Annotated in this window: 56 protein-coding genes; 23 read left to right on the forward strand and 33 right to left on the reverse strand. The window is 71.9% G+C overall.

Translation table 11 applies throughout. The features are described from left to right. Nucleotides 1-687: 687 nt before the first annotated feature. Entirely contained in the window at nt 688-1,341 is a 654-nt protein-coding gene (locus ACGFNI_RS00005) for a DNA-3-methyladenine glycosylase (protein ID WP_393679073.1), read from the reverse strand. Nucleotides 1,342-1,498: 157 nt separating this feature from the next. On the opposite strand from ACGFNI_RS00005, the gene ACGFNI_RS00010 reads away from it, so the two are divergent. From ACGFNI_RS00010 to ACGFNI_RS00020, 3 genes are all read left to right on the forward strand, one after another. After that, a complete protein-coding gene (locus ACGFNI_RS00010) occupies nt 1,499-2,281 on the forward strand; it encodes a sporulation protein (RefSeq protein WP_393679075.1) in 783 nt (260 codons plus the stop codon). A 42-nt stretch (nt 2,282-2,323) separates the two neighbouring features. Further along, nucleotides 2,324-2,860, forward strand: a complete 537-nt coding sequence (locus tag ACGFNI_RS00015; protein ID WP_393679077.1) for a YbhB/YbcL family Raf kinase inhibitor-like protein — start codon at nt 2,324-2,326, stop codon at nt 2,858-2,860. 464 nt (nt 2,861-3,324) lie between these two features. After that, on the forward strand, nt 3,325-3,828 hold the full coding sequence (locus ACGFNI_RS00020; RefSeq protein ID WP_393679079.1) for an HNH endonuclease: 504 nt from the start codon (nt 3,325-3,327) through the stop codon (nt 3,826-3,828). Between the two features lie 71 nt (nt 3,829-3,899). Here the strand turns inward: ACGFNI_RS00020 and ACGFNI_RS00025 are convergent, their stop codons facing one another. The 4 genes from ACGFNI_RS00025 to ACGFNI_RS00040 all read right to left on the reverse strand — a co-directional run bounded on the left by ACGFNI_RS00025 (nt 3,900) and on the right by ACGFNI_RS00040 (nt 7,076). Beyond that, entirely contained in the window at nt 3,900-4,664 is a 765-nt protein-coding gene (locus ACGFNI_RS00025; RefSeq protein ID WP_393679081.1) for a sulfite exporter TauE/SafE family protein, read from the reverse strand. A 67-nt stretch (nt 4,665-4,731) separates the two neighbouring features. Beyond that, nucleotides 4,732-5,670, reverse strand: coding sequence for an SPFH domain-containing protein (locus ACGFNI_RS00030; protein ID WP_393679082.1), 939 nt, complete (start codon nt 5,668-5,670; stop codon nt 4,732-4,734). Nucleotides 5,671-5,793: 123 nt separating this feature from the next. After that, nucleotides 5,794-6,204, reverse strand: a complete 411-nt coding sequence (locus ACGFNI_RS00035; protein WP_393680283.1) for an NfeD family protein — start codon at nt 6,202-6,204, stop codon at nt 5,794-5,796. Nucleotides 6,205-6,263: 59 nt separating this feature from the next. Then, nucleotides 6,264-7,076, reverse strand: a complete 813-nt coding sequence (locus ACGFNI_RS00040; protein ID WP_393679084.1) for an ABC transporter ATP-binding protein — start codon at nt 7,074-7,076, stop codon at nt 6,264-6,266. A 90-nt stretch (nt 7,077-7,166) separates the two neighbouring features. Here ACGFNI_RS00040 and ACGFNI_RS00045 point away from each other — a divergent pair, with 90 nt between their 5' ends. Continuing rightward, complete coding sequence (locus ACGFNI_RS00045) at nt 7,167-7,976, forward strand: hypothetical protein (protein WP_393679086.1); 810 nt, start codon at nt 7,167-7,169, stop codon at nt 7,974-7,976. Between the two features lie 219 nt (nt 7,977-8,195). Here ACGFNI_RS00045 and ACGFNI_RS00050 read toward each other — a convergent pair whose 3' ends face one another. From ACGFNI_RS00050 to ACGFNI_RS00060, 3 genes are all read right to left on the reverse strand, one after another. Continuing rightward, entirely contained in the window at nt 8,196-8,402 is a 207-nt protein-coding gene (locus tag ACGFNI_RS00050) for a chaplin (protein WP_393680285.1), read from the reverse strand. A 251-nt stretch (nt 8,403-8,653) separates the two neighbouring features. Beyond that, nucleotides 8,654-9,340 carry a response regulator gene (locus tag ACGFNI_RS00055; RefSeq protein WP_393679087.1) on the reverse strand — a complete coding sequence of 229 codons (687 nt, stop codon included), beginning with the start codon at nt 9,338-9,340 and terminating at the stop codon, nt 8,654-8,656. Next, nucleotides 9,333-10,478, reverse strand: coding sequence for a GAF domain-containing sensor histidine kinase (locus ACGFNI_RS00060; protein WP_393679088.1), 1,146 nt, complete (start codon nt 10,476-10,478; stop codon nt 9,333-9,335). Before ACGFNI_RS00060 ends, ACGFNI_RS00055 begins: the two co-directional genes overlap by 8 nt. A gap of 360 nt (nt 10,479-10,838) precedes the next feature. Between ACGFNI_RS00060 and ACGFNI_RS00065 the strand changes: the two genes are divergently transcribed. Then, a complete protein-coding gene (locus ACGFNI_RS00065) occupies nt 10,839-11,540 on the forward strand; it encodes a nitroreductase family protein (RefSeq protein WP_393679089.1) in 702 nt (233 codons plus the stop codon). A gap of 327 nt (nt 11,541-11,867) precedes the next feature. Beyond that, on the forward strand, nt 11,868-12,593 hold the full coding sequence (locus tag ACGFNI_RS00070; RefSeq protein ID WP_393679091.1) for a transglycosylase SLT domain-containing protein: 726 nt from the start codon (nt 11,868-11,870) through the stop codon (nt 12,591-12,593). 85 nt (nt 12,594-12,678) lie between these two features. Here ACGFNI_RS00070 and ACGFNI_RS00075 read toward each other — a convergent pair whose 3' ends face one another. Next, nucleotides 12,679-15,204, reverse strand: coding sequence for an FHA domain-containing protein (locus ACGFNI_RS00075; protein ID WP_393679092.1), 2,526 nt, complete (start codon nt 15,202-15,204; stop codon nt 12,679-12,681). 404 nt (nt 15,205-15,608) lie between these two features. On the opposite strand from ACGFNI_RS00075, the gene serB reads away from it, so the two are divergent. Then, nucleotides 15,609-16,856 (forward strand): phosphoserine phosphatase SerB, encoded by a 1,248-nt coding sequence (gene serB, locus ACGFNI_RS00080; RefSeq protein WP_393679094.1) that lies wholly within the window; start codon nt 15,609-15,611, stop codon nt 16,854-16,856. A 72-nt stretch (nt 16,857-16,928) separates the two neighbouring features. On the opposite strand, the gene ACGFNI_RS00085 is transcribed toward serB, so the two are convergent. The 4 genes from ACGFNI_RS00085 to ACGFNI_RS00100 form a co-directional block, all read right to left on the reverse strand. Continuing rightward, the gene (locus ACGFNI_RS00085; protein WP_393679095.1) at nt 16,929-17,447 is read right to left on the reverse strand and encodes a SixA phosphatase family protein; all 519 of its coding nucleotides are present in this window, start codon (nt 17,445-17,447) and stop codon (nt 16,929-16,931) included. A gap of 86 nt (nt 17,448-17,533) precedes the next feature. Then, on the reverse strand, nt 17,534-17,749 hold the full coding sequence (locus tag ACGFNI_RS00090) for a hypothetical protein (RefSeq protein WP_393679097.1): 216 nt from the start codon (nt 17,747-17,749) through the stop codon (nt 17,534-17,536). Between the two features lie 284 nt (nt 17,750-18,033). Beyond that, nucleotides 18,034-18,150 carry an SGM_5486 family transporter-associated protein gene (locus ACGFNI_RS00095; protein WP_264482503.1) on the reverse strand — a complete coding sequence of 39 codons (117 nt, stop codon included), beginning with the start codon at nt 18,148-18,150 and terminating at the stop codon, nt 18,034-18,036. A gap of 16 nt (nt 18,151-18,166) precedes the next feature. Then, on the reverse strand, nt 18,167-19,492 hold the full coding sequence (locus ACGFNI_RS00100) for a CynX/NimT family MFS transporter (RefSeq protein WP_393679099.1): 1,326 nt from the start codon (nt 19,490-19,492) through the stop codon (nt 18,167-18,169). Between the two features lie 198 nt (nt 19,493-19,690). Between ACGFNI_RS00100 and ACGFNI_RS00105 the strand changes: the two genes are divergently transcribed. Beyond that, nucleotides 19,691-20,377: a FadR/GntR family transcriptional regulator gene (locus ACGFNI_RS00105; RefSeq protein ID WP_393679100.1), complete on the forward strand. Its 687-nt coding sequence runs from the start codon at nt 19,691-19,693 to the stop codon at nt 20,375-20,377. A gap of 132 nt (nt 20,378-20,509) precedes the next feature. Here ACGFNI_RS00105 and fabI read toward each other — a convergent pair whose 3' ends face one another. Both fabI and fabG read right to left on the reverse strand, forming a co-directional pair. Continuing rightward, nucleotides 20,510-21,280: an enoyl-ACP reductase FabI gene (fabI, locus tag ACGFNI_RS00110; protein ID WP_393679102.1), complete on the reverse strand. Its 771-nt coding sequence runs from the start codon at nt 21,278-21,280 to the stop codon at nt 20,510-20,512. A 5-nt stretch (nt 21,281-21,285) separates the two neighbouring features. Continuing rightward, nucleotides 21,286-21,990: a 3-oxoacyl-[acyl-carrier-protein] reductase gene (gene fabG, locus ACGFNI_RS00115; RefSeq protein ID WP_227045850.1), complete on the reverse strand. Its 705-nt coding sequence runs from the start codon at nt 21,988-21,990 to the stop codon at nt 21,286-21,288. Nucleotides 21,991-22,220: 230 nt separating this feature from the next. Between fabG and ACGFNI_RS00120 the strand changes: the two genes are divergently transcribed. The 4 genes from ACGFNI_RS00120 (at nt 22,221) to tyrS (ending at nt 28,276) form a co-directional block, all read left to right on the forward strand. Further along, a complete protein-coding gene (locus ACGFNI_RS00120; RefSeq protein ID WP_393679104.1) occupies nt 22,221-23,756 on the forward strand; it encodes a TldD/PmbA family protein in 1,536 nt (511 codons plus the stop codon). 151 nt (nt 23,757-23,907) lie between these two features. Then, the gene (locus ACGFNI_RS00125; RefSeq protein WP_393679106.1) at nt 23,908-25,176 is read left to right on the forward strand and encodes a cytochrome P450; all 1,269 of its coding nucleotides are present in this window, start codon (nt 23,908-23,910) and stop codon (nt 25,174-25,176) included. Between the two features lie 139 nt (nt 25,177-25,315). Continuing rightward, complete coding sequence (locus ACGFNI_RS00130) at nt 25,316-26,776, forward strand: metallopeptidase TldD-related protein (protein ID WP_393679107.1); 1,461 nt, start codon at nt 25,316-25,318, stop codon at nt 26,774-26,776. A gap of 99 nt (nt 26,777-26,875) precedes the next feature. Next, nucleotides 26,876-28,276: a tyrosine--tRNA ligase gene (gene tyrS, locus ACGFNI_RS00135; RefSeq protein WP_393679108.1), complete on the forward strand. Its 1,401-nt coding sequence runs from the start codon at nt 26,876-26,878 to the stop codon at nt 28,274-28,276. 141 nt (nt 28,277-28,417) lie between these two features. Here the strand turns inward: tyrS and ACGFNI_RS00140 are convergent, their stop codons facing one another. Continuing rightward, entirely contained in the window at nt 28,418-28,696 is a 279-nt protein-coding gene (locus tag ACGFNI_RS00140; protein ID WP_393679109.1) for a GlsB/YeaQ/YmgE family stress response membrane protein, read from the reverse strand. A 219-nt stretch (nt 28,697-28,915) separates the two neighbouring features. Here ACGFNI_RS00140 and ACGFNI_RS00145 point away from each other — a divergent pair, with 219 nt between their 5' ends. Together ACGFNI_RS00145 and ACGFNI_RS00150 are read left to right on the forward strand one after the other, a co-directional pair. Next, complete coding sequence (locus tag ACGFNI_RS00145; protein WP_393679110.1) at nt 28,916-29,290, forward strand: DUF3099 domain-containing protein; 375 nt, start codon at nt 28,916-28,918, stop codon at nt 29,288-29,290. 244 nt (nt 29,291-29,534) lie between these two features. Then, nucleotides 29,535-29,780: a hypothetical protein gene (locus ACGFNI_RS00150; protein WP_393679112.1), complete on the forward strand. Its 246-nt coding sequence runs from the start codon at nt 29,535-29,537 to the stop codon at nt 29,778-29,780. Between the two features lie 57 nt (nt 29,781-29,837). Here the strand turns inward: ACGFNI_RS00150 and moaA are convergent, their stop codons facing one another. The 3 genes from moaA to ACGFNI_RS00165 form a co-directional block, all read right to left on the reverse strand. Further along, complete coding sequence (gene moaA, locus ACGFNI_RS00155; RefSeq protein WP_393679114.1) at nt 29,838-30,827, reverse strand: GTP 3',8-cyclase MoaA; 990 nt, start codon at nt 30,825-30,827, stop codon at nt 29,838-29,840. Between the two features lie 169 nt (nt 30,828-30,996). Continuing rightward, a complete protein-coding gene (locus ACGFNI_RS00160; protein WP_393679116.1) occupies nt 30,997-32,634 on the reverse strand; it encodes a cation acetate symporter in 1,638 nt (545 codons plus the stop codon). Further along, nucleotides 32,631-33,044, reverse strand: a complete 414-nt coding sequence (locus ACGFNI_RS00165) for a DUF485 domain-containing protein (protein WP_393679118.1) — start codon at nt 33,042-33,044, stop codon at nt 32,631-32,633. Before ACGFNI_RS00165 ends, ACGFNI_RS00160 begins: the two co-directional genes overlap by 4 nt. Nucleotides 33,045-33,557: 513 nt before the next feature. Here ACGFNI_RS00165 and ACGFNI_RS00170 point away from each other — a divergent pair. Continuing rightward, nucleotides 33,558-35,072 (forward strand): S8 family serine peptidase, encoded by a 1,515-nt coding sequence (locus ACGFNI_RS00170; protein ID WP_393679119.1) that lies wholly within the window; start codon nt 33,558-33,560, stop codon nt 35,070-35,072. A gap of 67 nt (nt 35,073-35,139) precedes the next feature. On the opposite strand, the gene ACGFNI_RS00175 is transcribed toward ACGFNI_RS00170, so the two are convergent. The 3 genes from ACGFNI_RS00175 to ACGFNI_RS00185 all read right to left on the reverse strand — a co-directional run bounded on the left by ACGFNI_RS00175 (nt 35,140) and on the right by ACGFNI_RS00185 (nt 37,889). Beyond that, nucleotides 35,140-36,171, reverse strand: a complete 1,032-nt coding sequence (locus tag ACGFNI_RS00175; RefSeq protein WP_393679121.1) for a TIGR03086 family metal-binding protein — start codon at nt 36,169-36,171, stop codon at nt 35,140-35,142. 75 nt (nt 36,172-36,246) lie between these two features. Then, a complete protein-coding gene (locus ACGFNI_RS00180; protein ID WP_393679123.1) occupies nt 36,247-36,972 on the reverse strand; it encodes a lysoplasmalogenase in 726 nt (241 codons plus the stop codon). After that, nucleotides 36,969-37,889 carry a sterol desaturase family protein gene (locus ACGFNI_RS00185; RefSeq protein ID WP_393679124.1) on the reverse strand — a complete coding sequence of 307 codons (921 nt, stop codon included), beginning with the start codon at nt 37,887-37,889 and terminating at the stop codon, nt 36,969-36,971. Before ACGFNI_RS00185 ends, ACGFNI_RS00180 begins: the two co-directional genes overlap by 4 nt. A 268-nt stretch (nt 37,890-38,157) precedes the next feature. Between ACGFNI_RS00185 and ACGFNI_RS00190 the strand changes: the two genes are divergently transcribed. From ACGFNI_RS00190 to ACGFNI_RS00210, 5 genes are all read left to right on the forward strand, one after another. Then, a complete protein-coding gene (locus ACGFNI_RS00190; protein WP_393679126.1) occupies nt 38,158-39,180 on the forward strand; it encodes a DEDDh family exonuclease in 1,023 nt (340 codons plus the stop codon). A 63-nt stretch (nt 39,181-39,243) separates the two neighbouring features. Then, nucleotides 39,244-39,477 (forward strand): hypothetical protein, encoded by a 234-nt coding sequence (locus ACGFNI_RS00195; RefSeq protein WP_393679128.1) that lies wholly within the window; start codon nt 39,244-39,246, stop codon nt 39,475-39,477. Nucleotides 39,478-39,557: 80 nt separating this feature from the next. After that, complete coding sequence (locus ACGFNI_RS00200; protein ID WP_393679129.1) at nt 39,558-40,448, forward strand: SURF1 family protein; 891 nt, start codon at nt 39,558-39,560, stop codon at nt 40,446-40,448. A 29-nt stretch (nt 40,449-40,477) separates the two neighbouring features. Continuing rightward, the gene (locus ACGFNI_RS00205; protein ID WP_393679131.1) at nt 40,478-42,271 is read left to right on the forward strand and encodes a glycoside hydrolase family 15 protein; all 1,794 of its coding nucleotides are present in this window, start codon (nt 40,478-40,480) and stop codon (nt 42,269-42,271) included. A 4-nt stretch (nt 42,272-42,275) separates the two neighbouring features. Continuing rightward, nucleotides 42,276-43,031 carry an SDR family oxidoreductase gene (locus tag ACGFNI_RS00210; RefSeq protein WP_393679132.1) on the forward strand — a complete coding sequence of 252 codons (756 nt, stop codon included), beginning with the start codon at nt 42,276-42,278 and terminating at the stop codon, nt 43,029-43,031. A 39-nt stretch (nt 43,032-43,070) separates the two neighbouring features. Here ACGFNI_RS00210 and amaP read toward each other — a convergent pair whose 3' ends face one another. The 8 genes from amaP to ACGFNI_RS00250 all read right to left on the reverse strand — a co-directional run bounded on the left by amaP (nt 43,071) and on the right by ACGFNI_RS00250 (nt 48,698). Then, nucleotides 43,071-43,676, reverse strand: coding sequence for an alkaline shock response membrane anchor protein AmaP (gene amaP, locus ACGFNI_RS00215; RefSeq protein ID WP_393679133.1), 606 nt, complete (start codon nt 43,674-43,676; stop codon nt 43,071-43,073). A 7-nt stretch (nt 43,677-43,683) separates the two neighbouring features. Beyond that, nucleotides 43,684-44,328, reverse strand: coding sequence for a DUF6286 domain-containing protein (locus ACGFNI_RS00220; protein ID WP_393679134.1), 645 nt, complete (start codon nt 44,326-44,328; stop codon nt 43,684-43,686). Next, on the reverse strand, nt 44,325-44,702 hold the full coding sequence (locus ACGFNI_RS00225; RefSeq protein ID WP_393680286.1) for a hypothetical protein: 378 nt from the start codon (nt 44,700-44,702) through the stop codon (nt 44,325-44,327). Before ACGFNI_RS00225 ends, ACGFNI_RS00220 begins: the two co-directional genes overlap by 4 nt. Nucleotides 44,703-44,723: 21 nt before the next feature. Beyond that, nucleotides 44,724-44,921 (reverse strand): hypothetical protein, encoded by a 198-nt coding sequence (locus ACGFNI_RS00230; protein WP_227045829.1) that lies wholly within the window; start codon nt 44,919-44,921, stop codon nt 44,724-44,726. A gap of 69 nt (nt 44,922-44,990) precedes the next feature. Beyond that, complete coding sequence (locus tag ACGFNI_RS00235) at nt 44,991-45,467, reverse strand: Asp23/Gls24 family envelope stress response protein (protein ID WP_393679136.1); 477 nt, start codon at nt 45,465-45,467, stop codon at nt 44,991-44,993. A 191-nt stretch (nt 45,468-45,658) separates the two neighbouring features. After that, entirely contained in the window at nt 45,659-46,438 is a 780-nt protein-coding gene (locus tag ACGFNI_RS00240; RefSeq protein ID WP_393679138.1) for an enoyl-CoA hydratase/isomerase family protein, read from the reverse strand. Between the two features lie 116 nt (nt 46,439-46,554). Next, nucleotides 46,555-46,776 carry a helix-turn-helix domain-containing protein gene (locus ACGFNI_RS00245; RefSeq protein ID WP_009718933.1) on the reverse strand — a complete coding sequence of 74 codons (222 nt, stop codon included), beginning with the start codon at nt 46,774-46,776 and terminating at the stop codon, nt 46,555-46,557. A gap of 323 nt (nt 46,777-47,099) precedes the next feature. Next, on the reverse strand, nt 47,100-48,698 hold the full coding sequence (locus ACGFNI_RS00250; protein WP_393679139.1) for an ABC-F family ATP-binding cassette domain-containing protein: 1,599 nt from the start codon (nt 48,696-48,698) through the stop codon (nt 47,100-47,102). A gap of 321 nt (nt 48,699-49,019) precedes the next feature. Here ACGFNI_RS00250 and ACGFNI_RS00255 point away from each other — a divergent pair, with 321 nt between their 5' ends. Further along, nucleotides 49,020-49,433: a VOC family protein gene (locus tag ACGFNI_RS00255; protein WP_393679141.1), complete on the forward strand. Its 414-nt coding sequence runs from the start codon at nt 49,020-49,022 to the stop codon at nt 49,431-49,433. Nucleotides 49,434-49,479: 46 nt separating this feature from the next. Here the strand turns inward: ACGFNI_RS00255 and ACGFNI_RS00260 are convergent, their stop codons facing one another. From ACGFNI_RS00260 to ACGFNI_RS00270, 3 genes are all read right to left on the reverse strand, one after another. Next, nucleotides 49,480-50,901, reverse strand: coding sequence for a hypothetical protein (locus ACGFNI_RS00260; protein WP_393679143.1), 1,422 nt, complete (start codon nt 50,899-50,901; stop codon nt 49,480-49,482). 162 nt (nt 50,902-51,063) lie between these two features. Further along, nucleotides 51,064-52,191, reverse strand: a complete 1,128-nt coding sequence (locus ACGFNI_RS00265) for an alpha/beta hydrolase (RefSeq protein ID WP_393679145.1) — start codon at nt 52,189-52,191, stop codon at nt 51,064-51,066. A 104-nt stretch (nt 52,192-52,295) separates the two neighbouring features. Further along, nucleotides 52,296-52,988, reverse strand: a complete 693-nt coding sequence (locus ACGFNI_RS00270) for a class II aldolase/adducin family protein (RefSeq protein WP_393680288.1) — start codon at nt 52,986-52,988, stop codon at nt 52,296-52,298. Between the two features lie 268 nt (nt 52,989-53,256). Here ACGFNI_RS00270 and ACGFNI_RS00275 point away from each other — a divergent pair, with 268 nt between their 5' ends. Continuing rightward, nucleotides 53,257-54,507, forward strand: coding sequence for an anion permease (locus tag ACGFNI_RS00275; protein ID WP_393679146.1), 1,251 nt, complete (start codon nt 53,257-53,259; stop codon nt 54,505-54,507). Between the two features lie 23 nt (nt 54,508-54,530). After that, the gene (locus tag ACGFNI_RS00280) at nt 54,531-54,767 is read left to right on the forward strand and encodes a hypothetical protein (protein ID WP_393679147.1); all 237 of its coding nucleotides are present in this window, start codon (nt 54,531-54,533) and stop codon (nt 54,765-54,767) included. The last annotated feature ends 21 nt before the right edge of the window (nt 54,768-54,788 follow it).

The raw sequence follows: 54,788 nt of genomic DNA on the forward strand, positions 1-54,788 counted from the left end.
GCCAGCGTTCGTCCTGAGCCAGGATCAAACTCTCCGTGAATGTTTACCGGTAATCCGGCGAACACACACGAGAGCGGAACGAGCAACGGAATAGGTCGCTCGTTCACAGCGTCCTCGCTGTGTGTGCCACCCGAACCCGTGGGGCCGGATGGACTTTCAAAGGAACCTCATCCACCGAAGTGGACGGGGTATCAACATATCTGGCGTTGACTTTTGGCACGCTGTTGAGTTCTCAAGGAACGGACGCTTCCTTTGTGCCTGTTTCACCAGGCTCTCCGGGCGCTTCCCTTCGGTCTTGCGTTTCCGACTCTATCAGATCCTCGCGGTCCTGATTTTCGCCGGCGCGATCCGGCCTTTCGGCCTTTTCGCGTTTCCGACTCTACCAGATCCTTTTCCGTTCCGTTTCCGGTCCGAATCGGGTTCCGATTACCTGTCGGAGGCTCGCCTTGGTCCGACTGCTTTTGCTGTCGGTCTTTCGGCGTGGTCACTACTTTAGCCGCTTTCCCCGGAGGCCCATAATCGGGCCGGTGGAATCGAATTTCGGCAACGCGAAATAAGACCCCGCTGAGGGAATCGTTCGTAGGTAGTGGTTGTGCCGCCGACCGGTCTGCGCAGATAGCGCTGCCCGTCTCCAGCGGCTCGGGCCACGTTAGACGGTCAGTCCGTACGAGTCAAGTATGGGCTCCGTCACGTGGCCTTGGCGGGCCGGCGTCGGCGCGGGACGTGCGGGCGGTAGCGGCTGACCGTGGGGTCGCCGTCGATCCAGTAGCGCCAGGGGTGGGTGGCGCCTTCGCCGCCGACTCCGGTGCGTGGGCCGCAGCTCACCCGGTCCGGCGAGGGCGGGCTGCCATGCAGGAGGGACAGCGGGCCGGTGGGGGTGGAGCAGAGGTCGGCGCCGTCCAGAGAGCGGTCGATGCCGAGGGCGGTGGCGAGGCGGGCGGGGCCCTGGGCGAGCTCGTGGGCGGTGCGGGCCTTGGGGCGGCGTTCGGCGGCGAGGGCTCTGCCGGTGAGGACTTCGCCGCCGCGCAGCAGGACCGCGCTCGCGTGGTCCTCGGGTCCGCAGACGAGGTTCATGCTGAACCACATGCCGTAGATGAAGTAGACGTAGGCGTGTCCGGGCGGGCCGAACATGGAGGCGTTGCGGGGGGTGCGTCCGCGGTAGGCGTGCGAGCCGGGGTCTCGATGGCCGTCGTATGCCTCGACCTCGGTGAGGCGGAGTTCGATCGGGCCGTCCGGGGTGGCGCGTACAAGGGTGCGTCCCAGGAGGTCGGGGGCCACTTCCAGCACGGGGCGGTTGAAGAACGCGCGGCCGAGCGGCATACGTTCCGGTACGTCGGTCATGCGCTCCGAGGGTAGTGCGGGCGGCTGGCCATGGGGGCCCCGGCGTTGGGAAGGTGTGCCCGTGGAACCGGCTCGCGCCGTTTCACGTTCGTAGGGATCGAGCCGAGGTCTTCGGCGGGCTACACAGAACACAGGCGTGCGCCTGGGGAGGACGAGCATGGGGTTCAAGAAGCTGCTGGCGAGCATGGGGGCCGGGGGCGCGTCGGTGGAGACGGTGCTCTTCGAGGAGAACGTCGTCCCGGGCGGGGTCGCGCAGGGTGAGGTGCGGATCCAGGGCGGGTCCGTGGCGCAGGAGATCCAGGGGCTGTCCGTCGGGTTGCAGGCGCGCGTCGAGGTCGAGAGCGGCGACGAGGAATACAAGCGGAACATCGAGTTCACCAAGGTGCAGCTCGGTGGCGCGTTCGAGGTGCAGGCCGGGGCCGTGCACACCGTGCCGTTCGGTCTGGAGATCCCGTGGGAGACGCCGATCACGACGTTCCTGGGACAGCATCTGCGCGGGATGAGCGTGGGGGTGACCACGGAGCTGGCCATCGCCCGTGCGGTGGACTCCGGTGATCTGGATCCGGTGAACGTGCACCCGGTGCCGGCGCAGCAGGCGATCCTGGACGCGTTCGGGCAGCTCGGGTTCCGTTTCAAGGCGGCGGACCTGGAGCAGGGGCACATCCGGGGGACGCGCCAGCGTCTGCCCTTCTACCAGGAGATCGAGTTCCAGGCGCCGCAGCAGTACCGCGGGCTGAACGAGGTGGAGCTGTCGTTCGTCGCCGATGACCGGGAGATGGACGTCGTCCTGGAGATGGACAAGAAGCCGGGTCTGTTCACCGGTGGCTCGGACACCTACCGGCAGTTCACCGTCGGCCTGCACGACTTCGAGCAGACCGACTGGGCGGGATACCTCAACCAGTGGCTGGCCGAGGTCGGCGGTCAGCGGAACTGGCTCTAACCTGGCCGGACAGGTGTCAGCAAGCGACCAGGAGGTGTCGAGGTGTCCGAGCTGAAGCGACGGCCGCTGCCGCACGATTTCCACCCGCAGGTGCCGGAGTTCACGGTGCTGAGCGACGAGGTGGAGCCGGGCGGGACGCTGCGTCCGGAGCAGGTGTACTCCGAGGGCAACCGTTCGCCGCAGCTGCGGTGGGACGGCGCGCCCGCGGGGACGAAGAGCTACGCCGTCACCTGCTTCGATCCCGATGCGCCGACGGGCAGCGGCTTCTGGCACTGGTCGCTGTTCGACATTCCGGCGTCGGTGACGGAGCTTCCGGCCGGTGCCGGTTCGGGTGACATGAAGGGCCTGCCCGAGGGCGCGGTTCATGTCAGGAACGACTACGGGACGCGGGACTTCGGGGGCGCGGCGCCGCCGCCCGGGGACGGCCCGCACCGGTACGTCTTCACCGTGTACGCGGTGGACCAGGAGAAGCTCGGCCCGGACGGGGACGCATCGCCCGCGGTGGTCGGCTTCAACCTGAGGTTCCACACGCTGGGCCGGGCCCAGTTGGTGGCCGAGTTCGAGCTGCCCGCGGGCTGAGTCCCGTAGGAGGGCCGCGGCCCGTATTTCCGTTGCGCCCCGGCGCTCCCCGTACGCACAGTGGTGGCGGTCGGCGGTTCTCAGGAGCCGCCGGGCGGCCGGTACCGCTGTGGCGGGAGCGGCGGGGCGCAGGTGTGTCGCCCCCGTTCGCCGGAGGCCGGCCGCGTGCCGGGCGTCCGCGCCGGTCGCCGTACGCTCCGGATCCCGGTGGTGACGGGGGTGGGATCCGGAGCGCACTCTTCTTCGGGCGGGGCGGGGGCCGGGTCCAGGGCGCCCGGCTTCGGGTGCCCCGGCCGCTGTGTGCGCATCCCCCGGGCCGCTTCTCTCCCCGTTCGGCGTTCACCTCATGATTACCTGTCATCTCCCTTGTGGCGTACGGAAATTGCGTTGTCGGGGGAATTGCTTCCCTGCACAGTGGAGCCAGGTCGCCGCGGGGGCGAACGGGGTTCCGGGAGGTGGGCGGGATGCGCGAGACGCTGGTGCTCAATGCGAGCTTCGAGCCGCTGTCGACGGTGTCGCTGCGGCGCGCGGTGGTGCTGGTGATGCAGGACAAGGCCGTCGTCGAGCACGCGCATCCTGGGCTGCGTATCCGGGCCGCTTCGGTGGACGTTCCGGTGCCGCAGGTGATCCGGCTCAGCCGGTACGTGCGGGTGCCGTTCCGAAGACGTGCGGCGTGGTCGCGGCGGGGTGTGCTGGTTCGTGACCAGCATGTGTGCGCGTACTGCGGGCGGCGGGGTACGACCGTGGACCACATCGTGCCGCGGTCGCACGGCGGCGGGGACACCTGGCTGAATACCGTCGCTTCCTGCGCCGAGGACAATCACCGGAAGGCGGACCGGACGCCGGAGCAGGCCGGGATGCGGCTGCTGCGGCGGCCGTTCGAGCCGACGCCCGCGGATGCGATGCTGTCGGCGCTGGGGGTGTCCGTGCGCGACGAGCTGCCGGAGTGGCTGGCGTTGCCGGCGTAGGGGCGTCCGTCCTGGTGCGTCGGTGACGCGGAGGGTCGCCTCCATCCCTCCTCAGTGGACTCCGTCCCTCTTCAGCGGAGGAGTTGGACGATGGCGACCACGCCGACGGCGACGATCGTCGCGCGCAGGACGACGGGCGGCAGCCGGCGGCCGATCCTGGCGCCGATCTGGCCGCCGGCCGCCGAGCCGACGGCGATGAGGGCCACGGCGGTCCAGTCGAAGGTGGCGACGAACAGGAAGAAGAGCACGGCCACGCCGTTGACGAGCAGGACGAGGACGTTCTTGAGTGCGTTGATGCGTTGCAGGTCCTCGTTGAGCAGCAGGCCCATCAGGGAGAGGTAGATGACTCCTTGGGCGGCGCCGAAGTAGCCGCCGTACACGCTGGCCAGCATCAGGCCGATGAGCAGGGCGATGCTGCCGTCGGGGTGCGGTGTGGTGCCTTTGCGGGTGCGGCGGGTGCGCAGGGCCGCGGCGAGCCGGGGCTGGGCGATGACGAGGACGAGGGCGACGGCGATCAGTGCGGGGACGATCGCGTCGAAGGCGTCGGATGGCAGTGCGAGCAGCAGGACCGCGCCCGCGAGGCCGCCGATGAGGGCGAAGATGCCGAAGCGGATGATGCGCGGGCGCTGGCCGGCCAGTTCGCGGCGGTAGCCGATGGCTCCGCTGAGTGAACCGGGCACCAGGCCGAGGGAGTTGGAGATGTTGGCCGTGACCGGCGGGAGTCCGACGGCCAGCAGCACCGGGAAGGTGATGAGGGTTCCGGAGCCGACGATGGTGTTGATCGTGCCGGCGCCGAGGCCCGCCGCCAGGACGGCGAGTGCTTCCCAGAGAGACATGCGCTTCCCCCGTGCATGATCGGCGGGTACTGGTCCGGCCGATCATGCACCAAAGGGGCCGCGGTGGTCAGTCGATGGGGGGCGCCTGGCGGGGCGGGGTGGCGGACTTGGTGAGCGGGGTGCCGCCGCCTGTGGGGTTGAAGTTGCCGAGTGCGCCGCCGAGGCCCTTGAGGGCGTCGCCGATCTCGCTGGGCACGATCCAGAGCTTGTTGGCGTCGCCCTCGGCGATCTTCGGGAGCATCTGGAGGTACTGGTACGACAGCAGCTTCTGGTCCGGGTCTCCGGCGTGGATGGACTCGAAGACCGTACGGATCGCCTGTGCCTCACCCTCGGCGCGCAGCGCGGCGGCCTTGGCCTCACCTTCGGCGCGCAGGATGGAGGACTGCTTCTCGCCCTCCGCGGTGAGGATCTGGGACTGCCGGACACCTTCGGCCTGGAGGATCGCGGCGCGCTTGTCACGGTCGGCGCGCATCTGCTTCTCCATCGAGTCCTGGATGGAGGTCGGCGGCTCGATGGCCTTCAGCTCGACGCGGTTGACGCGGATGCCCCACTTGCCGGTGGCTTCGTCGAGGACGCCGCGCAGCGCCGCGTTGATCTCCTCGCGGGAGGTGAGGGTGCGCTCCAGGTCCATGCCGCCGATGATGTTGCGGAGCGTCGTGACGGTCAGCTGCTCGATCGCCTGGATGTAACTGGCGACTTCGTACGTCGCGGCGCGGGCGTCGGTGACCTGGTAGTAGATGACCGTGTCGATGTTGACGACGAGGTTGTCCTGGGTGATCACCGGCTGCGGCGGGAACGGCACGACCTGTTCGCGGAGGTCGATGCGGTTGCGGATGGAGTCGATGAACGGGACGACGATGTTCAGGCCCGCGTTGAGCGTGCGGGTGTAGCGGCCGAAGCGCTCCACGATCGCGGCGCTGGCCTGTGGGATGACCTGGATCGTCTTGATGAGTGCGATGAACACGAGCACCACCAAGATGATCAGGACGATGATGATCGGTGCCACAGCAGCTCCCGTGCCCTTCGTTACTGATCCTCCGGCCGGGGCCGGATTGCCTGTTGATCGAGTCTTTCAGAATCCTGGCTCGTCGCGAGGGCGTTCCGGTCAGATGACCACAACGTTTTCCGGTCAGATCACCACGGCGGTGGCGCCTTCGATCTCGACGACGTCGACCTTCTGCCCCGGCTCGTAGACCTGTTCGCCGTCGAAGGCGCGCGCGGACCACACCTCGCCGCCGAGTTTGATGCGTCCGCCGCCCTCATCGACCCGCTCCAGGACGGTCGCGGTCTTGCCCTTCAGGGCGTCAACTCCCGATGCCAGTCCGGGACTTTGGGTTCTGTGGCGGTTGGCCAGGGGGCGCACCACCGCGACCAGGGCGACCGAGACGACGGCGAACACGAGGAACTGTATGACCGTGCCGCCACCGAGCGCTGCGGTGACGGCACTTGCCACGGCGCCGACCGCGAACATCCCGAACTCGGGCATCGCGGTCACGACGAGCGGAATACCCAGTCCTACGGCGGCGATCAGCCACCACACCCATGCGTCCACGGCTTCATGGTAGGCCGGGGGTGCGGCGCGGAACAGGGCGTAAAGCGTCAGGAAAGGGGCAGTCCCTGGGCGGTCCAGCGGTCGCTGCCGTTCCGCTCGACGACCAGCGGGAGGCCGAAGCAGCGGGAGAGGTTGGCCGAGGTCAGTTCGAGGTCGAGCGGTCCGGCGGCGAGCACCTTGCCCTGACGGATCATCAGGACATGGGTGAAGCCGGGAGCGATCTCCTCCACGTGGTGGGTGACCATGACCATCGAGGGCGCGTACGGGTCGCGGGCGAGGCGGCCCAGGCGGCGTACGAGGTCCTCGCGACCGCCGAGGTCGAGCCCTGCGGCCGGCTCGTCCAGGAGGAGGAGTTCGGGGTCGGTCATCATGGCGCGGGCGATCAGGGTGCGCTTGCGCTCGCCCTCGGAGAGGGTGCCGAACTTCCGGTCGAGGTACTCGGTCATGCCGAGGCGGTCGAGGAAGGCGCGGGCGCGCTGTTCGTCGATGTCCTCGTAGTTCTCCTGCCAGTGCGCGGTCATGCCGTAGGCGGCGGTGAGCACGGTCTGCAGGACGGTCTGGCTGCGCGGCAGCTTGTCGGCGAGCGCGATACCGGCGATGCCGATGCGCGGGCGGAGGTCGAAGACGTCGACCTTGCCGAGCTGCTCGCCGAGGACCCTGGCGCTTCCTGTGGTCGGGAAGACGTAGCTGGACGCGACGTTCAGGAGGGTGGTCTTGCCGGCGCCGTTGGGGCCGAGGATCACCCAGCGCTCCCCTTCCTTCACCGACCAGGAGACCTGGTCCACCAGAGCCCGTCCTTCGCGGACCACGGATACGTCCACCAGCTCCAGCACATCGCTCATGAGCGCGTTGTCTCCCATTGCTTCTCGGTCGTCGCGTGCGCCTGTAGGCGCATCCCCCCTGCAAACCTACGCCACTCGTTGTCAGTGCTGTTCCCTAGGCTGGGGACCATGCTCGATGAACCTCGTTCGGGACGGCTGGCGTCGTGGGGAAATGCCCTATTGGCCGGACTTGTCTCACCTGATGAAGCCGCGGACCGGATCGCGGACGACGATGCGGTGCACCGCGTACAGGGCCTGCCCGGTGAGACGGGACCGGTCGGTCTGACGCTCGCGCTGGGGCGGCTGCGGGCCCTGGGCGCCGTGGGCCTGCGGACGGCGCTGCCGGCGCCGGGGCATCCGCTGGGCCTGAGCGGACCCCCGGAGTTCAATGCGCGGGCGCTGGAGGCCGGCGAGGCGGTGCTCGCGGCCGGAGCCGGTCTGGGCCTGGTCCCGGAGATACTCACGGCCGGGCCTGAGGGCGGCGCGGGCCCCGACGTGCACGTGGAGGTGGTCTGGCACTGCCTGCCGGTGCGCGAGGCGCCGCCTGCCGACGTGCCGTCGCTCGGCGAGGCCGAGCGGGAGCTCGCCGAGGCACTGCGGGAGGCGACCGAGGCGCTGTCGTCGCTGGATGTGGCCGGATCCGGACCCGTGGCGCAGGCCGCGCTGGCGGCGTACCGGGCGCGGGCGGAGGCCGGCCGGCAGGTGCTGGCCCCCGGCTATCCGCCGCGGGCGGTCCGGGTGCTGGAGCTGGCGCAGCGGGTGGGCGCGCTGATCGGTATCGCCCGGCAGGCCGGCGGTAACGGGGAGCACGGCGCGGCGGTGAGCGCGTCGGAGATGGCGGCGCGTGCCGAGGCGCTGCGTCCGGTGGAGCGTACGGCCCGGCGGGCGCAGGTGGCGGCGTACAACTCGGCGGCGGAGGAGCGGGAGCGCAGGGGGTGATGAGGGGGAGGTAGGCGAGGGGGGCAGCGCGGGCACGGTGGCGGGGGGACGGCTTCCGGGCCAGTGGCCTTGCCGGACGGGCGGCGGGCCGGGTCGGCGTCGTATCGTGTCGTGCCGTGTCGTGCCGTGCCGTGCCGTGTCGCACAACGGACCCGGCCCCGCGGGCGGTTGCCTGCGGGGCCGGGTGAACTCACCTCGCCCTCACGGGCGGTTGCCTGGTCAGGCGTTCAGGCAGGGCGCCCCGAAGGCCGGGTTGAGGACGCCGACGACGCTGACGGTGTTGCCGCAGACGTTGGCCGGGATGTGCACCGGGGCCTGCACGGCGTTGCCGGAGACGACGCCGGGCGAGTTCACCGCGGCACCCTGCGCCCCGGACTGGGCGGAGGCGACTCCGGCGCCCGCCGCGGCGAGACCGCCCGCCAGCATGGTGACGGCCGCTGCCCGCTTGATGCTCTTGTTCACTGCTCTGCTCTCCTCGTTGCCACTTACTGATGTGCCGGTGCCGTGGCCGGCCGCCACGGCTGCACTGGACAACGGCGGGGCACGAAGAGAGTTACGCCAAGTGGGGGACACCTACACGACAGTATGAATCTCGCATCAACAAGACGACGGCCGCGCCCGCCGCTGTGGCCCAACGGCCGGGCGGGGCAAGGGATTCGGGGCGTCCGGGGAAGGGCTCAGGCCCCGATTCCGTGCCGGACGGCCCACAGTGCGGCCTGCGTCCGGTCGGCGAGGTCGAGCTTCATGAGGATGTTGGAGACATGCGTCTTGACCGTCTTCTCGGAGAGCACGAGAGCGCGGGCGATCTCGCGGTTGGAGCGCCCGTCCGCGATCAGGCCGAGCACCTCGCGCTCCCGCTCGGTCAGCGAAGTGCCGCGCCCCTGGCCGCCGTTGCCCTCGTCCTGGGAGAGCAGCGCGCCGGCCACCTCGGGCTGGAGCAGGACGTGCCCCGCGTGCACGGACCTGATGGCGCCGGCCAGCGCCTCCGGGTCGATGTCCTTGTAGACGTATCCCGCGGCGCCCGCGCGCAGCGCCGGGATGACGGTGCGCTGTTCGGTGAAGCTGGTGACGACCAACACCCGGGCGGCGTTGTCCAGTTCACGTAGTTTGCGGAGCGCTTCGATGCCGTCCATGCCGGGCATCTTGACGTCCATCAGGATGACGTCCGGGCGCAACTGCCCGGCGGCGGCGACGCCTTCCGCGCCGTCGGACGCCTCCGCCACCACCTCGATGTCGTCCTGCACCTCGAGGAAGGTCCGCAGGCCGCGGCGTACGACCTGATGGTCGTCGACGAGCAGGACGCGGATGGCGCCTCCCGCGCCCTGTTCCGCGCGGCCCGCACGGGGGGTTTCGTTGTCAGCCACCAGGCACCTCCATCTCGACAGCGGTGCCCTTGCCGGGCGCCGACTCCACGGTGAGCTTTCCACCGACGCCGGCCGCCCGGTCCCGCATCGAGACCAGGCCCAGGTGGCGGCCGGCCCGGCGGACGGTGCCGGTGTCGAATCCGCGCCCGTCGTCGGCGACCCGGAGCAGGGCGCCCTGGCCGTGCCGGACGAGGGTGACGCCGACCTGTTCGGCCCCGGAGTGCCGCAGGGCGTTGTGCAGGGCCTCCTGGGCGACCCTGAGCAGGGCCTCCTCCTGGGAGGCGGGCAGCGCCCTGACTCCCAGGGTCTCGAAGGTGACGCGGGCGGTGTGCGCGCGGTCCAGGACCTGTGCCTGCGAGCGCAGCGTGGCGATCAGGCCGTCTTCGTCCAGGGCCGCGGGGCGCAGCTCCACGACGGCGGCGCGCAGTTCGTCGGCGGCTTCCGCGGCCAGCGCGGCGACCTGGTGGAGTTCGCCCTTGGCGCGGGCCGGGTCACGGTCGACCAGGGCGGTGGCGGCCTGTGCGGTCAGCCGGAGCGAGAAGAGCTTCTGGGCGACCGCGTCGTGCAGTTCGTGGGCGAGCCGGGCGCGCTCCCCCGCGATGGTCAGCTCGCGGCTGCGTTCGTAGAGCCGTGCGTTGGTGAGCGCGATGGCGGCGTGCTGCGCCAGTATGCCGAGCAGCCGTTCGTCCTCGGCGGTGAAGCCGCAGGTGCCCTCCGGCTTGGGGCAGCGCTTGTTGGCCAGGAAGAGGGCGCCGAGGATTTCGTTCCCGTCGGCGACCGGCAGGCCGATGAAGTCGGACATGTCGGGGTGGGTCGATGGCCAGCCGCGGAAGCGGGGGTCCGCGCGGACGTCGGCGAGGCGTTCGGGGGTGGCGTTGTGCAGCATCGCGGCGAGGATGCCGTGCTGGCGGGGCAGCGGGCCGATGGCCTTCCACTGCTCCTCGCTGACGCCGTCCACCACGAACTGGGCGAAGCCGCCGTGATCGTCGGGCACGCCCAGCGCCGCGTACTCGGCGTCCAGCAGCTCGCGCGCGGAGGCGACGATCGTCTTGAGGACGTCGCGCACTTCGAGATGCCGGCTCATCGCAAGGATCGCGCTGCTCACCGCGGGGATCCCGGCCCCCGGTCCGTTGGTCATGGGTTCACGGTACCGGCGGTTCGCCCGGCGCGTATCGGTCCACCGGCGCCCCGGTCCTCGGCCTGCCGTCCTAGGTCGGACGCCCTGAGAGGGTGCCCTACGGGTGTCTGTGCGGCGGCCCGGCCGGGGTTCGTGCCGGACTCCGGGTGTCCTCCTTATACGGGGCGTGCGGGAACGAGCTTCGCTCTTGGGATTTGTCCCCTTATATAGGGCAGACAGTATGCATAGGGAGATAAGGCGCGGAGGGTTCGCTCGGCGGTGCGGTCCCGGGGGGCGCGGCGATGGCCGGGACGACGGGGTCCGTGGCACGAATTCGGGGATCCTCCCGCGCGCCGTCGCCCCGGGTTCCAGACTCGGGGCATGAATGCACCCACGAGGAACTGGATACCGACCCACGGCGACCCCTACCGCCCCGTGCCGTACCGCCCCGCGCGGATGCCCGCCGACGAGTCGCTGGCCCGTGCCGCCGAGATGCGGGAGCGGATGGACGGCCGCCGCACCGTCCGGCAGTTCTCCACGGACCCGGTGCCCGGACAGGTGGTGCGGGACGCCATCGCGTGCGCCGCGACCGCGCCGTCCGGGGCCCATCAGCAGCCGTGGACGTTCGTCCTGGTCAAGGACCCCGAGGTGCGGCGCAGGATCCGGGCGGCGGCCGAGGAGGAGGAGCGCGTCTCGTACGACGGGCGGCTGGGCGAGGAGTGGCTCGCGGCGCTGCGACCGCTGGGCACCGACGAGGTGAAGCCCCACCTGACCGACGCACCGGCGCTGATCGTCGTCTTCCAGCAGCGGCACTGGCTGGGCGATGACGGCAGCAAGCGCAAGCACTACTACGTGGACGAGTCGGTGGGCATCGCCGTCGGGATGCTGCTGTCCGCGCTGCATCTGTCGGGTCTCGCGGCGCTGGTGCACACGCCGAGTCCGATGCGGTTCCTGCAGGAGGTTCTGGAGCGGCCCGCCAACGAGAAGGCGTTCGCCGTGATCCCGGTCGGCTACCCCGCCCCGGATTGCAAAGTGCCCGATTTGGTCCGAAAGTCCCTGGACCAGGTGATGGTTGAGATCTGAGTCCGCAGAACGGCACACAGGCTGTGCAGTTGCGATCACACCCGGAGAGTTAAACCCGGTCCGGGTGTGACGCCGCACATAGGGCGCAGGTCACTTACGACCAGGGGTAGTCGCCACATAAAGACGGTATGAGCTGGGACGCTCCCGTCGGGGACGCGCGATTCGACCCCCGGGTTCCACTACCCGGCCTCGTACGTCACACCTTTGCCCGGCGAATTTAAGGCCGCTAAGAATGGCTCCCGTCGCTCGGCGCCGCGGTCTCCACCCGGCGTTCTCCGCCAACCACGGCACCCTGCGACGGTCCCCCATCGGAAGGTCTTCTTCGCCATGCCCAAGCACGCCATACCCGGCCTTGACCGCCTGACGCTGACCCACAAGCTCTCCGCCGCCGGAGTCGCCACCGCCGGTGCCGCCGCGCTGGTCCTCGGCCTCGTCCCCGGCGCCGACGCCGGCCAGAGCACCGACCAGGCAGCCGTCCAGCACACGCAGCCGGTCACCTTCCGTGCGGTCACCACCGCGGCACAGACCCAGCAGGCCACCATCGCTCAGCAGGCGGACGCCTCCACGAAGGCGGGCCGGGCCGAGGCCGCCGTGGCGAAGAAGAAGGCCGACGTGGCCAAGGCGAAGGCCGAGAAGGCCGCCGATGAGCGCGCCGCGACGAAGACCGCGAGCCGGTCCGCCGCGCGCACCATGGTGCCCGTCGCCGCCACCGCTCCGGCGGCGAAGACCTACGCGGACAACCTCGACGGCTGGATCCGCGAGTCGCTCGACATCATGGCCAAGAAGGGCATCCCCGGCTCGTACGAGGGCATCCACCGGAACGTCATCCGGGAGTCGGCCGGCAACCCGCAGGCCATCAACAACTGGGACATCAACGCCATCAACGGCGTGCCGTCCAAGGGCCTGCTCCAGGTCATCGCCCCGACCTTCCAGGCGTACCACGTCGAAGGCACCTCCTGGGACGCCTACGACCCGGTCGCCAACATCACCGCCGCCTGCAACTACGCGGCCGACAAGTACGGCTCGATGGACAACGTGAACTCGGCCTACTGAGCCGGCAGCACACACCGCCGAGGGGCGGCACCCGATCGCGGGTGCCGCCCCTCGGCGGTGGTGTGTCCGCACGGGGCGGACCGGGTCACTTGCGCATGACCTCCGGTTCGTGGCGGCGCAGCAGCCGTGCCACGACGAAGGCGAGCGCCACTCCCAGCGCGATCAGGATGATCATGTCCATCGCGTAGACGCCGGGCTGGTGCTGCCACAGCGCGTCGGGGTTGGCGGGGGTGCCCTTGATCGGGTTGGCCGGCTCCCACGGCAGCAGCCTGTTCATGTCGGCGGTCGCGCCCATCGCGGCGACGGCCCAGCGCGACGGCATCAGCCAGGAGAGCTGCGCGACGCCGATCGTGTCGAACAGCTGGAAGAGCACGCCGGTGAAGACGACCTGGACGATGGCGAACATGACCAGCAGCGGCATGGTCTTCTCCGCGGTCTTGACCAGCGCGGAGATGACCAGCCCGAACATCATCGAGGTGAAGCCGAGCGCGATGACCGCCAGCGCCATCTCGACGGCGGGCAGGTGCTCCAGGATCACGCCCTCGCTCGGCATGTTCCGTGTGCAGAAGCCGATCACCGAGATGATCACGCCCTGGAAGGCCGTGACGACGCCCAGCACGATCACCTTGGACATCAGATACGCCGACCGCGACAGGCCGGTGGCCCGTTCGCGCTCGTAGATGACCCGTTCCTTGATCAGTTCTCGGACCGAGTTGGCCGCGCCGGAGAAGCACATACCGACCGCGAGGATCAGCATGATCGTGCTGGCGTCGCGGTTCGCGCCGTGCCGGCTGTCGGGACCGTACGCGAAGCCGTAGTCGCTGGGGATCAGGATCGAGACGACACCGAGCACCGCGGGCAGGATCACCATCAGCGCCAGGAAGCCGCGGTCGGACGCGAGCACCGAGACGTAGCGGCGCATCAGGGTCCACAGCTGCGAGCCCCAGCTCTGGGACTTCTGCATCCGGGCCGGCGGCGACTGGATCTGCACCGACTGCGCGGCGACGGCGTCGATGTCCGCCGCGTACATCTGGTAGTGCGGGGAGCCGCGCCAGCGGCCCATCCAGTCGTAGTCGCGGTAGTTCTCGAACGCCGAGAAGACGTCGGCCCAGGTGTCGTACTGGAAGAAGTTCAGCGCCTCCTCGGGCGGGCCGAAGTACGCCACCCCGCCGCCGGGCGCCATGACCAACAGCTTGTCGCAGATGGCGAGTTCGGCCACCGAGTGCGTGACGACCAGGACCGTGCGGCCGTCGTCGGCGAGGCCGCGCAGCAGCTGCATGACGTCGCGGTCCATGCCCGGGTCGAGTCCTGAGGTCGGCTCGTCCAGGAAGATCAGCGACGGCTTGGTCAGCAGCTCCAGGGCGACCGAGACGCGCTTGCGCTGGCCGCCGGAGAGCGAGGTGACCTTCTTGTCCTTGTGGATGTCCAGCTTCAGCTCGCGCAGCACCTCGTCGATGCGGGCCTCGCGCTCGGATTCCGCGGTGTCTCCGGGGAAGCGGAGCTTGGCGGCGTAGCGGAGTGCCTTCTGGACGGACAGCTCCTTGTGGAGGATGTCGTCCTGCGGGACCAGGCCGATGCGCTGACGCAGCTCGGCGAACTGCTTGTAGAGGTTCCGGTTGTCGTAGAGGACATCGCCCTGGTTGGCGGGCCGGTAGCCGGTCAGCGCCTTGAGCAGGGTCGACTTGCCGGAGCCCGACGGGCCGATGACGGCGATCAGCGACTTCTCGGGGACGCCGAAGGAGACGTCCTTGAGGATCTGCTTGCCGCCCTCGACGGTGACCGTCAGGTGCCGGGCGGAGAAGGAGACGTCACCGGTGTCGACGAACTCCTCAAGACGGTCGCCGACCAGCCGGAAGGTGGAGTGGCCGACGCCGATGATGTCGTGGGCGCCGATGACGGCGGTGCCGGACTTGGGGACCGGCTGGCCGTTGACGTAGGTGCCGTTGTGGCTGCCCAGGTCGCGGATCTCGAACCGGCCGTCCGGGGTGGCCCGGAACTCCGCGTGGTGGCGGGAGACCTGGAGGTCGGAGACGACCAGCTCGTTCTCCAGGGCACGGCCGATGCGCATCACCCGGCCGAGGTCCAGGCGGTGGAACGTGGTCGGGCTGCGGTCGCCGCCCTGCGGCGGGACGGCGCCGCCCGCGTTCGGGGCCAGGGCCTGCTGGGGCGGGACGTACGGCTGCTGTCCCTGGGGCGGCGGCCGGTGGCCGTGCGGGGCGGGCGGCTGGTGCGCGGGCGGCGCCTGGTGGCCGTGCTGCGGCGGGGCCATCGCGGGCTGCGCCTGATAGGCACCGGCGGCCGGCGCCGCGCCGCCCGACAGCGTCATCCGGGGACCGTCGGTGGCATTGCCCAGATGCACGACCGAGCCGGGGCCGATCTCCAGCTGCTGGATCCGCTGCCCCTGGGAGTACGTGCCGTTGGTACTGCCCTGGTCTTCGATGATCCAGCTGTGACCGGCCCATCGCACCGTGGCGTGGCGCCAGGAAACCCTGGCGTCGTCGAGGGCCACATCGCCCTGCGGATCACGGCCCACGATGTAGGACCTGGACGGGTCGAGAGTCCAGGTCCTTCCGTTCAATTCGAGTACGAGTTCAGGCACTCCATGCCCCATTACATAGTCCCCCGAGTGACGCCCTGTATGGGAATCCAGGGATGGCGAACATCGTGGGGAACTATTTCAGGCTCGGCCCTCGGACCGGAAACCGGGACGCGAGCGGGGCACACGTCCCGGCCGCCGGGACCGTCCGGCGGGCCGCGGGGTGACCGCGGGGTGCCCCTGGGGCAACCGTCAAACGTCGCCCCGGAGGCGAAACCGTGCACCCGGCGCGGCTCCCAGGAGGGGGCGGACACGAGTCGGTAACGATCAGTGCGGGGGCCGCCGGCCCGCCCCGCGCGGCCTCCGCAGGCCCCGCGGCCATCCGTACGGCGCGGGCCGGGGCCTGGGAGCCGTCCCGCCGGTCCGAACGACGGACACCTGTACGGTCGTCCGCGCCGGGCGGTTACCGTAAAGGCACCATGAGCGCATCGCAGACACCGCCTGCCACCGCCGTCATCGGCGATGACGTACCGACCCTTCTCGTGAAGATCTTCGGGAAGGACCGGCCCGGCATCACCGCAGGTCTCTTCGACACCCTCGCCGCCTACTCCGTCGATGTCGTGGACATCGAGCAGGTCGTGACCCGTGGCCGCATCGTGCTGTGCGCGCTGGTCACCGCCCCTTCGCACACCGAGGGGAGCAGCGGTGCGACCGAGGGTGACCTGAGGGCCACCGTGCACAGCTGGGCCGATTCGCTGGACCTCCAGGCCGAGATCATCTCCGGCCGGGGCGACAACCGGCCGCGCGGCACCGGCCGTTCGCACGTCACGGTGCTCGGGCATCCGCTGACCGCCGAGTCCACCGCCGCGATCACCGCCGCCATAACGTCCTGCGGCGGCAACATCGACCGCATCTTCCGGCTCGCCAAGTACCCGGTCACCGCTGTGGAGTTCGCGGTCTCGGGACCGGCGACGGAGGCGCTGCGCACCGTGCTGGCGCCGGAGGCCGCGATACTCGGCGTGGACGTCGCGGTGGTCTCCGCCGGCCTTCAGCGGCGTGCGCAGCGGCTGGTGGTCATGGACGTCGATTCGACGCTGATCCAGGACGAGGTCATCGAGCTGTTCGCGGCGCACGCGGGCTGCGAGGCGGAGGTCGCCGAGGTGACCGCCCAGGCGATGCGCGGCGAGCTGGACTTCGAGCAGTCGCTGCACGCCCGGGTCGCGCTGCTGGGCGGGCTCGACGCCTCCGTCGTGGAGACCGTGCGCAAGGAGGTGCGGCTCACGCCCGGCGCCCGCACCCTGGTGCGCACCCTCAAGCGGCTCGGCTACCAAGTCGGCGTGGTCTCCGGGGGGTTCACGCAGGTCACGGATGCGCTCCAGGACGAACTCGGGCTGGATTTCGCCTCCGCCAACACCCTGGAGATCAAGGACGGGAAGTTCACCGGCCGGGTCACGGGCGACATCGTGGACCGGGCGGGCAAGGCACGGCTGCTGCGCCGTTTCGCGGAGCAGGCGGGGGTGCCGCTGGCACAGACCGTCGCCATCGGGGACGGCGCCAATGACCTGGACATGCTCAACACAGCGGGTCTCGGGGTGGCGTTCAACGCCAAGCCGGTGGTGCGCGAGGCGGCGCACACCGCGGTGAACGTGCCGTTCCTGGACACCGTGCTCTATCTGCTCGGCATCACCCGCGAAGAGGTCGAGGCGGCGGACACCCACGCCGGCTGACGGCGCGGGCCCCGGGCCCCCGCCGGCCGCCCGCTCACCCAGGGGCGGGACGGACGCCGGGGGCCCGGTGCCTCACTCGTGCGGCGGCAGGTACGCGACGAGACGGCCGACGCCGTGCTCCACCGACTTCCACGAGCCGTTGAACTCGATGACGGCCATCGCCGCGGTCGGGAACCCCCCACGGTTGAGGCGGGGCAGCAGGTCACCATCGGCCTCGCCCGCCAGGGCGTCGGCGAGGGCGTGCATCCCCGGGTTGTGACCGACCACGAGCAGGTCGCGCACCTCGTCAGGGGTCTCGTTGAGCACGGCGATCAGCTCGCCCAGCGAGGCTTCGTACAGCCGCTCCTCGTAGACCGTCTTGGGGCGCTGCGGCAGCTCACCGACGAAGAGCTTCCATGTCTCGCGGGTGCGGGACGCGGTCGAGCACAAGGTCAGGTCGGGGGTGATCCCGGCTCCGGCCAGCCGTCGTCCGGCTGCGGGGGCATCCTTACGGCCGCGCTCGGCGAGCGGACGCTCGTGGTCGCTGTCCTGCGACCATTCGGCCTTGGCATGTCGAAGAAGGACAATCCGGCGAGGTGTATCGGCGCTCATGCGTCCCAGCTTCGCACGAAAGGCGGCGCGGGGCGCGGGGTGTTGAGGCGCTCCCTCCGCAGGGTGACGGCGTACACGCGCCGGCCTCAGGGGGTGGCGCCGACGAGCCGGGCGAGGACCTCCAGCAGCCGCGTGAGGCCCGGCGCGGCGGGCGCCGCACCCGCCGGGTCCGCGGCCCCCATGAGCGACAGCAGCACGACGAAGGAGACGACGGGCAGCCCCAGCGCCCACCACGGCAGCCGTATCCGCAGTCCACCGGCCTCGGGCGCGGAAGCGGACGAGCGGCGGGACGCGGCGGGCATGGGATCGCCTCCGTGACGGATCGAAGGACGCGCCGTGGCGGGCGGCGCGCACCACCGCGGTGCGGTGTTCTTCGAAACTACAAAGCCGCGGCGGCCATTCCCATCCGGGAAGCCACCCACTCACCCCTGACGCCCACCCCCTAGGGGACGGTGGGGACAGCCCCACCCGGGCCGGTCACCCGGGCCGACCGCCCCGGGACCGCCGCCCGGGGCCACCCCGGGACCACCGCCCCGGGAACGCCGTGGACGAGCGGCCCGGCACCGGGAACCCGCCCCACGAACGTCTAAGGCGCCGCGATACTCGCGATGACGGCGATGAGGATGGTCACGCCGAGCATCGCGCCCAGCACGATGAGCAGCTTCTTCTGGCTGCCCTGCGGATTCGGTTCGAGCACTGGCATGGGCCCAGTGTCGCACTCACCTCTCGTCCTCGATCCGGCGGTCCCGGCCTGCCAGCACCCCCACCGCGATCTGCGGCACCATCAGCCCCGCCATCAGGGCGATCGGCGCGCCCCAGCCCCCGCTGTGCTGGTAGAGGGTGCCCACCAGCAGCGGCCCGGGGATCGAGATCAGATAGCCGACGCTCTGGGCGAAGGCGGAGAGCTTGACGACGCCTGCGGAGCTGGTCGCCCGCATCCCGATCATCGTCAGGGCCAGCGGGAAGGCGCAGTTGGAGACGCCCATGAGCAGCGCCCAGGCCCAGGCACCCGAGGCCGGGGCGAGCCACAGGCCCGCGTATCCGGCCAGGCCGCAGAGGCCGAGCCCGGCGGCGAGCGGGCCCTGGTGCCGCATCCGTGCGGCCAGCCGCGGCAGGACGAAGGAGAGCGGCACGCCCATCGCCATCGTGACGGCGAGCAGCACCCCCGCGGTACCGGCGGAGACCCCGGCGTCGCGGAAGATCTGCGGCATCCACCCCATGGTGATGTACGCGGCGGTGGCCTGGAGGCCGAAGAAGACCGCCAGCGCCCAGGCGGTCGGCGACGAGGTGATCCGTATCGGCCGCTCTTCGGGGTGCGCGGCGGCGCCCGTGGCCGGCCGGGGCACGGCGGGGCCGGAGCGCAGGGCCGCGATCCAGGGGAGGACGGCGACGGCGGCGAGCACCGCCCAGACGGCCAGGCCGAGCTGCCAACTGCCGCCCAGCGCCGAGGTCATGGGGACCGTGACGGCGGCGGCCAGGGACGTGCCGAGGGCCAGGGCCATGGAGTAGAGGCCGGTCATCGCGCCGACCCGGTCGAGGAAGCGGCTCTTGATGACCACCGGGAGCAGGACGTTGCTGACCGCGATGCCGGCCAGGGCGAGCGCGCTGGCCGCCAGGAAGCCCGCGGTGCCGCCGGCGAACGGCCGGACCACGACGCCGGCGGCGATCGCCGCCATGCCCGCGCAGACGATGGCGCCGGGGCCCCAGCGCCTGGCCAGGCGGGGCGCCGCGATGCCGAAGGCGGCGAAGCACAGCGCGGGGACGGAGGTCAGCAGTCCGGCGACGGTGCCGCTCATGCCGAGGCCGTCGCGGACCTCTTCCATGAGGGCGCCGAGGCTGGTGATGGCGGGGCGGAGGTTGAGCGCGGCGAGGACCAGACCGACGATCAGGATCCGGGCGGGCCAGGGCGAACCGGCCGTCGGCACCGTGCCGTCCGGCCCGGGACGGGCGGCGTCCGCGGCCTCGGAGCGGACCGCCTCCGGTGGGGTCGTGCCACGTGGTGCGGGCTCGGCGGCGCCGACGGTCGCCAGGTCTTCGTCTGCCATGGCGTCATCATAGAATCATAGGATGAATGCCTGTCCAGCCGAATCCGGTGGCCCCGGCGGCCGGATCCCCGTCGCACGGCCGGGCGTCCCGGCGGCCCCGGGACGACACCTCCAGGAGGACCGGCCGCCGCCCCTCCCCGGACCTGCCGGGCCCGCCGTCCCCCTCCCCGTCCCGTCCGAGCCCCCGGGAGCGCAGCCATGCCACTGACCTCACCCCACCGTTCCGCGCTGGCGGACCAGGTGATCGCGCAGCTGCGCGCCCAGATCACCTCCGGCGAATGGCCGGTGGGCTCCCGCATCCCGACCGAACCCGAGCTGGTCGGGCAGCTGGGCGTGGCCCGCAACACCGTCCGTGAGGCCGTGCGGGCGCTGGCACACAACGGGCTGCTGGACATCCGGCAGGGCTCGGGCACCTACGTCGTGGCGACCAGCGAGCTGGCCGGGGTGATGAACCGCAGGTTCGCCGACGCCGACCCCGGGCACGTGGCCGAGCTGCGCAGCGCGCTGGAGGCGGAGGCGGCCAGGCTCGCCGCCCACCGCCGTACCCCGCAGGACCTGCGGCAGATCGACACCCTGCTGGAACGCCGCGAGAGCGCCTGGGAGTCCGGGGCCGCCGCCGCGTTCGTCGAGGCGGACGCGAGGCTGCACACAGCGGTGATCGCGGCGTCCCACAACGAGGTCCTGGCGGAGCTGTACGCCGATCTCGGGGGCGTGCTGCGCGACTTCCTGCGCGCGGACGTCGGCGAGGAGCTGCGTCCGGAGGCGCGGATGGATCACGCGCGCCTGGTGGAGGCGATCCGCAGCGGGGACGGCGAGCGGGCCGCCGCCGAGGCAAGCGCCCATCCCTTCGGCTGCCGGCTGACGATGCCGGGCCGCGGCGCCTGACGCGGCACCGGGGCGTGCGATTCCGGAAGCCCCTCCCCGGGGCCGCCGGTCCGGCCCGGTAACGCGCACTGCCCGCCCCGGCGGACCGGGACGGGCAGTACGGATGCGCTACGGCCTAGGCCGCCTGAGAGGTCAGGCGCCCATCATGTGCACGCCGCCGTCGACGTGCACGATCTCGCCTGTGGTGCGCGGGAAGAAGTCGGACAGCAGCCCGACGACGCCGCGGCCGGCCGGCTCCGGGTCGGCGAGGTCCCAGCCGATCGGGGCGCGGTGGTTCCACACGTCCGCCAGCTCCTCGAAGCCGGGGATCGACTTGGCGGCCATCGACTTGATCGGGCCCGCCGAGATCAGGTTGCAGCGGATGCCCTTGGCGCCCAGGTCACGCGCCAGGTAGCGGTTGGTGCTCTCCAGCGCCGCCTTGGCCACGCCCATCCAGTCGTACTTGGGCCAGGCGATCTGCGCATCGAAGGTCATGCCGACGACCGAGCCGCCGTGCTCCATGAGCGGCAGGCAGGCCATGGTCAGCGACTTGTAGGAGTACGCCGACACCTGCACCGCGGTGCCGACGTCCGACCACTCCGCCTCCAGGAAGTTGAAGGCGCCCTGCGGACCGAAGGCGATGGAGTGCACGATGCCGTCGAGGCGGGCGTCCTCACCCTGGTGCTCGCGGATCTTGTCGGCGAGCCCGTCCAGGTGCTCCTGGTTGGTGACGTCCAGCTCGATCACCGGCGCGGGCTTGGGCAGCCGCTTGGCGATCCGCTCCACGAGCGAGAGCCGGCCGAAGCCGGTGAGGATGACCTCGGCGCCTTCGTTCTGGGCGACCTTGGCCGCCTGGAACGCGATCGACGACTCGGTCAGCACGCCCGTGACCAGGATGCGCTTGCCTGCAAGGATTCCACTCATGCTGATCAGTGCCCCATGCCCAATCCGCCGTCGACAGGAATGACGGCTCCGGTGATGTACGCGGCCTCGTCGGAGGCCAGGAAGCGGACCGAGGCGGCGATCTCCTCGGGCTGCGCGTAGCGCGCAAGCGGCACCTGCTTCACGATGCCTGCCCGCTGCTCATCGGTGAGCGCGCGGGTCATGTCGGTGTCGACGAAGCCGGGTGCGACGACGTTGACGGTGATGTTACGGCTGCCCAGCTCCCGGGCGAGCGAACGCGCGAAGCCCACCAGGCCCGCCTTGGACGCGGCGTAGTTCGCCTGGCCCGCGGAGCCCAGCAGGCCGACCACGGACGAGATCAGCACGACCCGGCCCTTGCGGGCCCGCAGCATGCCGCGGTTGGCGCGCTTGACCACCCGGAACGTGCCGGTGAGGTTGGTTTCGACGACCGAGGTGAAGTCCTCTTCGGACATCCGCATCAGCAGCTGGTCGCGGGTGACGCCGGCGTTGGCCACCAGCACCTCGACCGTGCCGTGCTTCTCCTCGATCTCCTTGTACGCCTGCTCTACCTGCTCACTGTCCGTGATGTCGCACTTCACGGCCAAAAACCCCTCGGGGGGCTCGCCCGATCGGTAGGTGATGGCGACCTTGTCGCCGGCCTCGGCGAAGGCGCGGGCAATGGCGAGACCAATGCCACGGTTGCCTCCGGTGACCAGAACCGAGCGGCTCACGAGATCACCCTTTCCGTTTCCTGTCCGTCCTGCGTTCGGTACGAAACTATCGGTCACCGGGCCCGGAAGGGGAATCGAGGCGGACAGGGGCGCCGCGCCGTCACTGTCAGGTCCCTACAGAAAACACCGCCCGCTCCCCCGCCGCACGGCTCCCGGCCGCCGGCCGCCCGCTCCCTGGGCCCGGCGGGCCGCGCAGGGCATGATGCAGGCGCCGACTACGGGAGGACGCCGTGCCTGCTGCACCCCATGCCCTTGACGAGACGTTTACGGTGCTGCCGTTGCGCGCACTGGCCGATGCCGCGCTGGCGCGGGCCCGCGCACTGGGCGCCGAACACGCCGGCTTCCGCCTGGAGAGGGTGCGCAGCGCCACCTGGCGGCTGCGCGACGCCCGGCTGTCCGGGTCGTCCGACAGCACCGACCTCGGGTACGCGGTCCGGGTGGTGCACGGCGGCGCCTGGGGGTTCGCCTCCGGGGTGGACCTGACGATGGACGCGGCGGCCCGGGTGGCGTCCCAGGCGGTGGCGATGGCGAAGCTGTCCGCCAAGGTGACCGCGGCGGCCGGTTCCCGGGAGCGGGTGGAGCTGGCCGATGAGCCCGCGTACCCGGACCGCACCTGGATCTCCTCGTACGAGGTCGACCCGTTCGCGGTACCGGACGCGGAGAAGACCGGGCTGCTGGCGGAGTGGAGCGGACGGCTGCTGGCCGCGCCCGGTGTCACGCACGCGGACGCCTCGGTGCTGACCGTCCAGGAGAACAAGTTCTACGCCGACTCGGCAGGGACCTGCACCACCCAGCAGCGGGTACGGCTGCACCCCCAGCTGACCGCGGTCGCGGTGGATCAGGCGACCGGCGACTTCGACGCGATGCGCACCCTCGCGCCGCCGGTCGGCCGTGGCTGGGAGTACCTGACGGACGGCCGCTACGACTGGGACGGCGAACTGGCGGCCCTTCCGGAGCAGCTCGCCGAGAAGATGCGCGCACCGACGGTCGAGGCCGGCGCCTACGACCTGGTGGCCGACCCCTCCAACCTGTGGCTGACGATCCACGAATCGGTCGGGCACGCCACCGAACTCGACCGGGCGCTGGGGTACGAAGCGGCGTACGCGGGCACCTCGTTCGCCACCTTCGACCAGCTGGGGAAGCTGGCGTACGGCTCCGAGCTGATGAACGTGACCGGCGACCGCACCGCCGAGCACGGGCTCGCCACCGTCGGCTACGACGACGAGGGAGTGGCCGCGCAGTCCTGGGACCTGATCCGGGACGGCACCCTGGTCGGCTACCAACTCGACCGCAGGATCGCCAGGTTGACGGGCCTGGGCCGCTCCAACGGCTGCGCGTACGCGGACTCACCCGGCCACGTCCCGGTCCAGCGGATGGCCAACGTCTCCCTGGAGCCCGCACCGGACGGGCCGTCGACCGAGCAGCTGATCGCCGGTGTCGAGCGCGGCATCTACGTCGTCGGCGACCGCTCGTGGTCGATCGACATGCAGCGGTACAACTTCCAGTTCACCCAGCAGAGGGCCTACGCGATCCGGAACGGGCGCCTTCGCGGGCAGCTCCGGGATGTTGCCTATCAGGGAAGCACCACCGGCTTCTGGGGGTCGCTGGAAGGCTTGGGCGGACCCCAGACCTACGTCCTGGGAGGCGCCGTCAACTGCGGAAAGGGCCAGCCGGGGCAGATCGCGGCGGTCTCCCACGGGTGCCCTTCGGCGGTGTTCCGGAACGTGAACATCCTCAACACGACTGCGGAGTCCGGGCGTTCGTGATCCGGCACCTCTCAGGCCCCTAGGTCACCACGGGGCCGACACGCCGGCACGCACTCGTCCGGGTGCATTCGCGTCCGCGAGGGGTGCGGAGAGTTCGGCTTGGGGACGAAGATGCCGCGACCGAATACCGAACTTTCAGGAGAATTCTGGTATGGGCATGCAGGAAGCAGGCATCGGCGACACCGACCACACACTGATGGACCTGGCCGATCAGGAGTTGGTGCGGGATCCCTTCACCTCGTACGCGCGCATCGGTGAGCCCGACGGACCGATGGTGCGCGGGTGCATGCCAGGCGTCGACCCGATGTGGGTGGCCACCCGGCACGACGACATCCGTACCGTCATGAGCGACCCCCGCTTCACCATCGACGCCACGACCGTCCCCGGCGCGCCGGTGGCACACCGCACCGAGCAGACCTGGCAGGCCCGCGGCATGCACGCGGACCACGAGAAGTACCTGCGCGCCGGGATCTTCGACGCGGACGGCGCCGACCACCGCCGTCTGCGCGGCCTGGTGACCGCCGCGTTCTCCCCCGGCCGCGTGGCCGCGCTGCGCCCCCGGATCGACGCCATCGCCGCCCAACTCCTGGACCGTTTACCGGAACACGCCGAGGACGGCGTCGTCGACCTCGTCGAGCACTTCGCCCGTCCGCTGCCCATCACCGTCATCTGCGAACTCATCGCCGTCCCCGAAGCCGACCGCGACCGCTGGCGCGCCCGCAGCGCCACGCTGACCGCAGGCACCTGCGGTGACGAACTCGGCGACGCGCTCGCCGGCATGGTCGACGACGCCCACACCCTCATCGCCACCCACACCGCCCACCCCGGCAACGACCTCATCTCCGACCTGCTCGACCCCCACCGCCACGACCGGCTGAGCACCGACGAACTCGTCGCCCTCATCACCAACCTCGTCGTCGCCGGGCACATCACCACCGTCAATCTCATCGCCAACGGCACCGAAGCGCTCCTCGCCCATCCCGGCCAACTCGCCCTGCTGCGCGAGGACCCCGCGCTCATGCCGTACGCCGTCGACGAGCTGATGCGCTACTGCGGCCCCGTCGTGCGCGCGCTGCCCCGCTACGCCACCTGCGACACCACCCTCGGCAACACTCCGGTACGCGCCGGCGAAGCCGTCCTCCCGATCGTGTCGGCGGCCAACCGCGACCCGGCGGCCTTCACCGACCCCGGCCGCCTCGACCTCGCCCGCACCCGCCGTGGCCGCGAGCCCCACGTCGGATTCGGGCACGGCGCCCACCGCTGCCTCGGCGCCCACCTCGCCCAGGAGGAGACCGCCGCCGCCCTGACCGCCCTGCTCGACCGCTTCCCCGACCTGCGCCTCGCCACCGGCCCTGAGCACCTGCAACGCGGCAACAACCCCGTCAACTGGCACCTGAAGGCCCTTCCCGTGCGCCTGTGACCTGATGAGAGCCCGCCCCCTCGGGCCTCACCCTGATGGGTGGGGCCCTCTTCCTTGCACCCACCGGCACCGCACCCGCTCGGTAGGCTCTGCTCCCAGGTCGACACCACGTCCTCAACACCTCGCAGGAGGACCGCCGATGAGCCCCCGTTCGATGAGTTCGCGCAGCGGCGCACCGCACGAGATCGTCGAACGGGCCCTGGAGCTGTCACGGGCCGACGGCTGCGTGGTCATCGCCGACGAGCACTCCGGCGTCAACCTGCGCTGGGCGGGCAACGCGCTCACCACCAACGGCGTCACCCGCGGCCGTACGGTCACGGTCGTCGCGACGGTGGACGGCGCGCGGGGCACGGCCTCCGGTGTCGTGACCCGGTCGGCGGTGACCACGGACGACCTGGAGCCGCTGGTACGGGCGGCGGAGGCGGCGGCGCGCGAGTCGGGGCCAGCCGAGGACGCGCAGCCGCTGGTCGGCGGCGGGGCTCAGGACGCCGCCTTCACCGCGGCGCCCGCCACGACCTCGCCCGAGGTGTTCGCCGCCTTCGCGCCGGCGCTCGGCGAGGCGTTCCGGCAGGCCGGGGCCGGCGGACGTGCGCTGTACGGCTTCGCGCAGCACGGCGTCGTCTCGTCGTACCTGGGCACATCGGCCGGGCTGCGGCTGCGGCACGACCAGCCGACCGGGACGCTGGAGGTGAACGCGAAAACGGCGGGTTCCGGGGCGGGCGCGGCCCGTTCGGCGTGGGTGGGCCGGGCCACCCGCGACTTCACCGACGTCGACCCGGTGGCGCTGGACGCGGAGCTGGCCGGGCGGCTGGCCCGGTCCGGGCGGCGGGTCGAACTGCCCGCCGGGCGGTACGAGACGCTGCTGCCGCCGACCGCCGTCGCCGATCTGCTGATCCACCAGCTGTGGTCGTCGGCGGCCCGGGACGCGGCCGAGGGCCGTACGGTCTTCTCCCGGCCCGAGGACGCCGCCGCGGCGGGGGCGCGTCCCGGGGCGGGCACCCGGGTGGGCGAGCGGCTGTCCGCGCTGCCGCTGACCCTGCGCAGCGATCCGCGGGCCGCGGGCCTCGAATGCGCCCCGTTCGTGCTGGCGCACGCCTCCGGCGACGACGCCTCCGTCTTCGACAACGGGCTGCCGCTGACGGCCACCGACTGGGTGCGCGAGGGCGTGCTCCACCAGCTGCCGACCACCCGGCACAGCGCCGCGCTGACCGGGCTCCCGGTGGCACCCGGCATCGACAACCTCCTTCTGGAGGGCGGCGGTTCGCGTTCGCTGGACGAGATGGTGGCGGCGAGCGGCCACGACGGGCCCGCGCTGCTGCTGACCTGCCTGTGGTACATCCGCGAGGTGGATCCGGCGACGCTGCTGCTGACCGGGCTGACCCGGGACGGCGTCTATCTGGTGGAGCGGGGCGAGGTCGTCGGCGAGGTCAACAACTTCCGCTTCAACGAGTCGCCGGTGGATCTGCTGGGGCGCGCGACGGAGGCGGGCCGGACCGAGCGCACCCTGCCGCGCGAGTGGAGCGACGACTTCACGCGGGCCGCGATGCCGGCGCTGCGCATCCCGGACTTCCACATGAGTTCGGTCAGCCACGGCGTGTGAACGGGCCGCCCCCGCCGGGGAGGCGAGGGCGGTGTACGGACAGCGAATAGACTGTCCCCTTGTCCTCCCCTTCGGGAACCACAACCGATCAGGAACGCCATGACACGCCTCGGCGAATCCGTCGCCCGCGCCACGACCCTGCTCTCCGCCGATCTCTCCTCGGACGCGACCGTCCAGGAGCTGCTCCAGGAGACGGGCGCCCGGCGCTATCTCGACCTGACGGACCTGCCCGCCAAGGAACAGGCCGCGCTGATCGCGGCCCGTACGGTCGAGGTCCTGCCCGGTGTGGACAAGCTGGCCGAGCGGATCGAGGAGCGCCGCGCGGCAGGCGGTGGCCTGCACATCAAGCTGGGCATCGACCCGACCGCGACCGACGTGCACCTCGGGCACGCCGTGCCGCTGATCATCCTCAGCCGGTTCCAGCGCCTCGGCCACGACGTCACGCTGATCATCGGTGACTTCACCGCCAAGATCGGCGACCCGTCGGGCCGTACCGCCGAGCGTCCGCCGCTGACCGACGACGACATCGCGAACAACCTCGCCACCTACCGCGAGCAGGTGCGCCCGTTCTTCGACTTCGAGAACGTCAGCTTCCGGCAGAACAGCGAGTGGCTGGCGCCGTACACCTTCCCCGAGCTGCTGTCGCTGCTCTCGCAGGTACCGGCGTCCCAGCTGCTGCAGCGCGAGGACTTCCGCAACCGTCTCGCGGCCGGCTCCGGGCTGACCATGACCGAGCTGCTGTACCCGATCGCGCAGGGCCTGGACTCGGTGGCGCTGGGGTGCGACGTGGAGCTGGGCGGCTCCGACCAGCTGCTCAACCTCCAGATGGGCCGCAAGCTGATGGAGCTGCGCGGGCAGCAGCCGCAGCTGGTCGTCACGATGCCGCTGATCGAGGGCACGGACGGCACCGGCGCCAAGATGTCCAAGTCCAAGGGCAACTACGTCGGTCTCAGCGCGTCGGCCGACGACGTCTTCGGCAAGATCATGTCGGTCCCCGACCGGCTGATGGAGCCGTACCTCAAGGCGTGGACGGAGTGGACGGACGAGGAGATCACGCTCGTACTCGGCCGGGTCGCCGCGCGTTCGCTGCACCCGATGGACCTCAAGAAGATCCTGGCGGGCGAGGTCGTGACGGCGCTGTACGGCCTGGAGGCGGCGATGGCCGCGCGGGCCGGGTTCGTCGCCCAGTTCTCCAAGAAGTCGTTCACGGACGTCGAGTCGCTGCCGGTCGTCGACGTCGCCGCGCACGGCACGGAGACGGTGGCCGTCGTGCTCACGAAGGTCCTGGAGTTCACGCCGAGCGCATCGGCGGCCCGGCGGCTGGCGAAGCAGAACGCGCTGCGGCTGGTCGTCGAGGGCGCCGAAGGACAGCAGACGGTGGTGCTCGCCGAGGCCGACTCGGCACGTCCGCTGGCCGATGTGCTCGCCGAGCAGGTGGCGGGCGACGGCGCCGTCTACCTCAAGGCAGGGCGCAAGCTCGCCAGGCTCGACGGCCGCTGACCCTCGGGGAGCGGCACGGCAGGCAGCCGGACGGCCGGTGCGCGTTCTTCGCGCACCGGCCGTTTCCGTACGCCGACGGAGTGTGCGTACCGCGCCGGCGTACCGGCCCGGGGCCGGCACCGGGACCGCGGTGGACGCGACCTACACGGTCTTCTTCCGGTTGCCGCGCAGGGCGACCCAGAGGCGGTCCCCCACCGCGACGATGACGATCGCGCCGGCCAGCTGGAGCAGGTGGCGGATCCAGTCGATGCCCTTGGTGTCCTCCACGCCGATGCCGGTCGCCACCCAGTTGCCCAGGACGCTGCCGAGCATTCCGAAGATCACGGTCAGCCAGAGCGGGATCTGCTGCTTGCCCGGGATGATGGCCTTGGCGATCAGGCCCAGAATCAGGCCCAGGATGATGGCCCACAACCAATTCATGTCGCCTCCTCCGGCACGGACGGAGCACGGACCGTGCCCCGCCAGTGTCGCGCCGCTTCGCGTACGCCGCACGCCGGAGCCCGGTGTACGCCGTGCGCAGGGTGCCGGCCGCGCACCCGATGGCACGCCCCGGTCTCGTACCGGGCGCACCCGCGGCGTACCGTGGGAGCGACCGGAACCGGGGAGAATCCGGCATGACCGACCAGGTGGTGGAACGTGATGCGGAAGCAGAGCAGCGTCGAGACCTTCCGGATCACGGGGGCCCGGCAGGGACTGTCCGACGATGTGCGGGGACGGCAGCGGCGCTATGTGATCTCGATGGTGGTACGGACGGTGGCCGTGGTGCTCACCGTCGTGCTCTGGAACATCGAGCGGCCCATCGCGATCGCGACGCTGGTGCTGGGCTTCGGACTGCCGTACGTGGCGGTCGTCATCGCCAACGCGGGCCGGGAGAACGTGCCTTCGCTTCCTTCGACGTTCGTCATGGCGCCGGCCCGTCCGGCGCTGGCGCCCGGCGGCGGTGACCGCGCCGCGGAGCCGGTAGCGGAACCCGGGCAGGCGGACGCGAAGGACCCGCGCACCGGCCGTAGTTGAGCGTCGGGCGCTTCGGAAGCTCAAGGGAAGCTCAGATCAACTCGGAGCAATCCTGCGGATCCAGTGCACCTGCCCCACCCTCGCGTGACATACTGCGTGTGCGCTCCGCATCCCCCGTCGGAGCGATGGACCGACGCCGGGCGGCTCCCCCCGTGGCTGCCCGGCGTCGCCCTGTCCGGCTTGTGCCGTACGGGAGTTGGCGGGCCTGCCGGTGCCGCGCGGTACGGGACGTAGGGTTGAGGCTGTGAACTCCCCTGATCTTCCGGACTCCACCGAGAGCGCCGTCATCTGCTCGGCCAAGGGCTGCCGCGCCGCCGCGGTGTGGGTGCTGGCCTGGAACAACCCGAAGCTGCACACTCCCGACCGCCGCAAGACCTGGCTTGCCTGCGAGGAGCACCGGGAGCATCTGTCGCAGTTCCTGGACGTGCGCGGCTTCCTCAAGGACGTGGTGACGCTGGAGGATTGGGAGTCATCGGCCTCCGGGAGCTGAACCGGCGGCGCAGTTGCCCGCCCGGCGCGTGACCGCCTGCCTGCGGTGCGGGCGGGCTCAGCCGCCGATCGCCGACATGGGCCGCTCGGGCTGGAGGAAGGACGGGTCGTCGAGCCCGGAGCCGGCCTTCTTGCCCCACATCGCGAGCTTCCATATGCGGGCGATCTCGGCATCCGGCGCGTCCGAGCGCAGCGCCGCGCGCAGATCGGTCTCCTCGGTGGCGAACAGGCAGGTCCGCACCTGTCCGTCGGCGGTCAGGCGGGTGCGGTCGCAGGCCCGGCAGAACGGGCGGGTGACCGAGGCGATGACGCCGACGCGGTGCGGCCCTTCGTCCACGATCCAGCGTTCGGCGGGCGCGGCGCCGCGCTTCTCCGCGTCTTCGGGGGTCAGCGTGAAGCGGGTGCGCAGCGAAGCGAGGATGTCGCCCGCGGTGATCATGCCGTCGCGCTTCCAGCCGTGCTGGGCGTCGAGCGGCATCTGCTCGATGAAGCGGAGTTCGTAGGAGTTCTCCATGGCCCAGGCGAGCAGGTCGGGGGCCTCGTCGTCGTTGAGTCCCGGCATCAGGACGGTGTTGACCTTGACCGGGGTCAGTCCGGCGGCGCGGGCGGCGGCCAGGCCGCGCAGTACGTCGTCGTGGCGCTTGCGGCGGGTCATGGTCCGGAAGACGTCCGGGCGGAGGGTGTCGAGGGAGACGTTGACGCGGTCCAGGCCGGCGGCGCGGAGGGCGGCGGCGGTGCGTTCCAGTCCGATGCCGTTGGTGGTCAGCGACATCCGGGGGCGGGGGGTGAGGGCGGCGACGCGTTCGACGATGCCGGTCAGGCCGGGGCGGAGCAGGGGTTCGCCGCCGGTGAAGCGGACCTCGTCGATGCCCAGCTCGGTCACCGCGATGCGGATGAGCCGGACGATCTCGTCATCGGTGAGCAGGTCGGGCTTGGCCAGCCATTGCAGGCCCTCCTCCGGCATGCAGTACGTGCACCGCAGGTTGCAGCGGTCGGTGAGCGATACGCGTAGGTCGGTGGCCACCCGACCGTAGGTGTCGATGAGCACGAGACCCCCTCCCCGGTTCGGATCAATACTCTTCGAGACTACGCGATGGGGGTGACAGCGAGGGGGCGTGAGAAGCACGAGGTGAGCGGGGCGCCGTCGTAGATCTCTACGATGCCGCCCCGCCCGGTTGCCGTGCGGATGCGCGGTGTGCTCCGGGAGCGCCGGTGGTTCAGTGCGCTCCGGTGCCGGTCAGCGAACGCACCTCCAGTTCGGCGTACTTCTTCGCGTCGGGCTCCTCCTTGGAGAGGCGGGATCCCAGCCAGCCGAGGAGGAAGCCCAGCGGGATGGAGAGCAGGCCCGGGTTCTCCAGCGGGAAGAAGTGGAAGTCCACGCCGGGGAACATCGAGGTCTCGGCGCCGGAGACGACCGGGGAGAACAGCACGAGGACGACGGACGAGAACAGGCCGCCGTAGATGGACCACAGGGCGCCCCGGGTGGTGAACCGCTTCCAGAACAGGCTGTAGAGCAGCGTCGGGAGGTTGGCCGACGCGGCGACGGCGAAGGCGAGCGCGACCAGCCCCGCGACGTTCAGGCCGCGGGCGAAGACACCGAGGACGATGGCGGCGGCGCCGATGCCGACGGTCGCCCAGCGGGCCGCGCGGACCTCTTCCTTCTCGGTGGCCTTGCCCTTGCGGATGACGTTCACGTACAGGTCGTGCGCGAAGGACGAGGACGAGGCGAGGGTGAGTCCGGCGACCACCGCGAGGATGGTGGCGAAGGCGACCGCGGAGATGACGGCGAGCAGGATCGCGCCGCCGGTGGAGCCGGGGCCGCCGCCGATCTGCTGGGCGAGCAGCGGCGCCGCGGTGTTGCCCGCCTTGTTGGACGCGGTGATCGTGGCGGGCTTGATGAGGGCGGCGGCGCCGAAGCCCAGCGCGATGGTCATCAGGTAGAAGACGCCGATGATGCCGATCGCCCAGTTCACGGACTTCCGGGCGGCCTTGGCCGTGGGGACGGTGTAGAAGCGGATCAGGATGTGCGGCAGTCCTGCGGTGCCGAGCACCAGGGCGATGCCCAGGGAGATGAAGTCGATCTTCGAGGTGGCGGTCACGCCGTACTTGAGTCCCGGCTCCAGGAAGGCGGCGCCCTTGCCACTGTTCTCGGCGGCGGCGCCGAGCAGCGAGGAGATGTTGAAGTGGAACTTCAGCAGCACCAGGAACGTGATCAGCAGGGTGCCGGCGATCAGCAGCACCGCCTTGACCATCTGGACCCAGGTGGTGCCCTTCATGCCGCCGATGGAGACGTACAGGATCATCACGATGCCGACGAGGACGACGACGAGGATCTTGCCGGTCTCGCTGGTGATGCCGAGCAGCAGGGTGACCAGAGCGCCGGCGCCGGCCATCTGCGCGAGCAGGTAGAAGATCGAGACGACGATGGTGGAGACGCCGGCCGCGGTGCGCACCGGGCGCTGGCGCATCCGGAAGGCGAGGACGTCGCCCATGGTGAAGCGGCCGGAGTTGCGCAGCGGTTCGGCGACCAGGAGGAGGGCGACGAGCCAGGCGACGAGGAAGCCGATGGAGTAGAGGAAGCCGTCGTATCCGGAGAGCGCGATGGCGCCCGCGATGCCCAGGAAGGACGCCGCCGACATGTAGTCGCCCGAGATGGCCAGGCCGTTCTGGAAGCCGCTGAACTGACGGCCGCCCGCGTAGAAGTCCTCGGCGTTCCTGGTCTGGCGGCCGGCCCAGACGGTGATCCCGAGGGTGGCGGCGACGAAGACGGCGAAGAGGCTGACGATCAGGGTGCGGTGCTCGCCCGCGCCGCCGGCGGCGAGGTGGAGGGCGAGCGGCTGCTGTGTGAGGTTCATGCGTCGCCCTCCAGGCGCTTCTTGATGGCCTGGGCCCTGGGGTCGATCCGGGCCGCCGCGTGGCGGGAGTACCACCAGGCGATGAGGAAGGTGGTGAGGAACTGGGCGAGGCCGAGGACGAGGGCGACGTTGATGTGGCCGAGCACCTTGAGCGCCATGAAGCCGCCCGCGTAGCTCGACAGCAGGACGTAGGCGAGGTACCAGGCGATGAAGGCGACCGTGAGCGGGAAGGCGAACGAGCGGTGGGCGTGGCGCAGTTCGGCGAACTCGCCACTGGCCTGCACCTCGGTGAAGGGGTACGGGACGCCGTCGGGGCCCGCTTCGGTGCGGGACGGCTGGACGCTGTCTGCAGATGCCGCGCCGGGCGGCGGCTGATGCGGCCCGGGGCCGGGGGGCGGTGCGCTGCTCACGGGTTCTCCTGACACGGGGTGACCGCCGGCGGAACGACGACGGAGGACAGGCAAGTGACGTGGATCACGCATCGTAGAGGTGCGGCCACGGATTTCAACAGGGGCCGATGGTTGAATTCCGTGACCAATGGGCCGGCCGGCCGCCACCGCCCGGCGCGCGGTTCGTTGTGCCGGATGTGAATCCGCCGCCGTATCCGCCCCGCCCGCAGCCTTCCCCTCCCGGGCGCCGCCCGTTCGGCAGCGTGCGGCTGCCGGCCCCGCTGTCCGTCGATCCGCCGGCGCCCCGACGGCAGGGCGCGGGCCCTGGCCGCTGGTACGGCCCGCGCGTCCCGCTGCCCCCGCTGAGTATCGGCGCGCTGCGCCGGGGCTGCTGACCCGGCGGCAAGTCAACCCCGCCGCCGGGTTTTTGACCTTTCCATGGCGCACTCCGGTGATCGCCGATAACTTCACCGTCAGATCTCCGCCCGCACGCGACCCGCGCGCGGGCGGTCTCACGGATGAGGTGGAGTCCCCATGGCACATCCCCGATCCAGACGGTTGCGGGCGCTGGCCCTGCCGCTCGGCCTGGCGCTGACCGCGTCGCTCGGCTTCCTCCCGCAGGCGGCCACCGCCGCCTCGCAGGGTGCCGCCCCGGCCGCCGCGGCACCGGCCGGCGGCCCGCTGCTGTCGTACGTCGTGAACACCACGCCCGGCCGCGCCACGGTCGGCAGGGTGACGCAGGAGATAGCCAGGGCCGGAGGAAAGGTGGTCACCGCCCATGAGCGCATCGGCGTGATCGTCGTCCACTCGGCCGCTCCGCGGTTCGCCGCCACCATGCGGGGCGTCAGGGGCGTGCAGTCGGCGGGCGCGACCCGTACCGCGCCGCTCAAGCCGTCCGGCACCACCGACACCGGCAGGCCGCAGAAGGTGGAGCTGACCGATGACCGGGTCGCGGCGGCGGGCGCGGCGGCGAGGGCGCGCGGCGACGAGCCGCTGGAGCCGCTCCAGTGGGACCTGCCCGCCATCGGGGCTGACCGGGCCGCGACGGTGGATCCCGGCAGCAGGAAGGTCACCGTCGCCGTCATCGACACCGGGGTGGACGACACCCATCCGGACCTGAAGGCGAACTTCTCGGCACGGCAGTCCGCCAACTGCGTGGGCGGCGTCGCCGACACCTCCCCGGGGTCCTGGCGCCCGTACGACCCGGAGAGCGACTACCACGGCACGCATGTCGCCGGCACCATCGCGGCGGCCCGCAACGGTGTCGGTGTGGCGGGGGTCGCCCCCGGCGTGAAGGTCTCGGCCATCAAGGTCAGCGAGCCGGGGACCAGCCTGTTCTACGCGGAGAGCGTCGTCTGCGCCTTCGTCTTCGCGGCCGACCACGGTGTCCAGGTCACCAACAACAGCTATTACGTGGATCCGTGGATGTTCGCGTGCAAGGACGACGCCGACCAGGCGGCCATCGTCGACGCGGTGGGCAGGGCGGCGAAGTACGCCGAGCGCAGGGGCGCGGTCAACGTCGCGGCGGCAGGCAACGCCGACCTCGACCTGGCGGCATCGAAGCTCACCGACACCGGCAGCCCGAACGACTCGACGCCCACCACCCGCACCGTCGACCCGAAGACCTGCTGGGACGTGCCCACCCAGCTGCCGGGCACGGTGACCGTCGCGGCGACCGGCGTGCAGCGCCTCAAGTCGGGTTACTCGAACTACGGCCTCGGCCGGATCGATGTGGCGGCCCCGGGCGGCGACTCGGCGCAGGTGCCCGAACTGCCCGCCAAGAACGGCAACATCCTCTCCACCGTGCCGGGCGGCGACTGGGCCTACCTGGCGGGGACGTCGATGGCCTCCCCGCACGTCGCGGGTGTCGTGGCGCTGCTGCGGAGCACGCACCCCGATTCCGGCCCGCAGGAGATCCAGTGGCTGCTCAAGCAGCAGGCGGACAACCCGGGGTGCCCCGCGGGTGACGCCGGCTGCACCGGCACGAAGCACGTCAACAGCCACTTCGGCTACGGCATCGTCGACGCGCTGGACGCGGTCCTGAAGTAGCGCACGCCGCGGGCCCGTCGGCCGGGGAAGGCCGCCGGGCCCGCGGGCGGTACGGGACGCCCGCCGGTCAGCCCGGGTCGCGGCCGAGGTACGCGGCGAGGCGGTCGGCGGCGCTCGCACCGGACAGGGCGGCGCGCTCCGGGGCGAACGAGCCCCCTTCGGTGCGCGGCGCGGCGCCGTAGATCCGCCGCGCCGCGGCCAGCGTCTCCTCGGCGACCTCCGGCCCCAGCACGGTCGGCGCGCCGATGGCCCGTGCCAGATCCCAGCCGTGCGCGAGGAGTTCGACGACGACCTGCTGGACGAGCATCGCGCCCGGTGCCGCGTACGGCCCGTAGGTGCGGTGCAGCATGCCGCTGCGGGTGAACGCGGCGAGCGCGGTCCTGGTGCTGTCGTCGAAGGCGGCGGCGTGGTCGTCGCCGATGTGGTCGGCGGTGTGGTCGGCGGTGTGGTCGGTGCGCGGGTCGCCGTCGGCCACCGAGGCCACCATGAGGTTCTCCCACACGAGGTGGCCGAGCAGTTCGCGTACCCGCCAGCCGCCGCACGGGGTCGGCAGCTCCAGATCCGCGGTCCTCACCGCGGCGGCCAGGGCGGCGACCTCGCGGGTGACCGTCCGGTAGGCGTACAGCACCCGGTCCGGGTCGCACTGTGCGAAGGCGGCGCGGTCGATCTCCACCGGGGTGCGGTGGGCGCGCGGCGCGGCGGCGGTCCAGGTGCCCGCACGGTCCCAACGGGGCGGCGCGGGGCGGCCGGTGACCGCGCAGAGCAGTTCCCAGTAGCGCGCGACAGAGGGGTCGGCCGCGGCCTCCAGCTGTTCCCGCAGCCGGTCGCGGGCGGCGGCGCCGTCCCGGTCGGGCGGGTCGGCGGTGGCCGCCCGGGTGGGCAGCCAGGCGGCGGCGAGTTCGGCGACGACGGGGGTTGCTGCGGGCGAGTCGGGGGCGATGCCCGCGGCCGGCTGCGGGAACAGCCGGTAGCCCGCGGGGGTGCGGGCGGCGGTCGGCAGCAGGTCCAGGTCCGACCAGTTCCTGATGGTTTTGACCGGGATTCCGGTCCGGCGTGCCAGCGTGCCGATCGTGACCAGGCCCGTGCCGTCCTCGTACATGCCCCCCACTTTCGGGTCTCCCACGGGGGGAGACTCAAGCACGCGGGGTCAGGACCGGGGGCGGCGAGGCGGCGGTCAGCGGGCTTCGGTGCGGGCCGGTGCGGCGGCGTACCGGGGTGGTGCGGTGCCCGCCGCGCCGGCCCGCAGCACGCCGCCGGCCAGCGCGCACTGGGCCGCGGCGTAGCTGAGCATGACCCAGAACTGCGGTTCGGGCAGCTGCGGCCAGTCGGCGATGCCGGTGGCGATCAGGGTGTCGGAGAGCAGGAAGAGGAGTCCGCCGGCCGCGGCGAGCGGTCCGGCCCGCAGGGCGCCGAAGGCCATCGCGGTGAGCAGCAGGCTGTATCCGGCCACCGGGACGCGCATCCCGGCGGGCAGGTCGGGCCACAGCAGCGTCACGGTGGCGGCCCAGGCGACGAGGTACGCGCCGGCCGCCGCACCCGTATGGCTCCGCCGCAGCGCCGTGCCGTGCCGGGCGCACAGCGCGAGGTAGCAGAGGTGCCCGGCGGCGAACGCGCCCATGCCCAGCAGGAAGAGGGTGTCGCCGCCCGCCTGGAGGAGGGTGTCGCCCGCGCAGCCGCACACCAGGGCGACGGCGAGCAGCGGCGGGCCGCCGCTGCTGAGCGCATAGCAGGCCAGGACCGGCATCAGCGCGGGTTTGGTGAGGTGGACGACGAGGTCGGCGGTGTCGTGGCCAGGTCCCGCAGCGCGCAGGAGCAGCGCGGCGAGGTGGACGGCGGCCAGTACCGCGAAAGCGGCGAGCAGCAGCCGGGCGGCGCGGGGCCGCGGACGCAGCGGGCTCACGCGGCGCGCTCGCCCGCGGTGGCCGCCGCACCCGAAGCGGCCTGCCCGCACGGTGAAGTCGCCACGTCGGCACGGGAGTTGGCGGCGGCGGCCGGCTGCCAGCCGGGACCGCGGAACACCCGCCCGGCGCGCTCGCTCCAGCTGCCCGCCGCCCGTACGTCGCGGGCGATGGCGGCGTACTCGTGGGTGGCGACGCGCAGCGGGTTGAAGGTGTCGATGTTCTTGGTGAGCCCGTAGACCGGCCGCTCGGTCTCGGGGACGAACGAGCCGAACATCCGGTCCCAGACGATCAGGATCCCGCCGAAGTTGCGGTCCAGATAGCCGCCCTGCGAGGCGTGGTGGACGCGGTGGTGGGAGGGGGTGTTGAGAACGAACTCGAAGGGCCGCGGCAGCGTGCCGACCCGCTCGGTGTGCACCCAGAACTGGTAGACGAGGTTCGCCCCCGAGCAGAAGGCGATGGCCGCGGGATGCACGCCGAGCGCGACCATCGGGACGTAGAACGGCCAGACCGTCCAGGTGGTCCAGGGCTGCCGCAGCGCGGTGGTGAAGTTGAACCTCTTGCTGGAGTGGTGCACGACGTGGCAGGCCCACAGGATGCGGATGACGTGGTGACCGCGGTGCGACCAGTAGTAGAAGAAGTCCTGCGCGAGCAGCATCAGCAGCAGCGTCCACCACAGCACCGGGACGCGCAGCGGGGTGAGTTCGTAGACCGCGGCGTAGATCGCGACGATCGGGATCTTCCACAGCGCGTCGAAGACCAGGCTGCCGACCCCCATGCCGACGCTGGTGGCCGCGTCCTTGGCCCCGTAGCCCGCCGCGTCCTCGTCGGGGTGCAGGCGGTAGCTCACCATCTCGATGACGGTGAGCAGGACGAAGGCGGGAACGGACCACAACACGACATCGGGGAGGTGCGGCATGCCCCGCACCATAAGGGCGGCGGACGGGGCGCCGCTAGAGGTGGTTACCGATAAGTATGTAAGACGTGCCGTCAACTGCCGACGGGCAGATACCGTCGGTAACCGGAGTTGGCGACTTGCCCTTTTTGCTCGCTTTCATCCGCCTTGCTCCTCGTCATCGCCCGGTCCGCCGGGCCCGCCTGACCGACCGTGAGCGGATGCCGCCCGCGCGGGGTCGGGACGACTGCGGTTCGGTGACTGTCGGTCCCGGCCCGTATCCTCAGTGACCATGCTCGAAGACCACATGGCAGCAGCCGACCCGATCACGCCGAGGATCGGGCAGCAGCCGGGACCGTCGACCCCGCCGGCCCCCTGGCCGGACGTCTATCCGCAGGGATACGCGGTGGTCGACGTCGAGACCACGGGGCTGGCCCGCGACGACCGGATCATCTCCGCCGCCGTCTACCAACTCGACGCGCAGGGCGAGTTCCAGGACCGCTGGTACACCCTGGTCAACCCGCAGCGCGATCCGGGCCCGGTGTGGATCCACGGCCTCACCAGCGAGGTACTGTCCGACGCCCCGCTCTTCCCGGAGATCGTCCCCGAGCTGTCCCGGCGCCTCGCCGGCCGCGTCCTGGTCGCGCACAACGCCATGTTCGACTGGTCGATGATCGCGCGGGAGTACGCGCGCGCCCGCGCCGAGGCACCGGTGGAGCGCCGCCTGTGCACGATCGCGCTCTCCAAGGAGCTGCGCCTCCCGCTGCCCAACCACAAGCTGGAGTCGCTCGCCGCCCATTACGGCGTGGTGCAGGAGCACGCCCACCACGCCCTGGACGACGCCAGGGTACTGGCCGAGGCGTTCCGGCCCAGCCTGCGCCGGGCCGCGCGGGAGAATCTGCGCCTGCCGCTGCTGACCTGCCAGCCGCTCACCGAATGGTCCGACGCCCCGGCGCCACGGCAGCACACCGGCTCGGCGTCGTACCGCCCCGGCACCTGGCGGCCGTCCCGCAAGCGCCCCGCATGCCCGTACCCCAACCCGGGGCGCTACGAAGCGGGCGGCCGGCTGGTGCAGGGCATGCGGGTCGCCTTCTCCGGTGACACCTCCGTCGACCGCGAACTGCTGGAGGACCGCGCCGTCGAGGCCGGACTGCACGTCGCGACGAGCCTGTCCCGGCTCACCAGCCTGCTGGTGACCAACGACCCCGACGCGCAGACGTCCAAGACCGCCAAGGCCCGCTCGTTCGGCACCGTCGTGATCGACGAGGCAGCCTTCATGCAGCTGCTCCAGGACGTGGCGCCTGCGTCCGGGTGAAGCCGGGACAACACACCCGCCGACGCCTCGCCCCGCGACTGCCCCGCGCCCACCCTGTGGCGCATGGCACGTTGCGAGGTCTGCGGAAACGAATACGGGATGACGTTCGAGGTGCACGCACAGGGCGCGGTGCACGTCTTCGACTGCTTCTCCTGCGCCATCCACCGCATGGCGCCCATCTGTGAACACTGCCGGTGCCAGGTCATCGGCCAGGGCGTCGAGGTCGATGGCCACTGGTACTGCGGCGCCCACTGCGCCCGCTCCGAGGGGAAGGTGGGCATCGTCGACAGAGTCTGACCCGTGCGCACCACGGATCGTACGGCCCCCGGCAGGACCCCCTGCTCGGGGGCCGTCACACTCCAGGTACCGTCAAAGCCGTGTACCGCTTCCTGTTGTCCCGGCAGTGGGTGATCCTCACCCTCGTGGGCCTCGTCCTGATCCCGGTAATGATCAAACTGGGCTTCTGGCAGCTCCACCGACATGAGCACAAGGTCGCGCAGAACCAGCTCATCGCGGACAACCTGCACGCGAAGCCGGTCCCGGTCACCGACCTGACCGCACCCGGCCGCACGCTGCCGCGCGACGACATGTGGCGGCGGGTCACCGCCACCGGCACGTACGACGCCGCGCACGAGGTCGTGGTCCGCCAGCGCACCGGCGCCGACGAGTCGAGCATCGGCTACTACGTCCTCACCCCGCTGAACCTCGCCCACGGGCAAACCGTGCTGGTCAACCGCGGCTGGATCCCGGCGGGCAACGACCTCACCAAGTTCCCCGACGTCCCGGCCACCCCCAAGGGCACCGTCAGCGTGACCGGCCGGATGATGGCCGACGAGACCACCGCGGGCAGCGGGATCAAGAACACCCAGGGCCTGCCCGCCCGCCAGGTGATGCTCATCAACAGCGAGCAGCAGGCGAAGCGGCTGCACCACCCGGTGCTCGGCGGCTACATCGAGCAGACCGCACCTGACCCGGCGGACGGCACACCGCAGCTGGTCCCCGAGCCCGACCACGACAGCATCGGCCCGCACATGGCGTACGCGGTGCAGTGGTGGCTGTTCGCCGCCGCGGTGCCGGTCGGCTGGATCATCCTGGTACGCCGCGAACTGCGGGACCTGGCGGCGGAGGCCGCGAAGAAGGCCGGTGCGGCGGCGGCCGGGCCACCGGACGAGGCAGGAGCGCCGGAAGGAACCGGAGACGCGGAGCCGGACACCGCAGCCGCGGCACCGGCCGACGCGGTAGCCCGGACAGCCCCCACCGCCGAGTAGCGCACCCGCCCCGCGGGAAGGGGCGCTGGGTGCCCCCACGTATCGAGGACTACGCGCTCATCGGCGATCTCCAGACCGCCGCCCTCGTCGGCCGCGACGGCTCCATCGACTGGCTGTGCCTGCCGCGCTTCGACTCCGGCGCCTGTTTCGCCGCCCTCATCGGCGGCAAGGACAACGGCCACTGGCGGCTGGCGCCCGCCGCGTCCGACGCCCGCGCCACCCGCGCCTACCGCGGCGACTCGCTCGTCCTGGACACCGTCTGGGACACCCCCACCGGCAGCGTCAAGGTCACCGACTTCATGCCGCAGCGCGACCGCGCCCCCGACGTCATCCGCATCGTCGAGGGCCTGCACGGCCGCGTCGAGATGCGCGGCGTCCTGCGGCTGCGGTTCGACTACGGCCGGGTGGTGCCCTGGGTCCGGCACGCCGAAGGCTGCCGGGTGGCAATCGCGGGCCCCGACTCGGTCTGGCTGCGCAACGACCCCCAAGTCACCACCTACGGAAAGGACTTCAGCACCCGCTCGGAGTTCACCGTCGGCCAGGGCGACCGGGTCGCCTTCATCCTGACCTGGCACCCCTCGCACGAGCCCAGGCCACGGATCATCGACCCGTACGACGCGCTGGACTGCACCCTGGACGACTGGCGCGCCTGGTCGGCGCGCTGCTGCTACACCGGGCCGCACCGCGACGCCGTGATCCGCTCGCTGATCACCCTCAAGGCACTGACCTACGCCCCCACCGGCGGCATCGTCGCCGCGCCCACCACCTCCCTGCCCGAGGAGCTGGGCGGCGTCCGCAACTGGGACTACCGCTACTGCTGGCTGCGGGACGCCTCCCTCACCCTCAACTCACTGCTCGCCGCCGGCTACCTGGAGGAGGCGGCGGCCTGGCGCGACTGGCTGCTGCGCGCGGTGGCCGGCGCCCCCGAAGACCTCCAGATCATGTACGGGCTGTCCGGTGAACGGCGGCTGCCGGAATCCCAGCTCCCCTGGCTGTCCGGATTCGCCGGATCCACCCCGGTACGGATCGGCAACGCCGCCGTCGACCAGCGCCAGCTCGACGTCTACGGCGAGGTGCTGGACTCCTTCCACAGCGCCCGCACCGCGGGCCTGCCGTCGGAGCCGCACGCCTGGAACATCCAGCGGGCCCTGGTCGACTACCTCGAATCCACCTGGCGCGACCCCGACGAGGGCCTGTGGGAGATCCGCGGCCCGCGCCGGCACTTCGTCCACTCCAAGGTCATGGCCTGGGTCGCCGCCGACCGCGCGGTACGCACCGTCGAGGCGCACCCCGGCGTCCGGGGCGACGCGACGCGCTGGCGTGCGATGCGCGACGCCATCCACCGCGAGGTCTGCGAGAAGGGCTACGACGCCGCACGCGGCACCTTCACCCAGTCCTACGGCTCCACCGAGCTGGACGCGGCGACCCTGCTCATCCCCCGCCTCGGCTTCCTGCCGGGCAGCGACCCGCGCGTCATCGGCACCGTCGACACCATCCGCGACGAGCTGACACACGACGGGCTGGTACGCCGCTACGCCACCGACGGCAGCTCCGTCGACGGCCTGCCGGGCGGCGAAGGCACCTTCCTGGTCTGCTCGTTCTGGCTCGCCGAAGCCCTCCAGCTGACCGGCAGGCCCGCCGAGGCCCGCGCCCTGTTCGAGCGGCTGCTCGCGCTGCGCAACGACGTCGGGCTGCTCGCCGAGGAGTACGACCCGGCGGCCGGCCGGCAACTGGGCAACTTCCCGCAGGCGTTCAGCCACGTCGGCCTGGTCGGGACCGCCCTCACCCTGCTCGACGGCGCGGGGTCAGACGCGAGACCCTAGAGCCATGGATCTTGGACTCACCGACCGGACGTACCTCGTCACCGGAGCCACCCGCGGCCTCGGCTTCGCCACCGCCCGCGAACTGGTCGCCGACGGCGCCCACGTCGTCCTCACCGGACGCACCGAGGAGAGCGCGGCGGCAGCCGCCGCGGAACTCGGCGAACGCGCCCTGGGCGTCGCCGCCGACAACGCCGACCCGCAGGCACCTGCCCGCCTGGTCGCCGCCGCCCGCGAGCGGTTCGGGCGCCTCGACGGCGTCCTCATCAGCGTCGGCGGCCCGCCGCCCGGATCGGCGGCCGACACCACCGACGCACAGTGGCAGACCGCCTTCGACACGGTCTTCCTCGGCGCCGTACGGCTGGCCCGCGCCGTGGCGGCGGAGCTGGGCGAAGGCGGCGTCATCGGCTTCGTGCTGTCGAGCTCGGTGCACGAGCCGATCGGCGGCCTGACCGTGTCCAACGGACTGCGCCCCGGCCTGGCCGGCTTCGCCAAGTCGCTGGCCAACGAGCTGGGCCCGCGCGGCATCCGGGTCGTCGGCGTCCTGCCGGGCCGGATCGCCACCGACCGGATGACCCAGCTCGACGCGCACTCCGGCGACCCCGAGGGCTCCCGCGCCCGCAACTCCGCGTCGATCCCCCTGGGCCGCTACGGCGAGCCCGCCGAATTCGGCAGGACCGCGGCGTTCCTGCTCTCGCCCGCCGCTTCCTACCTCACCGGCGTGATGGTGCCGGTGGACGGCGGGGCACGGCACGGCTTCTGACGGTCCGGCGGCGCACGCCGATCGGTGTGCGCCGCCGCCTCAGCTGACCCGCTCCGCGCGGTGCGGCACCGCGCGCAGCCGCACCTCGGCCGGCAGCCGCTCAAGACCGGCCGAGCCGCGTGCGCGGGCCACCGTCTCGTCCGAGAGCCGCAGCAGGACGGTGCCGGGGTCGGCGTGCGGGGCCAGCGCCAGGACGGCCCGCACCCGCGGTTGGGTGCGGCGTCCCGCCAGCCGCACCCCGGCCCGCTCCACCCCGTCCAGCGCCTCCGTCTCGGCGGCCAGCACCCCCTCCAGCGCCCGGCCGCGCAGCGTCGCGCCTTCGCCGTCCCCGCTGTCGATCAGGATCTGGACCAGCCGGCGGCGGCGCAGCTGTCCCAGGAGCCACCACAGGAGCAGCAGGACGACGACCGCGAGGACGGCGATGACGGTGGGCCACCACCATCCGCTGTCCACCCACCGGGTGCGGTTACCGCCGGACAGCAGCACGCCGTCAGGTCGGGTCCACGGCCAGCAGTCGGGCAGCGAGAAGTGCCAGGCCGACGCGAGGTCGAGACCGGCCAGCAGCACCGCGCCGCCGGTGCCGAGGAGCACCGCGCCGGTCAGCCCCAGCAGCACCCGGTTGACGGTTCTGCGGACCTTGCGCATCGCACGCTCACCTCTTCTTCGGACGCCGGACACGGACGGACAGGCCCATCCGCCGCGCCAGTCCCAGCTGTTGCAGCCCCTCACCGAGCGCCGCACGCAGATCCGTGCGCACCTCGTCCAGCTCCCTGAAGTGCGAGACCGTCCTGGCCTTCGCCTTGCGGCGGCGCACCGACAGCTGCACGGACCGGACGCCCGGCACCTCCATGGCACGGTCGCGCAGCACCAGGGCGGCGGCCTTCCGGTCGAGTCCGGCCCGTACGTCCGGGGCCGTGCGGCGCATCGGCAGGAGGCCGCGCAGCCCCGGTGTGAGCGCCAGCAGGATCAGCCAGAGGCCGATCAGCACGGCCGCCGCCGCGGCGCCGAGCACCCAGGGGTCGTCCAGGTTCCGGGTGGCCAGTTCACCGGCGAGCCGTTTGCGCCAGGCCATCGCCGGGCGGCCGGCGCGCACCGCCGCCACGTCGTAGAGCAGCAGTCCGGCGGCGGCCAGCAGCACCAGCGCCACGATCGCCGCCGGAACCCTGCGGGACGACCAGAAGCGGCCCGCCCTGCCGTGCACCGGTGCCCGCTGTGCGGCGCCCGGCCGCGGCGGGTCGGCGGGGGCCGCCTCCTTGTCGAGGGTCGGCAGTCTCCGGGTGGGCTCGTCCTCGCTCATCGCACCCTTTCCCGGCCCGCCGACTCCTGCAGCGGTGAGTGCAGGCGCTCCACCTCCACCGCCACATCGGGCACCTCCATGCCCGCCAACGCCCTTACCCGCTCGGCCACTTGACGCCGCACCGCGCCGCACTGCGCGCCGATGTCGGACGGGTAGCCCAGCTCCACGGCCACCCGCACATGGGCCTCACCGAGGGTCTGCCGGTCGCTCCGTCCGCGGACGGTCACCGACGCGTGGGCAGCGGTGCGCGTGTGCGGCGCCGCGGTGCGCAGCGCCTCGCGCGCCGCACGGGCGGCGATCTTCGCCACCACCCGGTCGGCGACCCGCGTCGCGCCCCGTTCCCCGGCCGGCACCTCGGCGACGACCGTCGCCATGGACAGCGTCGCCACCCCGGCTCACCGCCGCCGCTCGTCGCGGCCACCGGACCGCGTACGGAAGAAATCGCCGGCCTCCAGGTCCCCGTCCAGGAACCGGCCGGCCACGAAGCCGATGGCGCCCAGGGCTGCCACCAGGACAAAGGCCCCGAACCCACCGAAGTATCCGGCGAAACCCAGCGCCATACCGGCCAGAAGACCGACCACGGCCATACTCATCGTGCGCTCCTTCGCTACCCGCTCCGGCCGAATCCGACGGCCGCCGGGACCTGCTGCCGCAGGGGCCGACTACTGGAGCCTGGATTCCGCTTCCTCGTCCTCGTCCTCCTCGTCGGGCAGCTTCACGTCGCTCACCGCGATGTTGACCTCGACGACCTCAAGGCCGGTCATCCGCTCGACGGCGGAGATCACTTCCTCCCGGACCGCGCGGGCCACGTCCGCGATGGAGACGCCGTACACCACCACGATCTCCAGGTCGAGCGCCGTCTGCACCTCCCCGACCTCGGCCTTCACGCCGCGGGTCGCGGTGCCCGACCTGCCGCCGCCCGGCACCCGGTCCCGCACCGCACCGAGCGTGCGCGCGAATCCGCTGCCCATGGCGTGCACACCGGCCACGTCGCGGGCCGCGAGACCGGCGATCTTCTCCACGACACCGTCGGCGATGGTCGTACGCCCGCGGGACGCGGGGTCACCGCCGCCGCGCGCACCACCGGGCTTCGCTCCGTCCGAGGCTCCGGACCGGTTCCACTGCTCGCTGTCGGTCATCTCCGAGCATCCCTTTCCGAGGGGAGGAACGGCCTGCCGCTCCGGCGCCCACAGTAGGTGCGCTCCCCCGGGCCCGCCTCAGGGATGCGGCAGCCGGGTGCCCCGCCCCGGGCATGAACGCGGACCGGCCCCGGCCCACCGTGGTGGGCCGGGGCCGGTCGGCGGACCGCAGGTCGTTGCTCCCCGGGTCGCTACTCGCCGACGCCTGCGAGATCGCGCAGCCGGCGGCCCTGTGCGGCCCGCTCGGCGGTGCGCTGTTCTTCGAAGCCGCGGCCCACGGCACCGGCCAGCAGCGCCTTGGTCTCGATGACCGCGTCGCGCGGCGCCGCGATCAGGGCAGCGGCCAGGTCGGATACGGCGGCGTCCAGCTCGTCACCGGGCACCACCAGATTGGCCAGCCCGATCCGCCCGGCCTCTTCGGCATGCACGAACCGACCGGTGGCGCAGATCTCCAGCGCCCGCGCATAGCCCACGAGACCGACCAGCGGGTGCGTACCCGTCAGGTCGGGCACCAGGCCCAGGCTGGTCTCGCGCATCGCGAACTGCACGTCCTGCGCACACACCCGCAGGTCGCAGGCGAGGGCGAGCTGGAACCCCGCACCGATGGCATGGCCCTGCACAGCGGCGATGGACACCAGGTCGGTGCGCCGCCACCAGGTGAACGCTTCCTGGTACGCGGCGATCGTGGCGTCCAGTTCGCTGTCCGAGCCACGCGCCATGTCGAGGAACGACGGCTCACCGTCGAAGCCTTCCGGCGTGAAAGCCTGCCGGTCGAGGCCCGCGGAGAAGGACTTGCCCTCACCGCGCAGCACCGCGATCCGTACGGTGCCCGGCAGCAGCGAGCCCGCTTCGGCCAGCGCCCGCCACATGGCCGGCGACTGGGCGTTGCGCTTCGCTGCATGAGCAAGAGTCACCGTGGCGATCTCGCCGTCCACGGTGAGCTGCACACCGTCTTTGTCGAGCAGAGTCATCAGACGCCTCCGAGTCAGCCAGTCGCACCAGCGTGCGTAAGTGACTGAACGGTAACCTCCCGGCCGACTACTCGACCGACCGGGGGGACACCGCGGAATACCCGGAGACGCGGCCGTCAGGCCGAGGCGGCTTTCTTGCCCCTCGTTGCTCCGCCCCGACCGCGCAGGGACACACCGGATTCGCTGAGCATCCGGTGCACGAATCCATAGGAGCGACCGGTCTCTTCGGCCAGCGCCCGGATGCTCGCTCCGGAGTCGTACTTCTTCTTCAGGTCTGCCGCGAGCTTCTCGCGCGCGGCGCCGGTTACCCGGCTGCCCTTCTTCAGAGTCTCGGCCACCCGTGCCTCCTCGTGGGAAGTGCGCTCTGGACTCTCATGATCACCCCTCCCCGGCTTCCTGGCCACCCATTCAGCAAGGTCGATGAGACACCTTGCCAACCGTCCGTACCCGGACGAACTGGACGGACGGCACTTCCGGCGCCGCTCCCGTCTGCCCTCCGCACCACGAAATGCAAAAAAGGCCAGGTCAGAGGGGTTGTGGCCAGACATGCGAAAGCCGGGCCCCAGCGGGCCCGGCCTCGTATCGCAGGCTCGCCGGTGTACGAGCCGTTCTCACTCAGATGATGGATCACGCATCGGCCGAATGATCCATACGGGGTTGATCAGGCGAGCGCGACCAGGTCCGCGTAGTCCTGGCCCCACAGGTCCTCGACGCCGTCGGGCAGCAGGATGATGCGCTCCGGCTCCAGCGCGTCCACCGCTCCCTCGTCGTGGGAGACCAGGACGACGGCGCCGGTGAAGGTGTGCAGCGCGCCGAGGATCTCCTCGCGGCTGGCCGGGTCGAGGTTGTTGGTCGGCTCGTCGAGCAGCAGGACGTTGGCGGAGGAGACGACCAGCGTCGCCAGGGCGAGCCGGGTCTTCTCGCCGCCGGAGAGCACCCCGGCGGGCTTGTCGACGTCGTCGCCCGAGAAGAGGAAGGAACCCAGCGTCTTGCGGATGGCGACGAGGTCCATGTCGGGGGCGGCGGAGCGCATGTTCTCCAGGACCGTGCGGTCCGGGTCCAGCGTCTCGTGCTCCTGCGCGTAGTAGCCGAGCTTGAGGCCGTGCCCGGCGCGTACCTCGCCGGTGTCCGGGGTCTCCACACCGGCCAGCAGCCGCAGGAGGGTGGTCTTGCCCGCGCCGTTCAGGCCCAGGATGACGACCCGGGAGCCCTTGTCGATGGCCAGGTCGACGCCGGTGAAGATCTCCAGCGAGCCGTAGGACTTCGACAGGCCCTCGGCGGTGAGCGGCGTCTTGCCGCACGGCGCGGGGTCGGGGAAGCGCAGCTTGGCGACCTTGTCCGACGCGCGGACCTCGTCGAGTCCGGCCAGCAGCCGCTCGGCGCGCTTGGCCATGTTCTGGGCCGCGACGGTCTTGGTGGCCTTGGCGCGCATCTTGTCGGCCTGCGAGTTGAGGGCCGCGGCCTTCTTCTCGGCGTTCTGCCGCTCGCGCTTGCGGCGCCTCTCGTCGGCCTCGCGCTGCTGCTGGTAGAGCTTCCAGCCCATGTTGTAGACGTCGATCTGCGAGCGGTTGGCGTCGAGGTAGAAGACCTTGTTGACGACGGTCTCGACCAGCTCTTCATCGTGGGAGATCACGATGAAGCCGCCGCGGTAGGTCTTGAGGTAGTCGCGCAGCCAGACGATGGAGTCGGCGTCCAGGTGGTTGGTCGGCTCGTCGAGCAGCAGGGTGTCGGAGTCCGAGAAGAGGATCCTGGCCAGCTCCACGCGGCGCCGCTGGCCACCGGAGAGGGTGTGCAGCGGCTGGGCGAGGATCCGGTCGGGCAGGCCGAGACTGGCGGCGATGGTCGCGGCCTCCGCCTCGGCTGCGTACCCGCCCTTGGTCAGGAACTCGGTCTCCAGGCGCTCGTACTTCTTCATCGCCTTGTCGCGGGTGGCGCCCTTGCCGTTCGCCATCCGGTCCTCGTTCTCGCGCATCTTGCGGAGCACGGAGTCCAGGTCGCGGGCGGACAGGATGCGGTCGCGGGCGAGTACGTCCATGTCGCCGGTGCGCGGGTCCTGCGGGAGGTAGCCGACGTCGCCGGAGCGGGTGACCGAGCCGGCGGCGGGCATCCCCTCGCCCGCCAGCACCTTGGTGAGCGTGGTCTTGCCGGCGCCGTTACGGCCGACCAGGCCGATGCGGTCGCCCTTGGCGATGCGGAAGGACGCGGATTCGATGAGGATGCGGGCGCCGGCGCGCAGCTCAAGGCCGGAGGCGGTGATCACGGAAAAACTCCAGGGCAGGAAGACGGCGGATTGGACGGACGGTCCGAGAGCGGTCTACGCCGTCTAATGAACCCAAAGGAGAACTGCCATACAGGCAGTCTAACGGTGCCGCGCAACCACTTTCCCCGGCCCGGGATCCCGCATCGGCGGCCCGGCGGCCCCCGGGCGCGGCCCACAGGCGGCATGGCGTGCACGGGTGCCGCGGATGCGTTGTCAGTGCCGGCTGCGAGACTGTGATGCAGATCTCACGGAGGTCCGTGCGCACGGCACGCGGGCCCCGCGGACGCGAGGGAACACCACGTTCCCGGAAAGGCGGATGCCATGACCCTCGACCCGGCGAGCGCGCCCAGCCTGTACCCCGCCCTGCTCTACCGCGACGCCCACGCGGCGATCCGGCAGCTCACCAGCGCCTTCGGCTTCAAGAAGGAAGCACTGTACGAAAGCGAGGACGGCACGGTGCTGCACGCCGAACTCTCCCACGGCAACGGCCGGGTGATGCTCGGCTCGAAGGGCCGCGGCGGCGCCTTCGACGCGGCGATGGCCGACGCCGGGCCCGCCGCGGTCTATGTCGTCGTCGAGGACACCGACGCGCACTGCGCACGGGCCGCGGCGGCCGGGGCGGAGATCCTTATACCGCCCACGGACCAGGACTACGGCTCGCGGGACTACCTTGCCCGGGACGCCGAGGGCAACGTCTGGAGCTTCGGGACGTACCTGCCGGGCGCCGCGACCTGACGAGGGCGGGCCCGGCCGGACCCGCCCTGTCGCACCGGCCCGGGGCTCACACCCCGCCGGTGTGGACCTGGAAGGCCGCCCGGCGCACGGCCTTGGCCAGCGCCGGATCGGGGTGCGCCGCGGCCAGCGCCACCAAGACCTGCACGGTGCGCGGGTGGCCGACCGCCCTCACCTCCTCCAGGAGGCGCGGGACGGAGCCCTGGACCGCCGAGTCGAGGTGCCGGATGAGCAGTTGGCTCTCGCCGTGGTCGGCGACGGCAGCGGCGGTGTCCACCCACAGCCAGGTCGACTCCTCGCGGGTGAGCACGTCGGGCGCGGTCTCCGGGTCGCCGCCCTCGTGCTCGACCAGCCACAGCAGGGCGTACGGACGCAGGGCCGGCTCGTCGGCCGCCGCGCGTACGGCGGGCTCGGCGGGGGCGCCGACCGCGCGCAGCGCCTCGAAGGCCAGGCCCCGCAGCAGCGCGTCCTCGCCGCGGGCCACGGCGAGGAGTTCCTCGACCGCGGCGCCGACGGAGCGGGCGGCGAGCCAGGCGCGGTACTCGGCGCGGGCCGGTCCCGGGGTGAGCCGGGCACAGCCGCGCAGCATCGCCGCCGCGGTCTGCTCGATGTTCCCCGCCGGGCTCTGGGCCGCGACGCAGATCTGCTCCAGCTTGACCCACACCGACCAGTTGCCCAGCGGCGTCAACTGCGCCTCGCGACCGCCGTCGACCGCCTCCACACCCTGCGGCGGGACCAGCGCCCCGACGGTGGTGAGGGAGGCCAGCGCCCAGTCCAGCAGATCGGCGAGCGACGCCCCCGCGGCGTCGTCCACCGTTCCTTCGGCACCCGGGTCGTCCTGCCGCGGCCCGTAGGGCACCTCGCAGCGCTCGGTGCGCAGTTCGGCGACGCGCTGGTCGAGCATGTCCAGCAGCATCGGCAGCCGTACCGGACCCGCCGACAGGTGCAGCAGGGACAGCAACTGCGGCACCGCCTCGACCACTTCGGCGACGATCGTCGGCCCCGCGCCCCGGGGTGCGGGGCGGGCCAGCGACCAGGCGTCGAAGAGGGCGACCCAGCCGCGCAGCGCCGCGGTGTCGTCGCGGTCCCAGGCGCGCAGCCGCCAGCCGGCGCGGGCGAGGCCGCCGTGCAGTTCGATGAGGCCGGCGAGCCGTGCCCGGTCCCAGTCGGCGCGCACCTGCGCGGCGGACAGCCCCAGCGCCCCGGCCGCGCGTTCCACCGCGGCGGCCGGCAGTGCGCCGTCCCGGCCGGCCCGCAGCCCGGCGTCCGCGCCGTCGGCCCAGTGGGCCAGGCGGGCCGCGCCGGACAGTACGGCGCGCGCCTGCCGCGCCAGTTCCGCGGGCGGCGGGGTGCCTTCGGGCGGGCGCGGGGCCGGGCGGGCGGCCCGGGTGCTCACCGCCCGGCGGGCGGCGGCAATCGGTTGTCGGGGGACGAGTCGGAGTCGGGAGTCGCGCGGAGTACGGGACGTCACAGGAGCAGTCTTGCCGCTGACGGCCCGAAAACCCAATCGGGTGACGGGTTATGGCCTGCGCGCCTTGTGCCACCTCGGCGACCCATCACGGTTGTGGGGAGTTGTCCCCCCGTACGCCCCCGCGTCACCGGCCGGCGGCGGCGCCCGGCCGGCCGGCGCGGGTCACATCAGCGGGGTCAGGAAGCGGCGCATCGCCTCTTCGTAGCGCGCCGGGTCGGCGTTCCACATCGCGGCGTGCGGGGCGTGCGGCACCGGGTGAAAGGTGATCAGTTCCGGGCGGCGGGCGGCGAAGGCACGGGAGGCGGCCCACGGCGCGAGTGTGTCGTCCGGGCCGTGGAAGAGCAGGGTGGGGACGGTCAGCGCCGCGGGGTCGAAGGCATCGGCGGGACGGTCGACGGGCAGTCCCGTGTGGCCCTCGGCGGCCCGGACGGCCAGCGGCAGCAGGGCGCGCGGCACCCGGCGGGCGGCGGCCAGCGCGCGCACGGTCGCGTGGCGGTCGAGTACCGGCGAATCGAGGACGAGGCCACGGATACGGCCGCGCAGCGCGGAGTTGGCGGCGGCCCGCAGCGCCATCGTGGCGCCGGTGGACCAGCCGTGCAGGACCACATCGCGGGCGCCGTACCGGATCGCGTAGCGGATCGCCGCGTCCAGGTCGCGCCATTCGGTGTCGCCGAGGTGCTGCACGCGGTCGGCGGTCGGCGGGGCGCCGACGTCGTTGCGGTAGGCGAGGTCGAGCACCGGGAGTTGCCGGCGGCGCAGGAACGGCAGCACGACCATCGGGTGCTCGCGGGTGGTCCCCAGGCCGTGCACGGTGATGACCCAGGTCTCGCGGACGCCGGGGACGAACCACGCGGGCAGGGCGCCGAGTTCGCCGAGGATGTCGACGTCGGCGCAGTGCAGGCCGAGCGCGTCGCGGGGGTTGCCGATGTGCACCTGCGGGGTCAGCCGCATCCGGAGGCCCGGGGCGAGCGTGCCGTGGGTGACCCGCTCCAGGCGCCGTACGACGGTGTCAGCGGGGTGCGGGGTGTGGTGCACGACGGGGCCGACGACGGCGTGGCAGCCGCCGCCGGTGAGGCCGTAGGTGCCGGGCCGCAGGGACGCCAGGCTGCGGGTGAGGGTGACCCGGCCGTCGGTGACGGAGTGCACCGTGAGGCGGGAGTCGCCGGGGAAGGGGTGGTCGGGTGACGGCTTCAGGACGGCGTCGCCGGCGTACCGGCCGACCGCCACCGCGGCGGCCCCGGCACCGATCACGGTGGTGGCGGCCACGGCCGCCGCAGTACCCAGGCGCATCTGCTCAGTGTGCGAAGGGACGGCGGGCACGGCCAGCGGGCGGGCGCGGGCGGGTGACGGGCTGAGCGGCGCGCCCGAGGTGCCCGCTGCTCAGTCCTGGCCGCTCAGTTCTCGCCTTCGGTCCGCCGGCCGTAGCCGCGCAGCTTCCGCCCGGCCTCGTCGAGCCGGTCGTCCGGCAGCAGGGCCGGGGTCAGTCCCGGCACGGAGGACGCGGTGAGCCAGACGCGGCACATCCACTCCAGTTGGGCGGTGCGGTCCAGGGCCTCGCCGAGGCTCGCGCCGTACGCCATGGTGCCGTGGTTCTGCAGCAGGCAGGCGGTGCGGTCGCGCAGTGCGCCGAGCATGTTCGCGGCGAGTTCCTCACTGCCGTAGAGCGCGTACGGGGCGACGCGGACGGGGCCGCCGAGCGCGGCCGTCATGTAGTGGACCGGCGGGAGTTCGGGGACCAGGGTGGAGACGGCCGTGGCGTGCGGGGCGTGGGTGTGCACGATCGCCGCCGCCGTGGTGGTGCGGTAGAGCGCGAGGTGCATGGGGAGTTCGCTGGTGGGCCGCAGGGTGCCGAGTGCACGGCGGCCGTCGAGACCGACCGCGGTGAGGTCGCCGGGGCCGAGCCGGTCATAGGGGACGCCGCTGGGGGTGACCAGGACCAGGTCGCCGACGCGTACCGAGACGTTTCCCGACGTGCCGACGACGAGGCCGTCGGTGACGGTGCGGCGCGCGGTGGCGACGAGCGCGTCCCAGGCGTCCGCGAGTGCGTCCCGGTCCGGCGCTCCGGACGGCGCACGGCCCGGCGGCACGGGATCCGCGCCCGGCGCGGGCGAGGAGTCACGGCGATCCGTCACGAGGGCCTCCGGGTGCGTGGATGAGGGCGCGCTGCGCGCTACCGTACGGGGGCTGCCACAGCCCGGGGAAGCGACCGACCGATGGTGCCCTCGTGGCCCCTGGGACGCCTCCTCGTGAACAGTGCGGGGGTGTCACCGATGCGCCCGGTCACGTTCACCTTCCGTTCATCCGTTCTTCCTACGGTCTCAGCGTCTCTGACCATCGAACTGATTGCCTGGGTGAATGGAACACATCACGCTTCTCATCGGGATCGTGATCGTCACGGCCTTGGTGTTCGACTTTACGAACGGCTTCCACGACACGGCCAACGCGATGGCCACCACCATTTCCACCGGGGCACTTCAGCCCAAGATCGCGGTGGCGATGTCGGCTTCGCTGAATCTCGTCGGCGCCTTCCTGTCGGTGGAGGTCGCCAAGACCATCTCCGGCGGGATCATCGACGAGAGCGCCGGCATCAGACCTGAAGTGATCTTCGCCGGCCTGGTCGGCGCGATCGTCTGGAACCTCCTCACCTGGCTCGCCGGACTCCCCTCCAGCTCCTCGCACGCCCTGTTCGGCGGTCTGATCGGCGCCACGCTGGTGTCGGTCGGCCCGGACGGCGTGCACGGCGGGGCCGTCGTGATGAAGGTCCTCATCCCGGCAGTGGCCGCCCCGGTCGTCGCCGGTATCGCCGCGATGGCCGCGACCCGGCTCACGTACCGGCTGGCCCGCAACCGCGACGAGCAGGAGACCGCCAAGGGTTACCGCGCGGGACAGATCGCCTCGGCGGCTCTGGTCTCGCTGGCCCACGGCACCAACGACGCACAGAAGACGATGGGTGTGATCACGCTCGCGCTGATCACCGGCGGGGTGGTCGCCCCGCACGCCGACCCGCCGCTGTGGGTCATCGCATCGGCCGGTCTGGCCATCGCCCTCGGCACGTACCTGGGCGGCTGGCGGATCATCCGCACGATGGGCAAGGGCATCACCGACATCCAGCCGCCGCAGGGCTTCGCCGCCCAGACCGGCGCCGCCGCCACCATCCTGGCGTCCTCGCACCTCGGCTTCGCTCTCTCCACCACCCAGGTCTGCTCGGGCTCGGTGATGGGCTCGGGTCTGGGCCGCAAGGGCGGCGTGGTGCGCTGGTCGACGGCCGCCCGGATGGTCGTGGCCTGGTGCCTGACGCTGCCGGCCGCCGGACTGGTCTCGGCCGGCGCCGCGCTCCTCGCCGACCAGGGCGACTGGGGTGTCGCGGCGGTCGCCGTCCTGGCGCTCGGTATCTGCGGCGCCATCTGGGCCGCGTCCCGGCGCAAGCCGATCGACCACACCAACGTCAACGAAGCGCCGGAGCCTGCCGGAGTGGTCACCGCGGCCCTCCAGACCGTCACCCCGCCCCCGGCGGGACCGACCGTGCCCGCCCAGGAGGCGGCCGGTCCCACCACCACCGCGAACGGCTCCGGCGCCCCGCGCGCCAAGGCCGCCTCCCTCAGCTAGCCCTCACCTAAGGAACCCGCAACATGAGCATCGACTGGGCAGCTCTCGGCCAGGTCTTCGGCGTCACCCTCGTGGTGACGGTCGGGATCGTGGGCCTGTTCACGGTCGGCATCGTCGGTACGGCGCGCACGACGCAGCAGGAGGGTGCCGCAGCCGCCGCGGGCGCTCCCGGATCCGGGGCGCGGTTCGGCGCGTACGCCGCCTTCGCGGTGTGCGCGGCGGCCGTGGCCTACGGCATCTACCTGATCGTGGCCGCCTGACGCGGCCCGGTACGACGGCGC

This window comes from Streptomyces sp. NPDC048644 (genome assembly GCF_043199105.1).
Taxonomy (GTDB): domain Bacteria; phylum Actinomycetota; class Actinomycetes; order Streptomycetales; family Streptomycetaceae; genus Streptomyces.

Coding starts and splice junctions, on each gene's coding strand:
- ACGFNI_RS00255 (WP_393679141.1), top strand. CDS start 49,020: ATGACCCTCGACCCGGCGAGCGCGCCCAGCCTGTACCCCGCCCTGCTC.
- ACGFNI_RS00140 (WP_393679109.1), bottom strand. CDS start 28,696: ATGAATTGGTTGTGGGCCATCATCCTGGGCCTGATTCTGGGCCTGATC.
- ACGFNI_RS00065 (WP_393679089.1), top strand. CDS start 10,839: ATGAATGCACCCACGAGGAACTGGATACCGACCCACGGCGACCCCTAC.
- ACGFNI_RS00185 (WP_393679124.1), bottom strand. CDS start 37,889: ATGCCGCACCTCCCCGATGTCGTGTTGTGGTCCGTTCCCGCCTTCGTC.
- ACGFNI_RS00225 (WP_393680286.1), bottom strand. CDS start 44,702: ATGGCGACGGTCGTCGCCGAGGTGCCGGCCGGGGAACGGGGCGCGACG.
- ACGFNI_RS00100 (WP_393679099.1), bottom strand. CDS start 19,492: ATGGCAGACGAAGACCTGGCGACCGTCGGCGCCGCCGAGCCCGCACCA.
- ACGFNI_RS00130 (WP_393679107.1), top strand. CDS start 25,316: ATGAGCCCCCGTTCGATGAGTTCGCGCAGCGGCGCACCGCACGAGATC.
- ACGFNI_RS00075 (WP_393679092.1), bottom strand. CDS start 15,204: ATGGGGCATGGAGTGCCTGAACTCGTACTCGAATTGAACGGAAGGACC.
- ACGFNI_RS00005 (WP_393679073.1), bottom strand. CDS start 1,341: ATGACCGACGTACCGGAACGTATGCCGCTCGGCCGCGCGTTCTTCAAC.
- ACGFNI_RS00240 (WP_393679138.1), bottom strand. CDS start 46,438: ATGACTCTGCTCGACAAAGACGGTGTGCAGCTCACCGTGGACGGCGAG.
- ACGFNI_RS00210 (WP_393679132.1), top strand. CDS start 42,276: ATGGATCTTGGACTCACCGACCGGACGTACCTCGTCACCGGAGCCACC.
- ACGFNI_RS00025 (WP_393679081.1), bottom strand. CDS start 4,664: ATGTCTCTCTGGGAAGCACTCGCCGTCCTGGCGGCGGGCCTCGGCGCC.
- ACGFNI_RS00220 (WP_393679134.1), bottom strand. CDS start 44,328: ATGAGCGAGGACGAGCCCACCCGGAGACTGCCGACCCTCGACAAGGAG.
- ACGFNI_RS00095 (WP_264482503.1), bottom strand. CDS start 18,150: ATGCCAGTGCTCGAACCGAATCCGCAGGGCAGCCAGAAGAAGCTGCTC.
- ACGFNI_RS00010 (WP_393679075.1), top strand. CDS start 1,499: ATGGGGTTCAAGAAGCTGCTGGCGAGCATGGGGGCCGGGGGCGCGTCG.
- ACGFNI_RS00020 (WP_393679079.1), top strand. CDS start 3,325: ATGCGCGAGACGCTGGTGCTCAATGCGAGCTTCGAGCCGCTGTCGACG.
- fabI (WP_393679102.1), bottom strand. CDS start 21,280: ATGAGTGGAATCCTTGCAGGCAAGCGCATCCTGGTCACGGGCGTGCTG.
- ACGFNI_RS00060 (WP_393679088.1), bottom strand. CDS start 10,478: ATGACCAACGGACCGGGGGCCGGGATCCCCGCGGTGAGCAGCGCGATC.
- ACGFNI_RS00195 (WP_393679128.1), top strand. CDS start 39,244: ATGGCACGTTGCGAGGTCTGCGGAAACGAATACGGGATGACGTTCGAG.
- ACGFNI_RS00085 (WP_393679095.1), bottom strand. CDS start 17,447: ATGAGCGCCGATACACCTCGCCGGATTGTCCTTCTTCGACATGCCAAG.
- ACGFNI_RS00275 (WP_393679146.1), top strand. CDS start 53,257: ATGGAACACATCACGCTTCTCATCGGGATCGTGATCGTCACGGCCTTG.
- ACGFNI_RS00040 (WP_393679084.1), bottom strand. CDS start 7,076: ATGGGAGACAACGCGCTCATGAGCGATGTGCTGGAGCTGGTGGACGTA.
- ACGFNI_RS00170 (WP_393679119.1), top strand. CDS start 33,558: ATGGCACATCCCCGATCCAGACGGTTGCGGGCGCTGGCCCTGCCGCTC.
- ACGFNI_RS00070 (WP_393679091.1), top strand. CDS start 11,868: ATGCCCAAGCACGCCATACCCGGCCTTGACCGCCTGACGCTGACCCAC.
- ACGFNI_RS00090 (WP_393679097.1), bottom strand. CDS start 17,749: ATGCCCGCCGCGTCCCGCCGCTCGTCCGCTTCCGCGCCCGAGGCCGGT.
- serB (WP_393679094.1), top strand. CDS start 15,609: ATGAGCGCATCGCAGACACCGCCTGCCACCGCCGTCATCGGCGATGAC.
- ACGFNI_RS00230 (WP_227045829.1), bottom strand. CDS start 44,921: ATGAGTATGGCCGTGGTCGGTCTTCTGGCCGGTATGGCGCTGGGTTTC.
- ACGFNI_RS00175 (WP_393679121.1), bottom strand. CDS start 36,171: ATGTACGAGGACGGCACGGGCCTGGTCACGATCGGCACGCTGGCACGC.
- ACGFNI_RS00105 (WP_393679100.1), top strand. CDS start 19,691: ATGCCACTGACCTCACCCCACCGTTCCGCGCTGGCGGACCAGGTGATC.
- ACGFNI_RS00125 (WP_393679106.1), top strand. CDS start 23,908: ATGGGCATGCAGGAAGCAGGCATCGGCGACACCGACCACACACTGATG.
- ACGFNI_RS00190 (WP_393679126.1), top strand. CDS start 38,158: ATGCTCGAAGACCACATGGCAGCAGCCGACCCGATCACGCCGAGGATC.
- ACGFNI_RS00045 (WP_393679086.1), top strand. CDS start 7,167: ATGCTCGATGAACCTCGTTCGGGACGGCTGGCGTCGTGGGGAAATGCC.
- amaP (WP_393679133.1), bottom strand. CDS start 43,676: ATGCGCAAGGTCCGCAGAACCGTCAACCGGGTGCTGCTGGGGCTGACC.
- ACGFNI_RS00145 (WP_393679110.1), top strand. CDS start 28,916: ATGCGGAAGCAGAGCAGCGTCGAGACCTTCCGGATCACGGGGGCCCGG.
- ACGFNI_RS00160 (WP_393679116.1), bottom strand. CDS start 32,634: ATGAACCTCACACAGCAGCCGCTCGCCCTCCACCTCGCCGCCGGCGGC.
- ACGFNI_RS00265 (WP_393679145.1), bottom strand. CDS start 52,191: ATGCGCCTGGGTACTGCGGCGGCCGTGGCCGCCACCACCGTGATCGGT.
- ACGFNI_RS00235 (WP_393679136.1), bottom strand. CDS start 45,467: ATGACCGACAGCGAGCAGTGGAACCGGTCCGGAGCCTCGGACGGAGCG.
- ACGFNI_RS00280 (WP_393679147.1), top strand. CDS start 54,531: ATGAGCATCGACTGGGCAGCTCTCGGCCAGGTCTTCGGCGTCACCCTC.
- ACGFNI_RS00050 (WP_393680285.1), bottom strand. CDS start 8,402: ATGCTGGCGGGCGGTCTCGCCGCGGCGGGCGCCGGAGTCGCCTCCGCC.
- tyrS (WP_393679108.1), top strand. CDS start 26,876: ATGACACGCCTCGGCGAATCCGTCGCCCGCGCCACGACCCTGCTCTCC.